29 protein-coding genes (2 of these 29 running past the window's edge) are annotated in these 57,671 nt (G+C 61.4%); 14 read left to right on the top strand and 15 right to left on the bottom strand.

What is annotated here, in order from left to right; genetic code table 11:
- Together AB7M22_RS17445 and AB7M22_RS17450 are read right to left on the bottom strand one after the other, a co-directional pair.
- Positions 1 to 3,903, bottom strand: the 5' portion of a protein-coding gene (locus tag AB7M22_RS17445) for a hemagglutinin repeat-containing protein (RefSeq protein WP_454187227.1). The gene continues 609 nt to the left of window position 1, outside the view; only the first 3,903 of its 4,512 coding nucleotides appear in the window; it begins with the start codon at positions 3,901 to 3,903; the stop codon falls past the left edge of the window.
- A 92-nt stretch (positions 3,904 to 3,995) separates the two neighbouring features.
- Positions 3,996 to 5,723 carry a ShlB/FhaC/HecB family hemolysin secretion/activation protein gene (locus AB7M22_RS17450; protein WP_454187228.1) on the bottom strand — a complete coding sequence of 576 codons (1,728 nt, stop codon included), beginning with the start codon at positions 5,721 to 5,723 and terminating at the stop codon, positions 3,996 to 3,998.
- 238 nt (positions 5,724 to 5,961) lie between these two features.
- Between AB7M22_RS17450 and AB7M22_RS17455 the strand changes: the two genes are divergently transcribed.
- Positions 5,962 to 7,083 carry an HlyD family secretion protein gene (locus tag AB7M22_RS17455; RefSeq protein WP_454187229.1) on the top strand — a complete coding sequence of 374 codons (1,122 nt, stop codon included), beginning with the start codon at positions 5,962 to 5,964 and terminating at the stop codon, positions 7,081 to 7,083.
- On the top strand, positions 7,080 to 8,672 hold the full coding sequence (locus AB7M22_RS17460) for a DHA2 family efflux MFS transporter permease subunit (protein WP_454187230.1): 1,593 nt from the start codon (positions 7,080 to 7,082) through the stop codon (positions 8,670 to 8,672). The genes AB7M22_RS17455 and AB7M22_RS17460 overlap by 4 nt, the downstream gene beginning before the upstream one ends.
- Before the next feature lie 9 nt (positions 8,673 to 8,681).
- Here the strand turns inward: AB7M22_RS17460 and AB7M22_RS17465 are convergent, their stop codons facing one another.
- Complete coding sequence (locus tag AB7M22_RS17465; RefSeq protein WP_192343253.1) at positions 8,682 to 9,122, bottom strand: carboxymuconolactone decarboxylase family protein; 441 nt, start codon at positions 9,120 to 9,122, stop codon at positions 8,682 to 8,684.
- Between the two features lie 472 nt (positions 9,123 to 9,594).
- Here AB7M22_RS17465 and AB7M22_RS17470 point away from each other — a divergent pair, with 472 nt between their 5' ends.
- Positions 9,595 to 10,479: an L-tyrosine/L-tryptophan isonitrile synthase family protein gene (locus AB7M22_RS17470; RefSeq protein WP_454187231.1), complete on the top strand. Its 885-nt coding sequence runs from the start codon at positions 9,595 to 9,597 to the stop codon at positions 10,477 to 10,479.
- 33 nt (positions 10,480 to 10,512) lie between these two features.
- On the opposite strand, the gene AB7M22_RS17475 is transcribed toward AB7M22_RS17470, so the two are convergent.
- The 3 genes from AB7M22_RS17475 to AB7M22_RS17485 all read right to left on the bottom strand — a co-directional run bounded on the left by AB7M22_RS17475 (position 10,513) and on the right by AB7M22_RS17485 (position 13,783).
- Positions 10,513 to 11,955 (bottom strand): mechanosensitive ion channel domain-containing protein, encoded by a 1,443-nt coding sequence (locus AB7M22_RS17475; protein ID WP_454187232.1) that lies wholly within the window; start codon positions 11,953 to 11,955, stop codon positions 10,513 to 10,515.
- A gap of 207 nt (positions 11,956 to 12,162) precedes the next feature.
- A complete protein-coding gene (gene ycaC, locus AB7M22_RS17480; protein ID WP_030131490.1) occupies positions 12,163 to 12,789 on the bottom strand; it encodes an isochorismate family cysteine hydrolase YcaC in 627 nt (208 codons plus the stop codon).
- 127 nt (positions 12,790 to 12,916) lie between these two features.
- Entirely contained in the window at positions 12,917 to 13,783 is an 867-nt protein-coding gene (locus AB7M22_RS17485) for a pirin family protein (RefSeq protein WP_454187233.1), read from the bottom strand.
- Positions 13,784 to 13,888: 105 nt separating this feature from the next.
- Here AB7M22_RS17485 and AB7M22_RS17490 point away from each other — a divergent pair, with 105 nt between their 5' ends.
- Together AB7M22_RS17490 and dkgB are read left to right on the top strand one after the other, a co-directional pair.
- A complete protein-coding gene (locus AB7M22_RS17490; RefSeq protein WP_454187234.1) occupies positions 13,889 to 14,797 on the top strand; it encodes a LysR substrate-binding domain-containing protein in 909 nt (302 codons plus the stop codon).
- 253 nt (positions 14,798 to 15,050) lie between these two features.
- Positions 15,051 to 15,854 (top strand): 2,5-didehydrogluconate reductase DkgB, encoded by an 804-nt coding sequence (gene dkgB / locus AB7M22_RS17495; RefSeq protein WP_454187235.1) that lies wholly within the window; start codon positions 15,051 to 15,053, stop codon positions 15,852 to 15,854.
- A 3-nt stretch (positions 15,855 to 15,857) separates the two neighbouring features.
- Here the strand turns inward: dkgB and AB7M22_RS17500 are convergent, their stop codons facing one another.
- The 5 genes from AB7M22_RS17500 to AB7M22_RS17520 form a co-directional block, all read right to left on the bottom strand.
- Complete coding sequence (locus tag AB7M22_RS17500; protein ID WP_454187236.1) at positions 15,858 to 19,088, bottom strand: transporter substrate-binding domain-containing protein; 3,231 nt, start codon at positions 19,086 to 19,088, stop codon at positions 15,858 to 15,860.
- A gap of 12 nt (positions 19,089 to 19,100) precedes the next feature.
- Positions 19,101 to 19,721, bottom strand: coding sequence for a response regulator (locus tag AB7M22_RS17505; protein WP_454187237.1), 621 nt, complete (start codon positions 19,719 to 19,721; stop codon positions 19,101 to 19,103).
- A 153-nt stretch (positions 19,722 to 19,874) separates the two neighbouring features.
- A complete protein-coding gene (locus AB7M22_RS17510) occupies positions 19,875 to 20,312 on the bottom strand; it encodes a response regulator (protein WP_454187238.1) in 438 nt (145 codons plus the stop codon).
- A 295-nt stretch (positions 20,313 to 20,607) separates the two neighbouring features.
- Complete coding sequence (locus tag AB7M22_RS17515) at positions 20,608 to 21,945, bottom strand: lysine N(6)-hydroxylase/L-ornithine N(5)-oxygenase family protein (protein ID WP_454187239.1); 1,338 nt, start codon at positions 21,943 to 21,945, stop codon at positions 20,608 to 20,610.
- Between the two features lie 144 nt (positions 21,946 to 22,089).
- Positions 22,090 to 22,572, bottom strand: a complete 483-nt coding sequence (locus tag AB7M22_RS17520) for a sigma-70 family RNA polymerase sigma factor (protein ID WP_032835718.1) — start codon at positions 22,570 to 22,572, stop codon at positions 22,090 to 22,092.
- Positions 22,573 to 22,873: 301 nt separating this feature from the next.
- Between AB7M22_RS17520 and AB7M22_RS17525 the strand changes: the two genes are divergently transcribed.
- From AB7M22_RS17525 to AB7M22_RS17535, 3 genes are read left to right on the top strand one after another with little or no spacing between them, the layout of a single operon-like run.
- Positions 22,874 to 24,037, top strand: coding sequence for an efflux RND transporter periplasmic adaptor subunit (locus AB7M22_RS17525; protein ID WP_454187240.1), 1,164 nt, complete (start codon positions 22,874 to 22,876; stop codon positions 24,035 to 24,037).
- Positions 24,038 to 26,011, top strand: coding sequence for a MacB family efflux pump subunit (locus AB7M22_RS17530; protein ID WP_454187241.1), 1,974 nt, complete (start codon positions 24,038 to 24,040; stop codon positions 26,009 to 26,011).
- A gap of 7 nt (positions 26,012 to 26,018) precedes the next feature.
- Positions 26,019 to 27,413, top strand: coding sequence for an efflux transporter outer membrane subunit (locus tag AB7M22_RS17535; RefSeq protein ID WP_454187242.1), 1,395 nt, complete (start codon positions 26,019 to 26,021; stop codon positions 27,411 to 27,413).
- A 135-nt stretch (positions 27,414 to 27,548) separates the two neighbouring features.
- Here the strand turns inward: AB7M22_RS17535 and pvdP are convergent, their stop codons facing one another.
- Positions 27,549 to 29,174, bottom strand: coding sequence for a pyoverdine maturation tyrosinase PvdP (pvdP, locus tag AB7M22_RS17540; RefSeq protein ID WP_454187243.1), 1,626 nt, complete (start codon positions 29,172 to 29,174; stop codon positions 27,549 to 27,551).
- 214 nt (positions 29,175 to 29,388) lie between these two features.
- Between pvdP and pvdM the strand changes: the two genes are divergently transcribed.
- The 6 genes from pvdM (at position 29,389) to AB7M22_RS17570 (ending at position 38,909) form a co-directional block, all read left to right on the top strand.
- A complete protein-coding gene (pvdM, locus tag AB7M22_RS17545) occupies positions 29,389 to 30,759 on the top strand; it encodes a pyoverdine-tailoring dipeptidase-like protein PvdM (protein ID WP_454187244.1) in 1,371 nt (456 codons plus the stop codon).
- Positions 30,756 to 32,042, top strand: a complete 1,287-nt coding sequence (gene pvdN / locus AB7M22_RS17550; protein WP_454187245.1) for a pyoverdine-tailoring periplasmic protein PvdN — start codon at positions 30,756 to 30,758, stop codon at positions 32,040 to 32,042. The genes pvdM and pvdN overlap by 4 nt, the downstream gene beginning before the upstream one ends.
- 43 nt (positions 32,043 to 32,085) lie before the next feature.
- Positions 32,086 to 32,973 (top strand): dihydropyoverdine dehydrogenase, encoded by an 888-nt coding sequence (pvdO, locus tag AB7M22_RS17555; RefSeq protein WP_454187246.1) that lies wholly within the window; start codon positions 32,086 to 32,088, stop codon positions 32,971 to 32,973.
- Between the two features lie 269 nt (positions 32,974 to 33,242).
- A complete protein-coding gene (locus AB7M22_RS17560) occupies positions 33,243 to 34,892 on the top strand; it encodes a cyclic peptide export ABC transporter (protein ID WP_454187247.1) in 1,650 nt (549 codons plus the stop codon).
- 200 nt (positions 34,893 to 35,092) lie between these two features.
- Entirely contained in the window at positions 35,093 to 37,573 is a 2,481-nt protein-coding gene (locus AB7M22_RS17565) for a TonB-dependent siderophore receptor (RefSeq protein ID WP_454187248.1), read from the top strand.
- 976 nt (positions 37,574 to 38,549) lie between these two features.
- Positions 38,550 to 38,909 carry a DUF6124 family protein gene (locus AB7M22_RS17570; protein ID WP_454187249.1) on the top strand — a complete coding sequence of 120 codons (360 nt, stop codon included), beginning with the start codon at positions 38,550 to 38,552 and terminating at the stop codon, positions 38,907 to 38,909.
- Between the two features lie 147 nt (positions 38,910 to 39,056).
- Here the strand turns inward: AB7M22_RS17570 and AB7M22_RS17575 are convergent, their stop codons facing one another.
- The 3 genes from AB7M22_RS17575 to AB7M22_RS17585 all read right to left on the bottom strand — a co-directional run.
- Positions 39,057 to 40,025, bottom strand: a complete 969-nt coding sequence (locus AB7M22_RS17575; protein ID WP_454187250.1) for an alpha/beta hydrolase — start codon at positions 40,023 to 40,025, stop codon at positions 39,057 to 39,059.
- Positions 40,026 to 40,100: 75 nt separating this feature from the next.
- Entirely contained in the window at positions 40,101 to 53,756 is a 13,656-nt protein-coding gene (locus AB7M22_RS17580) for a non-ribosomal peptide synthase/polyketide synthase (RefSeq protein WP_454187251.1), read from the bottom strand.
- A gap of 12 nt (positions 53,757 to 53,768) precedes the next feature.
- Positions 53,769 to 57,671, bottom strand: the 3' portion of a protein-coding gene (locus AB7M22_RS17585) for an amino acid adenylation domain-containing protein (RefSeq protein ID WP_454187252.1). 3,927 nt of this gene lie beyond the right edge of the window; only the last 3,903 of its 7,830 coding nucleotides appear in the window; its start codon lies off the right edge, out of view; the stop codon is at positions 53,769 to 53,771.

Genomic DNA, 57,671 nt, shown 5'->3' on the forward strand with positions numbered 1-57,671 from the left:
CTGCTGAGTCGTGCCTTGCAGGTAATCCACGCCCACCTTGGCCCCGGCATTGAAGCCATGATCACTCTTGGCCACGTCTTTTTCGTTGGTGGCCGTCGGTGTGCTGTTGCTCAGATTACCGCCGGCATTCAGGGCGACGTTCCAGTTCGTGCGATTTTGCGTGGACTGGGCCGACTCCTGATAGACCCCGCCGCTCTGCGCATCAAGGGCAACGTTCGGCGCGCTGACCTGAGTGCCTTGCAGATGGATTGAATCGCCGCTGAGTTGAATCTTGTCCTGGCTGTTGAGCTTGCCGCCAGTCAGGGTCTGGCTGCTTTCATTGACCCGACCGATGTTGAAGTTGGCGCTCAGGTTGCCACCCTGATCGAGGCTTTTCTCGGTGCTGGTTCTGCTGCCGCCCACCTTCAAACCACCACCGAGATTGCTGCCGGTGGCGCGATGGGTGTCGGTGGCCGCTTGCAGGTCGAGTTTGCCGCCGGCCTTCAGGTCGATGGCTCCGTCGGTATCGACTGTCGTCCCTTGCAGGATCTGGTCGCCGCCGCTGCTCAATTGCACCGGGCCTTTGCCCTCGATACTTGCCACGCGAGCCTGGCTGTCCCGGGTTTGATTGCCTTTGTGATCGAGCTGGAAACCGGCGCCGAGGTTGACGTTAGTGCCATCGGTGCCAGGCGCGGTGCCGACGCTCAGCGAACCATTGCCACGCAGGCTGGCGCTGTCGTTGCTCTGGCGGTCATTGGCCTGATTCAACGCCAGCTCACCGCCGGTTTTAATCGAAACACCGCCCTGCCCGCCATCGAAATGGCTGCCTTCAAACTGGCCGTCATTACGCAGGTTGATGTTCACGCCTTGGTTACCGGCATAGCCGCCGACCACCGCCGTGGAGCTGTCCTTACGCGTCTGGCTGCTGCCACCCGCGCCACTGCCGGCGACGTTCACGTCTTCACCGGTTTTGGTGTAGACCCGCACGTCAGTCTTGGCATCCAGCGCCTGATCGGTGCTGCCGTGGGTATTGCTCGCGGCGCTCGCCACCAACGTGTCGGCACTGATGTTCACTTTGCCCGCACTCGCCTGGTACTGAGTGCCCTGATCCTGCAACGTGCCGGCGACATTCACGTCCACCGTGCCGCCCTTGAACTGACTGACCACGGCGTTGCTGTTTTGCCCGGTATGGCTGCTGTTCTGATGACCGATCGCCACGTCGATGCCGACATTCGGCTGGCCGAGGTTGGCCAGTGCGTCCTTGTCCGGCACCTTGCCGTTCAGTACGCCTTCGACGGCTTTGGCGATCGGCCGGGCGATGTCTTTGTATTCGACGTTGGCCCCGATGTCTGCCGACCAGTTGCTCTCTGTATGAGTGCTGCTGTCGGTGTTGCTCGCGGCCCGATTGTCGACCTTGGTGGCGGCGACATCCAGACCTTTGCCGGCATCAAGACGCGCGCCTTCAGTGGTGAGTTTGCCGGTGTTGATATTCAGGTTGCCGCTGCTTTGGACGTTGGTGGTTTGTGCGATGGTTTTGTTCGTGGTGTCCTGGGACGTGCTGTGGGTGAAGTCCACTCCGCTGCCGGCACGATCGAGGCCGCCGGTGTAGTAGAAGCCGCCGCTGGTATTGGTGGTGTCCGTCGACGTGCTGTGGCTGTCCTGCTCGGCCAGCAGCGACACGTTTTTACCGCTCAGGGTCGCGTCGCCGTTTGTAGCTTTGACCTCGGCACCTTTAAGGGTCAGATCACCGCCCGCCGCCAGTTGCACGTTGGCGCCGCTGAGGCTGGAGCCTTGTTGGCTGACATCACGGGTACTCGCGGTTTGCTGCTTGTCTTCGTAATGCACGCCGGCGCGGTACTGCCCGGCGCCCGGGGTGTTTTCTTTGGCATAGGCATCGAAGCCACGGGTTTCGGTAGTGTTGCCGGACTCATGGGTGTTCTGCGCGGAATGCACATTGACATCCCCTGCTGCCTCGGCGCTAAGGGTGCCGCCAGCCTTGACCGTAGAGCCGGCCACTTCGATGTCTTTGGCGCTTTTGAGCTTGAGGTTGCTGTCGGAAGTCAGCTCGCTGCGCACCGTGGTGCTGTCCTTGGCGTTCTGACGGGTTTCATCCTTGGTGATGCCGAAAAACTTGCTGTCCTTGTCGTGGCTGTTGGCATGGGAGGTGTCTTGCACGCCATCGATGATCAGCGAGCCTTTGTCGCTGATCACGCTGGCCTCGCTGCCGCCGCGCACCTGACTGCCACTGATGCGCACATCGTCGGCCTTGACGATCAGTTTGCCGCCGGCATTGACCTTGCTGCCCTGGTTCAGGGTTTTGCCCTGATCCGCGTCGCCGGTCTTGCCGAAGAAGCCGCCGCCCACCAAGTCACCGGAATAACGGTTGTCGCTGTTGCGCTGGGTGCGGCTGGCGCTGGTGATCTCGACCTGTTTACCGGCGAGCTGGATATCACCCTTGCTGCTCAACTCCGCGCCCTCGGTACGTAACAACGCCGCCGTGGCCAAAGCGATATTGCCGCCCTTCAACTGTGTGGTGATGCTGCGCTGCTCTTCGTTGCTGGTGTCCCAGTTGGCTTTCCACAGGTGTTTGCGATGGTTGCCCTGATCGGTTTGGGTGTGGCTTTCGGTGGCGGCGGTCAGGCGCAGATCACCGCCACTCTGGACGTTGAGGGTGTTGGCGGCTTCGACCTTGGCCGCCTTGAGTTCGGTGTTGCCACCAGACGACAACTGCGCGTCACGGCTGGCGAGAATCTGGCTGCCGTGCTGGCGCGAGTCGCTGTCGGTCTGGGTCCGGTCGTAGGTTTCCCAGGTGATGCCGATGGTGCTGTTGTTCCAGTTTTCGCGCTTCTCTTGAAGCTTGCGGCTTTCGACGGTGGTCAAGGTCAGGTCGCGTTTGGCGTCGACCTTGACGTCACGACCACTGACGTCGGCGGCAGCCAGCAGCAGATCCTTGGCGCTGTGCAGACCGACATCGCCCTGACTGCTGCGCACGCCGGCGCGGACCACATCGAGGCTGTCGGGAACGGCCTGACCGCTGATGCTCAGGTCACCGGCGGAACGAATCTGCACACCCTCACGACCGTCGACTTGCACCGGGCCGACCCGCACGCCTGCGCCCTCAGCGGTGCTGACGATGTTGATGCGCCCAGCCTGCATCGCACCGAACAGGCTGGCGTCGATGCGTTGGTCTTGAGTGTTGCCGGCCGGGTCCACGGTTTTCACCTGGCCGCTGGCGTAATCCACCTGGTTGCGGCCAACGGTGAGGTTCAACTGATCCCGGGCGCTCAGGTTGCCCTGGCTGTCGATGCGTGGGGCAATCAGGTTGACCGAGCCTTCGCGGTTTTGCAGGCCCGCGCCTTGAATCTGCAAGGTGCCGCTGGCGTCGCGGGTGCTGAGGGCTTGCAGCTTGCCGTCGTTCAGTTCGGGACGACCGACCACCAGATTGGCGTTCGGGGTGTTGATGAAACTGCCGCCATTCACCGAAATCCCGTTGGGGTTGGCCAACACGTAATCGGCGGATTTACCGAAGATTTCCTGGGCACCGTTGAGGGCCGACGGGTTGCGGCTGATCACTTCATTGAGGATCACACTCGCGGCCTGCCCCTGAAATTGCGGGTTGGCTGCCAGTTGCCCGGCGAGTTGCGACTGGCCGGCTTGCAGCGCGTTGTTCAGCACCAGGCCCTGGCGGTCGACGTTGTAGTCCAGGAACTGGTTATGGGACAGGCCGGAACCATTAGGCGCAACGATGTTGACGATGGGCACGCCGCCCTGGGTTTGCAATTGCGCGGTGCCGCCGGGGCCTGGCGCAACCACTACGCCCCCTGCCAAAGCATTGGGCAGGTGAGCAATCAGGAACAGGCTGGCAATCGCCCAGCGCAGTTTGCCCCGTGGGGAAAGATGAAACGCAAATGTCTGTGCAGGCATAAAAACCTCTCAATTAAAGTGCGGCATCACGTTGCGCGCTGAGTTGTTGGCCGTGGCTGTGGCGCTCAGGTCCGACGGCTGTTTGTTGGTGTTCATATCTGCAACCCCACGCGCATCAGCCAGGTCTCTGGCTCATGTTGCAAACCGCTGGGGGTGTTGAGGCTGCGTTGGTAATCGACGTCGACTTGCAGTTTTTTCCAGTTCAGATTGACCCCAGCGCTGGCGCCGCTCAGGCGTTGCCCTTGAGCGCCGTGGTCGGCCTTGATCCAGCCATTGTCCAGACCCAGCCGCGGGGTGATCTGCACTGGCAGAGCGCTGCGCAATGGCAGGCGCAGGGTATTGCGCCAGATCGCGCCGCTGGCACCGGACGCACTGCTGACCCGATAGCCACGCACCGCGGAATCGTCGGTGCCCAGCAATTGCTCGATGGCCGGCAGCGGATCAGGGCTGTACTGCACGTTGAACTGGCTCTGCCATTGCCAGGCCTGCTGGCCGAACTGGCCGTTGCGCCACTGGCTGAGGCCGGCGCGGTATTTGCGAAACTGCGCTTTGGGCAGGTTGTTGACCTGGCGCTGGGCATCGTCATCGGCACCGAGCCAGCGCAAGCCCTGGGCGTAATTGATGTCCAGGTTCCACACCGCGCTGTTGAGCCAGAACAGATTCAGCCCGGCTTCGGCCACGGTCAGGGTCGGGCTCTGGATGCCCAGGCGAATGTTTTCCAGATAACTGTCGACGTCCTTGTGGGCCAGTTGCAGGTTGGCGCTCAGTTGATGGCTTTGATCGCGCCACAGCACTCGGTCGGCGCGCAGGCTCAGTTGATCGGTGATGCCGGTGCTGTGGAACGTCAGCGTGCTGAGTTTGAACGGCGCACGGTATTCGGCGTGGCTGGCGAACAGGCTGTAGGTCCAGTAACCGTAGGGAATGGCGTAGTACAGGCTGGCGTTGCGACTGTAGCGGTCGCCCTGATTGAGGGTGTCGCTGACGTTCAGATTGAGCGCGTCGTTGAGCTCCAGCGGGCTGTCCAGGCTCAGGTTCAAGGTGTCGCGATCGCGCCCGGTGCTGGCGCTGCCGAGGTTGTCCACGCCCAGGCCCAACGCCCAACGCGACTGCCCGTGGGTGCGCGAACGCAGGATGAGCCGAGAGGCACCGGGTTGGCTGCCGGGGGCGATGTCGGCGGTCAAATCCACGGAGCGCAAACGGTTCAACTGATCCAGGCCTTGCTCCAGGTCCCGCAGGTTCAACGGCTTGCCGAGCATTCCGGGAAACGCACCGCCCAAGGACACCGGCAGGCTCTGGTCGGCCAGCTCGATAGACTCGACGTAGCCTTCATCGACCACGATATCCAGCGACTGCCCCGCCGCTGGCGCGCTGCGCAGGTATGGACGACTGGCGATGTAACCCGCCTCGACATACAGGCCGGTGATGGTCGCCAGCAGATGGTTGATCTGACCGACGCCCATGCACGACGACAGCTGCGGTTTGATTCGCTCATTGAGTGTCTGGCTGCTGATCAGCGTCACGCCGCCAATACGCGTTCCACTCAGGGGCCAGCAGCGCTCATCGGCAGGCACCGTGGCAGGAACGACAGGCGTGACCGGCGCCGCACCGAAACTGCCGCGCTCCAGTTGCCGGCGGCGCTGTTCCAGTTGCAGTTGTTGCAAGTCGCGCTGTTGCTGTTGCTGCTGGCGCAGCACTTCCTGGCCTGGAGCGGAGGGCTCGGCCGCCTGGAGCGAGGAAGCACTCAGGCTCAGCAGCAAGGCCGACAACAGCGTGCAAGGCGTGGGACTACGGCGAGGAACAGCGCAAAACGAATACGGCACTCAACATCCTTGCGGTCATTAAATGGCTTAATGCCACTCCATTAATGCGAGTGATAGTCAGATCGTTCCTACGCAAATGCAAGACGCGTCCTACAACGCTTACATTTCTTAAACAATTGGTCAGGTTTCTTTCCACCGACGCCAACTGACGATCGGTAGCAGAAACCAATTGCCACAAAATATTACCTACGTCATATTACGCGCGTAATAACGCTTCGTTTCTCACAGGTATTTCTCCATGACCAGCATGCCCAGCCTTGAACCCGACCTTGCTGTTGCGGTGAACCCACCCAAGCCTCCCCTGCTCAAACGGCTGGTTTTGCTGACAGCGGCCATCGCGGCCCTGGTGTTCATCGGGCTGTACGCGACCCATTGGTGGACCGCCGGGCGTTTCATCGAAGAAACCGACGATGCCTACATTGGCGGCGACGTCACGGTGATCGGGCCGAAGGTTGCGGGGTATATCGAAGAAGTGCTGGTCACCGACAACCAGAGGGTCAAGGCTGGCGATGTGTTGATCCGGCTCGACGCCCGTGACTATCGCGCCAACCTGGCCAAGGCCGAAGGTGCAGTGGCTGCCGAAGAAGCGTTACTCGCCAACCTCGACGCCACCGAACAACTGCAACACGCAGTGATCGGCCAGGCCCGCGCCGGCATCGATGCCGCCGGCGCCGAAACCGCCCGTTCGCGGGATGACAATGCACGCTACAAAAAACTGGTCGGCAGCAATGCCGTCTCGGTGGAAAGCGCACAAAGGGCCGACGCCACCTTCAAGACTGCACAGGCGCAGAGTGCCCGGGCCCAGGCCGAATTGCTGGCCGCGCAACGCCAATTGAACGTGATCGAAACCCAGAAGCAGCAAGCGCGCGCCGCGTTGATCCAGGCGCGGGCCGAGCGTGATCTGGCGCAATTGAACGTCGGTTACACCGAGTTGAAAGCCCCCGTCGACGGCGTGATCGGCAATCGTCGGGCACGGGTCGGCGCTTACGCTCAAGCCGGTTCGCAACTGTTGTCGGTGGTGCCGGCCAGCGGACTCTGGGTCGATGCCAATTTCAAGGAAGATCAGCTGTCGCGGATGACGCCAGGCCAGCGCGTGATCGTTCATGCGGACGTGCTCAAGGGACGTGAATTCCACGGTCATCTGGACAGCCTCGCGCCGGCCAGTGGTTCGCAGTTCAGCGTGCTGCCACCGGAAAACGCTACCGGCAATTTCACCAAAATCGTCCAGCGGGTGCCGGTGCGAATCCTGCTCGACCCGGCCGACGGCGTGCTCGGTCATCTGCGCCCCGGCCTGTCGGTGACAGCCGAAGTGGACACTCGCGCCGAACCTGAAACACCGACCGTGGCCAGCGCGCCATGAACCGCGCCCTCGCCGCCCCCGCGCAGCCGTTCAATGCCGCCAACATGGCGACGGCGACCAAGGTGTTTGCCTTCGCCACGATGTGCATCGGCATGTTCATTGCGCTGCTGGATATCCAGATCGTCTCGGCGTCGCTGCGTGACATCGGCGGCGGGCTCTCGGCCGGCACCGACGAAACCGCGTGGGTGCAAACCAGTTACCTGATCGCCGAAATCATCGTGATTCCACTGTCGGGCTGGCTGTCCCGGGTGTTCTCGACCCGTTGGTTGTTCTGCGCCTCGGCGGTGGGTTTCACCCTGGCCAGCCTGCTCTGCGGTGCGGCCTGGAACATCCAGAGCATGATCGCCTTCCGTGCCCTGCAAGGGTTTCTCGGTGGTTCGATGATCCCGCTGGTATTCACCACAGCGTTCTTTTTCTTCACCGGCAAACAACGGGTGATCGCCGCCGCGACCATCGGCGCCGTGGCCTCGCTGGCACCGACGCTGGGGCCGGTGATCGGTGGCTGGATCACCGACATTTCGTCCTGGCACTGGCTGTTCTACATCAACCTGGTGCCGGGGATTTTCGTTGCGGTGGCGGTGCCGATGCTGGTGAAAATCGACCAGCCGGAATTGTCGCTGCTCAAGGGCGCCGACTACCTGAGCATGCTGTTCATGGCGGTGTTTCTCGGCTGCCTGGAATACACCCTCGAAGAAGGCCCGCGCTGGAACTGGTTCAGCGACAGCACGATTCTGACCACCGCCTGGATCAGCGGCCTGGCCGGATTGGCCTTCATTGATCGAACCCTGCACGTGGCCAATCCGATCGTCGATTTGCGTGCCTTGAAAGACCGCAACTTCGCCCTCGGCTGTTTCTTTTCATTCGTCACGGGGATCGGCCTGTTCGCGACGATTTACCTGACGCCACTGTTTCTCGGCCGGGTGCGCGGTTACGGCGCGCTGGACATTGGCCTGGCGGTTTTTTCCACCGGGGTGTTCCAGATTCTGGCGATTCCGCTGTACGCCTTTCTGGCCAACCGCATCGACCTGCGCTGGATCATGATGACCGGCCTTGGGCTGTTCGCCTTATCGATGTGGGATTTCAGCCCGATCACCCATGACTGGGGAGCTAAAGAATTGATGCTGCCGCAAGCCTTGCGCGGGATCGCTCAACAACTGGCAGTGCCGCCGGCGGTGACCCTGACCCTCGGCGGGTTGGCACCGGCGCGGCTCAAACATGCTTCGGGGTTGTTCAACCTGATGCGCAACCTCGGCGGCGCGATGGGTATCGCCGCGTGCGCCACGATCCTCAATGACCGCACCAACCTGCACTTCACAAGGTTGGCGGAGAACCTCAACAGCACCAACGAAGCACTCAATCAGTGGCTGTCCCAGGTCGGCCATAACTTCGCCGCCCTCGGCCAGAGCGGTGACGCCGGCGTCACCGCCAGCCTGCGTCAGCTGTGGCTGTTGACCTACCGCGAAGCGCAGACGCAAACCTACGGCGACGCCTTTTTGATGATCATGGTCTGCTTCATCCTCGCCACGGCGATGGTGCCCTTGATGCGCAAGGTACAACCACCGGCCGCGCCGAGCGCTGATGCGCATTGAGCCCGATTTTTACTCTTGAGGCATTTTGCGGAAACCCACGGCCAGCCGATTCCAACTGTTGATGGTGGAAATCGCCACGGTCAGGTCGACCATTTCCTTGGGGCTGAACTCGGCGCTGAGCAGCGCATAGTCTTCGTCCGGGGCGTGGGTCAGGCTCAGTTGGGTCAAGGATTCGGTCCAGGCCAGCGCGGCGCGCTCGCGATCAGTGAAGAACGGTGCCTCGCGCCAGGCCGTCACGGCAAACAGCCGGCGTGGCGTTTCCCCACCCTTGATGGCATCGGCGGTGTGCATGTCGATGCAGAAGGCACAGCCATTGATCTGTGAAGCGCGCAGCTTGACCAGTTCGATCAGCGATTTTTCCAGCGGCAGCTTCGAGACGGCGGCTTCCAGGGCCATCATGGCTTTCAGGCCGTCCGGGGAGGCGGTGTAGAAATCGATACGAGGTTGCATGGTGGAACTCCAGTAGGTGGGGTTGACGCTACGTTAATCCCCCGAGCCCACCTGCCAAATAGCCAATATTGCAAAAGTCGAGGAGGCCATTGGGCGCCGTGAAAAAATAACCTGCGGCTTGAGAACTTCCAGAGCCCGGCCCGCGCCACTTAATTGCACTCAGGCCAGGACGCCTTGGCAACAATGAACAGCCGGCAGCTAGCGACGCAACGCCTCAAGCGTAATAAACGAAAACAAATCCCCGCACATCCCCATCTCGCCAACTAAATCAATAACGTTACACTCCAGAGGCAATTCGTCTCATCAAACTTCAATATTTTTATAAGGAAAAATTCGAATGGACTCGAATACCGACCACCCCTTGCCTGTCGCAAGTTTTTTGCCACTGCCTGAACATGAACAAACAGCCAGAAGTATTCTTAGAATTATCTACCGACAACGCCGGCTGATCGAGGAGCATGACCGCTGCCTGATGTTCCCCTGCAAAGTTTGCCTGCAACTGCACATTCACAAGATCGTTGCCTCGATGGAGCAAGGCGCCCCCATCCGCTTTATTCTGCCCGCCTTCCCCGCCAAGTCGCCCAATCTGTCAAAGGTCCTGGGCTCCGCTCCCGACCTTGGTGAACACCTTAGCCTGCAGCAACTCAACGAGTTGTGCCTGAAAATCACCGCAGTCTATCCCCCCGGCGCGAACATCATCATCTGCTCGGATGGTCGGGCCTTTTCTGACTGCGTGGGGGTTCGAGATGAAGAGGTGACCCACTATGGACAGGCCATACGCCATATCCTGGACGAGCATCACCTGGACAACATTCAACTGTTCAACCTTGAGGACCACTTCAACAGCCATAACTTCGAGCATATTCGCCAGCAACTTGTCGAACTCTACGGTCGTCCCTTGGAAACCTTGAAGGCCGCCGTTAAAACCGATCCGGAAACCGCCAACCTGTTTAACGGCATTCACCGCTTTATGTTTACGGATCTCAAGTTCCGCAAACCGGACTGCAGTAAAAACAAACTCAAAGAAGAATCCAAGGCGCTCGCTTATCAGGTGATCATTCGCAGTAACGCCTGGAGTGCATTGGTGGAAGAAGTGTTTCCCGAAGCCATTCGCCTGTCGATCCACCCTCAGCCACCGCACAGTAAAAAGATCGGCATCAAGCTGATGGATTGCGACAACATCTGGCGCACACCGTGGCATGGAGCAGTGCTGGACGACGGCCAGAAATACCGATTGATGTCCCGGGCTGACATCGAGAAACTGCCGGTCAACCTGGTCTATCAGAATGGCCGGCCGTTCTACTATGTCCTGCGTCGCTACGCCAACACCCAGCCAGCGCAAGCAACCGAAGACTGATAGGCCCCATCGCCCGCCGATGCAATCAGCGTGTCAAGTGTGGCTACGCAACCACTGCAAAAAGCCCTTTTTCGCCACTACCTTCGGCACTTCCTGAGCAAAGGTCTGAGCCTTGTGCAAACGGAAATCGAGCAGTGTCTTCATCGCTTCGCTGATGTCATGCCGCGCCTCCAGGCACGGTTTGAGGTATTCCTTTTCGATCCGGTACAAACTGCAAAAAGTCTTGGCGCTGATGTCCGCCGGCACTGACGAGTCTGACAGTATCCCGGCCTCGCCAATCACCTCTCCCGGGCCCATGCGCCCGGATTCGAACTTGACCCCGCCACGGCTCAGCTCCACCGATACCACGCCTGATTCGATGATGAACAAATGATCGCTGACCTCCCCCGCCGACAAGATCATTTCCCCGGCGCGGAAGGTTTGCAGGGTCATGTTCTGGCTGAAGGATTCTTTCTCCTCCTGACGCAGAGTCGAGAAAATGCTCGAGCTTTCCAGCAGTGCCAGCGGCCGTGACAGGACAGCGGGCGTGTTGGGCTCGGTGCTCGACAGCAAGTTGATACCCGATGCCTGCAAGTGCCGGAATGCCAAGTCGAACAGCTGATTGCGCACCGTGCGCTTCTGATCCATAGAGACCACGAAACCGCTGATTTCGTATTCCGCGCCGGTGCCGCAGGAGGTTTTCAACGTCACACTCGCCGCTGGTTTGTTCAACAGAAGGCGACAGCCCTGCATGGCCCGCTCCAGTGCATCGATCACCTTTTGCGGACGAGCGTGGGGGCTCACTTGCAAGCTGATCGATACACCAAAAATGTCACTGGGCCGGCTGAAGTTGATGATCTTGGCCTTGGCCGCCAGGGAGTTGGGAATCACCGCCATGCTGCCTTGCGCGGTTTGCAGGCGCGTGGCGCGCCAGTCAATGTCGATGACCCGGCCTTCGGTGCCGTCGATGGAGATCCAGTCATCCAGTTGATAGGGTTTGGTGGTGTTCAGGACGATCCCGGAGAACACGTCGCTGAGGGTGCTTTGCAAAGCCAGGCCGACAATGATCGCCAACGCGCCGGACGTTGCCAGCACGCCTTTGACTGGCAGATCGAGAACGTACGCCAGGGCGGCGATGATCGCGATCAGGAAAATCACTGCGCCGAGCAGATCCTGCAACAAGCGTCCGGTGTGCCCGACCCGTTGCATCATCCCCACGCCGATCAACACCGTCAGGGTGCGCGCGCCGAACAGCCACCAGCCAATTTGCAAACCGGTCGCCGCCAGGTGCAATGGCACATTGTCGGCCCAGGGCGCCGGCTCCATCGGGTTCAAGCCTTCGTTGAACAGCAGCATGCTGAACAGCGAGAAAATCACCAGCCGCACCGCCAGTTTCCAATTACTGCCGCTGGCTGCGATCAAACGCCACAACACCAGATCAATCAGAATCAGGATAAACGCGCAGAACAACGGATGATCGGTGAGCAGTGACAGCATCAAGCAACTCCAGCAAGGGCCAATGGCGCGAAGATCTCACAAACTGGACACAGTGTAGGAGCAATTGATGTCTCCAGAACAACACAAAACACTGTGGGAGCGGGTTTGCCCGCGATGGCAATTGATCAGTCATTGTGATGTTGACTGATCGATCGCTATCGCGGGCAAGCCCGCTCCCACAGGTTATGTGTGTATGTGCTGTCAGGTTTACTTGGCGTTAGTCAGGGTGTTGTAGCTGGTCATCAGGTTGCGGTAGTCCGGGATGTGGTTGGAGAACAAAGTCGCCAGGCCTTCCACGTCGTTGCGCCAGTCGCGATGCAGTTCACAGGCCAGGCCGAACCAGGTCATCAGTTGGGCGCCAGAGGACGACATGCGATCCCACGCTGATTGACGGGTCAGTTCATTGAACGTGCCGGAAGCATCGGTCACCACGAACACCTCAAAACCTTCGGCCAGGGCCGATAGCGCCGGGAACGCCACGCAGACTTCGGTCACCACACCGGCGATGATCAGTTGTTTCTTGCCAGTGGCCTTGATCGCCTTGACGAAGTCTTCGTTGTCCCAGGCATTGATCTGGCCTGGGCGAGCGATGTACGGCGCATCCGGGAACAACTCCTTGAGTTCCGGTACCAGCGGGCCGTTGGGGCCGGTTTCGAAACTGGTGGTCAGAATCGTTGGCAGCTTGAAGTACTTGGCCAGGTCGGCCAGGGCCAGCACGTTGTTCTTGAAACGGTCCGGATCGATGTCGCGCACCAGAGAAAGCAGGCCCGCCTGGTGATCGACCAGCAGAACGGCGGCGTTATCCTTGTCGAGACGTTTGTAGGAAGTAGTCATGGGGTAATCCTCGCTTTTTATCGATGCCGAACGGGCCGGCGGAAGTGAACTCTGATTTTTCGTTTAAACGTGGCCAGGCAAGCGTAGTCAGCCAAACCCGGCACGCCACAGCGCTACAACAATGATTTCAATCACTCATCCGGCCAAAGCGTCCCGACTGGAAGTCGGCAAAGGCTTGGTGAATTTCTTGCTCGGTGTTCATCACGAACGGACCGTGGCCAACAATGGGCTCGTCAATCGGCTCGCCACTTAACAGCAACACCACGGCGTCGTTATTGGCTTGCAGACTGAGCTGATCACCGTCGCGCTCGAACAACGCCAACTGCCCTTCTCGCACCAGTTCCACACCGTTGACCTGAACCGTGCCGCGCAGCACCACCAGTGCGGTGTTGCGCCCTTCGTGCAGATCCAGGGTCAGCAACTTGCCGGCGTTCAAGCGAACGTCCCACACGTCGATCGGCGTGAAAGTGCGCGCCGGGCCGCGATGGCCTTCGAACTCACCGGCGATCAAGCGCAGGCTGCCAGTGTTGTTCTTCAGTGGAATTCTCGGAATGTCAGCGTCGAGAATTGTCTGGTAACCGGGCTCGGCCATCTTGTCCCTGGCCGGCAGGTTGACCCACAGCTGCACCATTTCCAGGGTGCCGCCGCTCTTGGCGAAACCTTCGGAGTGAAACTCTTCATGAACAATCCCCGAAGCCGCAGTCATCCATTGCACGTCGCCGGGGCCGATCTTGCCGCCGCTACCGGTAGAGTCGCGGTGTTCCACTTCGCCCTTGTAGACGATAGTCACGGTTTCGAAACCGCGGTGCGGATGCTGACCAACGCCACGACGCTCGGTGGTCGGGGTGAATTCGGCAGGGCCGGCGTGATCCAGCAGCAGAAACGGGCTGATGTGTTTGCCCAGGTTGTCGTAGGAAAACAGTGTGCGAACCGGAAAACCGTCGCCGACCCAGTGAGGTCGTGGGCTGGTGTAGATACCGATGATGTTTTTCATCTTTTCCTCCAAATTTGTTGTGTGACGCGATGGACAAAGATTAAAACCGGGGCCTTTGGTGCGCTAGACTGCAAAAATCGGCCTTAGCGTTCTATTTGGAGAACGATGGTGGAAGACCTCAACACCCTGTACTACTTCACCCAAGTGGTGGAGCACCGCGGTTTCGCCCCGGCCGGACGCGCTCTGGACATGCCCAAATCCAAGCTCAGCCGACGTATTGCCGAGCTCGAAGAACGCCTCGGCGTGCGCCTACTGCACCGCAGCAGCCGGCATTGCTCGCTGACCGAAATCGGCCAGGCCTATTACCAGCGTTGCCTGGCCATGCGAGTCGAAGCCGAAAGCGCCGCCGAACTGATCGAACGCAATCGCTCCGAACCCCAGGGCCTGGTGCGCATCAGTTGCCCGACCGCGCTGCTGAACACCTGGGTCGGGCCGATGCTGACCCGCTACATGCTCAAATACCCGTTGGTGGAGTTATTCATCGAAAGCACCAACCGCCGGGTCGACCTGATCCACGAGGGGTTCGATATCGCGCTGCGCGTGCGCTTTCCGCCGTTGGAAAACACCGACATGGTGATGAAGGTGCTGGGCAACAGCACCCAATGCCTGGTGGGGAGTCCGGCATTTGTGCAGCGCTTGTCGTCACCGGCCACGCCGGCTGATCTCAGCGGTCTGCCGAGCGTGCATTGGGGTGGCGCGCAGCGTGAATATCAGTGGGAATTGTTCGGTGCCGATGGCGCCAGCGCGCTGATTCGTCATACCCCGCGAATGGTCACCGACGACTTGCTGGCCTTGCGTCACGCGGTGCTCGCCGGCATCGGTATCGCCCACCTGCCGAGTGTGGTGGTGCGCGATGAAATTGCCGCCGGCCAACTGGTTGAGCTGGTGCCGGGCTGGACACCCAAGTGCGGAATCGTGCACGCGATCTTCCCCTCACGACGCGGATTGTTGCCGTCGGTGCGGACCTTGATCGACTTTCTGGGCGAGGAATTCAGCCATAGCGATATTGCTTAGGCGGGTTAAAACCCGACACCGAGTCGTGGCTATCGCGAGCAGGCTCGCTCCCACAGGGGATCTGTGGTGTACGCAAATCCAGTGTGGGAGCGAGCCTGCTCGCGATAGCGTCAGATCAGGCACTATCAATACCACTGACATGTCACCCATTCATGACTTGCGGTAAACAGTGCTTTGCCCAACCAGCGGTTTTTCTCAAGGGTGCCGCCGGGGATACTCCCGCTCATTCCCACTGCAACCCCTGGAGTCATTGATGTCTATCCCCGCATTCGGTCTTGGTACCTTTCGCTTGCAAGGCCAAGTGGTCATCGATTCGGTGAGCACCGGTCTTGAGCTGGGCTACCGGGTCATCGATACCGCGCAAATCTACGAAAACGAAGCCGAGGTCGGCCAGGCCATCGCTGCCAGTGGCATTGCTCGTGACGAGCTGTTCATCACCAGCAAAATCTGGGTCGCCAACTTTGCCAAGGACCGGTTGATCGACAGCCTCAAAGAGAGTCTGAACAAGCTGCAAACCGATTACCTGGACCTGACGCTGATCCACTGGCCGTCGCCGGAAGATCAGGTTCCGGTCGAAGAATTCATGGGCGCCTTACTCCAAGCCAAACAACTGGGCCTGACCCGACAAATCGGCGTATCCAACTTCACGGTCGAGCTGATGCAACAGGCCATTGCTGCCATCGGTGCCGAGAACATCGCCACCAACCAGATCGAGCTGCACCCGTACCTGCAAAACCGCAAGGTGGTCGAATTCGCCCAAAGCCAAGGTATCCGGATCACCTCTTACATGACCCTGGCCTACGGCGAAGTGCTGAAGGATCCGCTCATCCAGCAGATCGCCGATCGCCTTCAGGCGACACCGGCCCAGGTCACGCTGGCGTGGGCCATGCAGCTTGGGTACGCGGTGATTCCTTCCTCGACCAAACGCGCCAACCTGCAAGGCAATCTGCAAGCCTGCGCCCTGCCCCTGAGCGACGCCGACATGGCGCTGATCGCGGGCCTGGATCGCGGTCAGCGGCTGACCAGCCCCAAAGGCATTGCGCCGCAGTGGGATTGAGTTTCAGCCTTGGCTCAAATCCGGGCTCAAGTGTTCGTCCAGCGATGACATAGCGTGCTGCAGCTGGTTGACGGCTTCGTCGATCAGCGCCAGCTCCCCCGCCTCGATGACGCGCTCCAGTTGTTCGCAGCGTTCGATCAAACGCACCGCACGGACCATGCGCGCACCGCCCTTGATGCGGTGCGCCAAGGCTTGCAGGTCATGGCGATTGCCACTGGCGTGCGCCTCAAGCAGATCATCCCGATCAACCCGGTTGGTCACCGCCAGTTCGCGCACCAGCTGATCGAGCAGCGTGCGGTCCACACCGACGTATTGCTCCAGGCCGCTCAGGTCCATCTCGGCCGTGGGTTGCTCTTCGAGCGTCTCCGGCGCTTCGCTCACAAACCTGGAGGCCAGCCATGCGCTCAAATCTGCCAGCAGGATGGGTTTGAACAGGCAGTCGTCCATGCCTGCCTCCAGGCAGCGGACTTTTTCTTCGGGCTGCGCATTGGCGGTAAAGCCCAGAATCAGCGTCGACGGTAATCCTTTGGCGCACTCTTCATCGCGGATTGCACCCGCCAGTTCATAACCACTGAGCCTGGGCATATTGCAGTCGGTAACCACCAGATCGAACTCATGTTCGCGCCACAGCTCAAGCCCCCGAGCGCCCTCTTCGGCCTCCAGAACACGATGTCCCAGGTGGCTCAGTTGCCGTGAAAGCAACAGTCGATTAGCCGGGTGATCGTCGACCACCAGAATCGTCAGTGGTCGCGTCGGCACCTGCAACCCGCTGTCCACTGCCTCAATGGCAGGCAACGGTTGCAGTGCGATCAGCTCAAGGTTGATGTCGACCTGTGTGCCTTGCCCGAGGACGCTGCCGAGTTGCAACCGACCGCCCGTCATTTCGCACAATGTGCGGCTGATCACCAGGCCCAACCCGGAACCGCCGCGAGCTGACTGCGGGTTATTGCTGGCCTGGGCGAACGGGCTGAACAACCGTTGCCGATCGACTTCGCTGATGCCAATACCGGTGTCTTCAATGCGCACACTGACCGCCAGATGCCCTGGCGTCGCGGGCGTCACCCGCAGCGCCAGGCTCACCTCGCCCTCACGGGTGAACTTGATGGCGTTGCTCAGCAGGTTGGACAGCACCTGCTTGAAACGGGTGGGGTCGAGCAACACGTCGCAGTCGCTGTGTTCATCCAGATCGACTCGCCACGCCAGCCCATTCTGCCGTGCAAGGCCTTCGAAAACCCCACACACCGATTCCACCAGCCGCCGAAGATTGGCCCGCTCAGGTGCCAGGGATAAATGCCCGGACTCGATGCGGGCGATGTCCAGAATGTCACCGATCAGCGCCAGCAATTGTTGTGCAGCATCAGACGCTACCTCAATGGCAAAGCGATCGGTGACGCCCTCGTCCGCACGTTTCAGGGCCAGTTCGAGCATGCCGATCAGGGCGCTCATCGGTGTGCGGATCTCATGACTCATGGTCGCCAGAAAGGTGGTTTTGGCGCGGTTGGCATCGTCCGCCTCGTTCTTGGCATCCTGCAATTGCTGCAACCACTGCTGACGCTGGCGGATCTGCCGACGCTGCCAGGCAATCCAGCCCATGGCGAGCAACAGCAAGGCGCCAGCCACGGCGAACGCCTGAAGAATGCCCTGACGATGGCGCAGCCAATAGCTGTCATCCAGCACCACATCATGACTCCAGCGGGCCACCAGATCGTCCATTTCCTGAGGCGAAATGCTCAGCAACGCCTTGTTCAGAATCGAGTGCAGCTCCAGCGCGCCGCGATTGGTGGCCAAGGCAATACGGGCAGGTTGATCACCCACGGTGCTGCTGACGCGCAGACGATCACGGTAATGCCGAGCGATCAGGTAACGGGCGACGATCAACGAACTGAGCGTCGCATCAGCCTGCCCCTTGATCACCCGGTCCATGCCTTCGGCCGGGCTTTTCACTTCGACCAGACGCACCTGCGGCGCCCGAGCCTGCATGAACCCAAACAACGGATGACCACGATAAATCGCCAGGCGTTTACCGGCCAGATCGTCCAGCGTCCTGGGGCTGCCTTGGGTAGTTGCACTGACCAGCACAAACGGATTGCTGAGGTAGGCGCGGGTGAAGAGCAACGTGTCCTCACGCTCGGTACTGGGCGTGACCACGGGCAACAGGTCGATCTCGCCGTCCCGCAGTTGCTCGATTTGCCGGTCCAGTGAGTGGCCGCGTTGCACCTGGAATCTCAAGCCGCTGCGCTGGCTGATCAGCGTCAGCAACTGCGCGGTCAACCCGCTGAGCCGGCCTTGGGCATCGTAGAACGTCAACGGGGCAAAGTTATCGATCGTGCCGACAATGACCGTCGGATGCCGGTCCAGCCAGCGTTGTTCACTGGGGCTCAAACGCACCGGCTGTTGACCCGCCGTATTAGCCCTGCCGGCACTCCAGCGCACCTCGATGACCGCGCGCTGGTCCATCGGAATCGCCGCCAGAGCCTTGTCGACGATGCTTTTGAGACGCGGATTATCCACCGCCAAAGCGAAGCCGAACGGATTGGCATCCAGACCGGAAGGCCCCGCCAGATGAACGTTATTGAGGTAGTTGTTGTTGATCAGGTAATTGGCGCTGATGAAATCCCCGAGGTACACATCGTCTGGCCCGAACGCTACCGCTCCGAGCGCATCGAGTGCCGAGGGATAACGCTGCAAACTTGCAGCGGGATAAAACGCTTCAACCGTCTGCGCCTGCAAATAGTCTTCGACCATGGCGATACGTTTGCCGGCAAGGTCGACGGGCATTCGCTCGTCCAGTCGGGTGACCAGCATGGGCTGATCTTCGGCATAGGCTCGGGACCGGGTCAGCGCGGGGTCGGCCGCCTCGAAGTTGTTCGAGGTGCCGAGCAGATCCAGTTCATGGCGTTTGAGGGCGTCCATGGCGGCCTCACGAGTGGCATAACGCAGCACGTCGATCTTGACGTGCAGCAGTTGCCCCACCAGCTCGGCGTAATCGGCGGTGATGCCTTCCAGCTCATCGCGATGGCGCGTCACTTCGAATGGCGGGTAATCCGCCCCCGTCACCCCCAGGCGCAGAACCCGTTTATCGCGTAGCCATTGCCAGTCCTTTTCATCCAGCTTGACCTGAAAACCCTCCACTGTGGAGCGCCCCAGCAATTGCAACCGCTGTGGCTCGTCGGCCATCGCCGCAGGCAACTGCGTTAAAAGACTCAGTGCCAAGGCCAACAGCAACATGCGCATGATCGGGTTCACTCAGATCAGATGATTACGCTTGGCGAAGTCGCGCAAGTGCACCGCCGCGTTCACCCCGAGCTTTTCGATCAAGCGGGTTTTATAGGTGCTGACAGTCTTGTGACTCAGGTGCATAAGCTCGGCGATGGTCTTGTTGCTCGTGCCCCGGGCCAGGTATTGCAGGATGGTCAGCTCGCGGTTGGAGAGCTTGTCGATCATCTGTTTTTCGCTGCGTTGCAGGGAGTCCTGCGATCCCGAAGGCAGCCGCGCAAAATAGGTGTAACCGGTCATGACCGCATGCACGGCTTTTTGCAATTGACTCAGGACGTTGGTCTTGGCGACATACGCCATGGCCCCGGCGCGCATGCAACGCTCTTGAAAAAACAGCGGATCCATGGACGTGAAAACCAGTACCAGACTTGACCAATCATTGGCCCTGATCCGGTCCAGCACATCCAGCCCATCGCCCTCGGGCATGACCAGATCCAGCACCACCAGCATGGGTGAATGCTCTCGGAGCATCGACAATGCCTCGCTACCGCTGGACGCCTCATAAATCCGTTTGAAACCCTCCTTCTCCAATACGATTTTGACTGCGGCGCGTACCACCGGATGATCGTCCACAATCAGCACTGACTTCATGGTAATTCCCTGTGCAAAGATCTGACGATTGCGCACCAATGCACGCCGGATAACGACGAACCGGACGCAACGGCTGCGCTAAGACTTTTGCATGGAAGGCAGAAAGAATGTACCTGACAGAAATGATAGTACCGACGAACGGTAACCCCGGAATCAACCGATCTGATGCAGATACCGCGCATACACCGGGGGCTGTGCAGCTTCACACGCAGGCGGATCGATGAACGCCATCAGCCGTTGAATGGACGCAAAATCCGGCAGGGCCGCGTGGCTTATCTGAACCTTCTGCTCAACACCGACGGCAGAAGTTGGCGCCAGTTGTGCCGTCAGGCCATCGTAAATCAAGGCGTGGTGAACCTGGCGGTTATCGAGGAAGAACCCGGGCAGGTCCAATGCCCCTCCCGCCAGTGAGGCATTGATGACCACCAGATCAAATGGCTCGCAGCCGTACTCGACCAGAATCAGCATTTGCGCAAGGTTTTGCACCGGCGCTACCCGGTAGTAATCGAGCTGATTGAACAGCCGTTCGGTTTTCATCCGGTGAAAATGCTGTTCGTCGGCGATCAGGATACGCAAGGCTTTGTTGGTCATCGCGTGCCTCCAGTTCAATGACTGATGAGTGAGGCGGCAAGACTACGCAAGACCAAGGAAGCGTTCTGTAGGACGTTTCCTAAAAGCTGTGTCGATTATCCCTTCGGCATGTGGTTCACAGGGACGGGGCGGGGTTCGCCGGGTTCAGGATTTTAGATTTGTGGTGCTTTTGAGGGCGCCATCGCGGGCAAGCCCGCTCCCACAGGGATCTTCAGTGAACACAGATTGGGTGACTGAAGATCAAATTGTGGGAGCGGGCTTGCCCGCGATAGCGGCCTCACAGCCGCCACAAATCTCAGCTCGCTGTGGCCAACAACAAATCCATCACCGACCGGCCATGCCCACGCGACTTGCCATGGTCATACAGCGAGCCGGCAATTTCATCGGCGCGAATCGGCAGGATCGACAGCAAGGTGTCGCTCAAGCCGTGGCTGGCCTGGCAGAAGCCCTGCATGTAGATGCCGGCCTTGCAACGCTCGTCGGTGATCAGTTTGTAGTTGCGATCGACCTCGAAATCGCCCAGGTACTGTGCAAGCGGCGCCAGCAACTTGCGGTGCATCTGACGCTCGTAACCGGTGGCCAGTACCACTGCGTCGTAACGACTAACCGTGACTTCACCCGTGGCGTTGTTGCGCGTCGCCAGCTCGATACCGCGCTCGGTGGCGGTGGCTTTTTCGACGGTGGTCAGGGTACGGAACGCATGGCGCGCGATGCCCGAGACTTTCTGCCGGTAGAAGATGCCGTAGATGCGTTCGATCAGGTCGATGTCCACCACCGAATAGTTGGTGTTGTGGTACTCGTTGACCAGGCGCTCGCGTTCGCTGCTGGCCTGCTGGAACACCAGGTCGGTGAACTCCGGCGAAAACACTTCATTGACGAAGGGGCTGTCATCGGCCGGTTTCAGGGCCGAGCCACGCAGGATCATGTCCACCTGCACCGACGGGAAGCTGTCGTTCAGGTCGATGAAGGCTTCCGCCGCACTCTGCCCGCCGCCGATGATCGCAATGTTCATCGGTTGGTTGTTCACGCACGGCTGCCTGGCCATGCGCTCCAGGTACTGGGAGTGGTGGAACACCCGGCCGTCATCCTTCAGTGCCTTGAACGCTTCGGGAATACGCGGTGTGCCGCCGGCGCTGACCACTACCGAACGAGTGGTGCGCACATGCTGCTGACCTTGCGTATCACGCGAGATCACCCGCAGGGCTTCGACCTGCTGGTGGTGCAGCACCGGCTCGATGGCCAGCACTTCCTCGCCGTAGCGGCTCTGCTCGGTAAATTGCCCGGCGACCCAGCGCAGGTAGTCGTTGTACTCCATGCGGCACGGATAGAAGGTGCCGAGGTTGATGAAGTCCACCAGACGACCGTGCTGCTTGAGGTAGTTGACGAAGGAATACGGGCTGGTCGGGTTACGCAGCGTCACCAGATCCTTGAGAAAGGAAATCTGCAGTTCGCTCTGGGTGACCAGGGTATTGCCGTGCCAGCGGTAGTCCGCCTGCTTGTCGAGAAACAGCGCATCCAGCTCGCCCTGGCTCGGCCCGCGTTCTTGCAGGGCGATGGCCAGAGCCAGGTTCGAAGGGCCGAAACCGACGCCGATCAGGTCGTGAACGATGGGCGATGCAATTGCCTGTGTCATTTCCAGTGTCCTCTGGATGAACCCCGGACCAGCGGGGATAAAGCCTGGGTGACCTGACCGGCCTTGTACGGCAGCAGATCGTCTGTTGAATAGGAACGAGGACAATGAAAAAAAATTTAGCGAAGCCTGATTAAACCGAGCCGATCAATGGGCGTCCCACTGGCGCATGCGCACCCGGCAATGCTTCATGGCATTGACGATGTGCTTTTCCACCAGCGCCCGGGAAATCCCCAGGTGCTCGGCGATTTCCGGGTGCGACAAGCCGTCGATTTTGCGCAAGAGAAAACTCTCGCGACACAGCCGTGGCAACTCCGCCAGTGCGCGCTGGAGCATGTCCAGGCGCTGGCCGTGATCGAGGCTGTTGTGGGGGGATGGCGTGAAGTAGCGCTCTTCGCTGTCGAGCACGTCCAGGGATTCGACCTGACGCAAGGCATTGCGGCGGTGGTCATCGATCACCAGGTTGAGCGCGGTGCGATAAAGAAACGCCCGGGGTTGTTCGATCGGCGTCTCACTGGAACGCTCCAGCACCCGCAGATAAGCGTCATGCACCACATCTTCGGCCACCTGACGGTTGCCCAGCTTGGCGTTCAGGAAACACACCAGCTCGCGATAGTAGTTTTCCAACATGACTCCCGGTCCTTGAGCCAGATCTGCGCCATCAAAGAGATGGCGGCACGATGATGGCAGCGCGCAAGAGGCGTAATTTATAGTAATTCTCATATAGATTTAAAGCACTGGATCCATTTGCCTGAGAAATAACCTCATTTGTCGACCTGTAACGCCATGTATCAACGCTTAAATTCCCGTTCGGGGTTCTCGTTTACAGGACAGCTTCCCGTGTCTGTCGGTCCACCGACAGCGTTCAGCGGCGCCGGTCACTGCCGCGCTCGCCGAGCGACGGGCCGATTTTCACCGGCTGGAACCCCGCATGAAACGTCCCCGCCCCACCCGACGCGCCCTGTTTGTCGCTCTGTGCCTGATCCCCGCTGCTGCCCTGGCCGCCTGGCAAGTGATCCCGCAGGGGCGTGAGAAACTTGCCACCGCCGCCGTGACCCGCGCCGATATCGAAAACAGCGTGACCGCCCTCGGCACCCTGCAACCGCGACGTTACGTCGACGTCGGCGCCCAGGCGTCCGGGCAGATCCAGAAGATTCATGTCGAGGCCGGCGATCAGATCAAGGAAGGCCAATTGCTGGTGGAGATCGATCCCTCGACCCAGAAAGCCAAACTCGACGCCGGGCGCTTTTCCATCGACAACCTCAAGGCCCAGCTGCAAGAACAGCGCGCCCAGCACGACTTGGCGCAGCAAAAGTACCAGCGCCAGCAGAACCTCAAGGCCGGCGGCGCGACCCGCGAAGAAGATGTGCAGACCGCCCTCGCCGAAGTGCGGAAGACCCAAGCGCGCATCGACATGTTCCAGGCGCAGATCCGTCAAGCCCAGGCCAGTTTGCGCAGCGATGAAGCGGAGCTGGGTTACACACGAATCTACGCGCCGATGTCCGGCACGGTGGTCGCCGTCGGCGCCCGGGAAGGCCAGACGCTCAACGCACAACAACAGACGCCGCTGATATTGCGCATTGCCAAGTTGTCACCAATGACCGTGTGGGCCGAGGTGTCCGAGGCCGATATCGGCCAGGTCAAACCCGGCATGACCGCCTGGTTTACCACCCTCAGCGGTGGCAGCCGACGCTGGAGCAGCACCGTGCGGCAGATTTTGCCGGTGCCACCGCGCCCGCTCGAACAGGCTCAGGGTGGCAGCCCCACCAGTGGTCGTAGCGGCAGTGAACGGGTGGTGCTCTACACCGTGCTACTGGATGTCGACAACGCCGACAACGCCTTGATGACCGACATGACCGCCCAGGTTTTTTTCGTCGCCCAGCAAGCGCAGAACGTGCTGACGGTGCCCACCGCGGCCCTGCAAAACGGCTCCGCGGCAGATCGCCAGGTGGCGCAAGTGGTGGCGGCCAACGGCGAGGTGCAGCGCCGCGAGGTCCGCACCGGGATCAGCGACCGGCTGCGCACGCAGATTCTCGACGGGTTGGCGGAAGGCGATCACGTGCTGAGCGCTCCGCTCACCGGCAGCGGAGGCTGAATGCAAACGCCCCTGATTGACCTGCGACAGATCCGCAAAGCCTACGGCGGTGGCGACAGCCCCTTGGTGGAAGTGCTGCGCGGCATCGACCTGTCGATCCACGCCGGCGAATTTGTCGCCATTGTCGGCGCTTCCGGCTCCGGCAAATCGACCCTGATGAACATTCTCGGCTGCCTCGACCGGCCCACCAGCGGCGACTACTTGTTCGCCGGGGAAAACGTCGCCGGCCTTGGCAGCGACGAACTGGCGTGGCTACGGCGTGAGGCCTTTGGTTTCGTGTTTCAGGGTTACCACCTGATCCCGTCTGGATCGGCCCAGGAAAACGTCGAGATGCCCGCCATTTATGCCGGCACCCCGGCGGACGAACGCCATGCCCGCGCGGCGGCCCTGCTCGAGCGCCTCGGCCTGGGCTCGCGTACCGGCAACCGTCCGCATCAGCTCTCTGGTGGTCAGCAACAACGAGTGTCGATCGCCCGGGCCTTGATGAACGGCGGCCACATCATCCTCGCCGACGAACCCACCGGCGCCCTCGACAGCCACAGCGGCGCCGAAGTCATGAGCCTGCTCGATGAACTGGCCAGTCAGGGGCATGTGGTGATCCTGATCACCCACGATCGCGAAGTGGCCAGGCGTGCCAACCGGGTCATCGAAATCCGCGACGGCCTGATCATCAGCGACACCGCCACAAATCCTTCGGCCGCCCCGCGTACGACACGCCCCGGTGCGCTGCAAGCCGTAGACCTGCGCCAGCGCCTGAGCGCCGGCAGCGAAGCCAATGGCGCCTGGAAAGGCGAACTGGTGGACGCGGTTCAGGCGGCGTGGCGCGTGATGTGGATCAACCGCTTCCGCACCGCGTTGACATTGCTGGGAATTGTCATTGGCGTCGCGTCGGTGGTGGTGATGCTGGCGGTGGGCGAAGGCAGCAAGCGCCAGGTGATGGCGCAGATGGGCGCCTTCGGTTCCAACATCATTTACCTCAGCGGCGCCGCGCCCAATCCGCGTACGCCACCCGGGATCATTACCCTCGACGACGTCGCCGCGCTCGCCAACCTGCCCCAGGTGCAGCGGATCATGCCGGTCAACGGCTCGACGGCCGGCGTGCGTTTCGGCAACGCCGATCACACCGCCTATGTGGGCGGCAACGACACCAACTTCCCGAGTATTTTCAATTGGCCGGTGGTTCAGGGCAGCTATTTCACCCAGGCCGATGAAGACAGTGCCGCCGCGGTCGCGGTGATCGGCCACAAGGTCAGGGAGAAGCTGTTCAAAGACCTGGCCGACCCGATTGGCCAGTACATCCTGATCGAAAACGTGCCGTTTCAGGTGCTCGGCGTACTGGCGGAAAAAGGCTCCAGTTCCGGCGATTCCGACAGCGACAACCGCATCGCCGTGCCCTATTCGGCCGCCAGTGTGCGTCTGTTTGGCAGCCGCAATCCCGAGTACGTGGTGATCGCCGCCAGGGATGCGCGCAAGGTCAAGGAAGCCGAGCAGGCGATCGAACAAACGATGCTGCGCGAGCACAAGGGCAAGCGCGATTTCGAGTTGACCAACAACGCCGCCATGATCCAGGCCGAGGCCCGCACCCAGGGCACGCTGTCATTGATGCTCGGTTCGATTGCGGCGATTTCGTTGCTGGTCGGCGGCATCGGCGTCATGAACATCATGCTGATGACCGTGCGTGAACGCACCCGGGAAATCGGGATTCGCATGGCCACCGGCGCCCGTCAGCGCGACATCCTGCGCCAGTTTCTCACCGAGGCGGTGATGCTCTCGGTGGTCGGCGGTGTCGCCGGGATCGGTCTGGCGCTGCTGGTCGGTGGCGTGCTGCTGCTCGGCAATGTCGCGGTTGCGTTTCAGTTGTTCGCCGTGTTCGGCGCCTTCGGCTGCGCCTTGGTCACCGGTGTCATCTTCGGCTTCATGCCTGCCCGCAAGGCCGCCCGGCTCGATCCGGTCACGGCCCTTACCAGTGAATGATCGACCTATGAAAGTGCCCCTGACCCTTCTGGCCGCCAGCCTGTTGCTGGCCGCCTGCAGCAACCCTGCTCCCCGCCTCGACAGCGGCCTGCAACCACCCGCCGCCTGGCAATCGCCGAACACCGCCGCCGCTGCACACAGCAATCGGCAATGGTGGACGCAGTTCGGCAGCCCGCAACTCAATCACCTGATCGAACAGGCCAGCGTGGGCAGTCACGACCTGGCCGCCGCTGTCGCCCGGGTGCGGCAAGCCCAGGCCAGCGCCACCATCGCCGGCGCCCCGCTGCTGCCCGAACTCAAGGCCGGCCTCAACGCCAATCGCCAACGCTTGCTGCACGGCAAGGGCTACAGCCAACTGGACGTCAGCCCCGATAATCGCTCGCTGAATTATTACGATGCGGAACTGAGCGCCAGTTACGAAATCGATTTCTGGGGCGGCAAACGGGCGGCCCGGGACAGTGCCCTGCTCGGCTTGCAGGCCAGCGAGTTCGATCGGGCCACCGTGGAACTGACCTTGCAAAGCGGCGTGGCCAACAGCTACACCCAGGCCTTGTCGTTGCGTGAACAGCAACGGATCGCCGAGTTGAACCTGGCCAACGCCCAAAGCGTTTTGCGATGGGTGCAGACCCGTTATGACGCCGGCAGCGCCACCGCGCTGGAACTGGCGCAGCAAAAAAGCCTGGTGGCCGAACAGCAACGCAAACTGCCACTGGTGCAACAACAGGCCCGGGAAGCGCGGATCACCCTCGCCGCCCTGCTCGGCCAACCGGTGCAGGCACTGACGCTGACGGAGCAGCCGTTCGATCAATTGCATTGGCCGGAGATTGCCAGCGGCGTGCCCAGTGAATTATTGAGTCGCCGCCCGGACATCGCCAGCGCCGAAGCCAAACTCGCCGCTGCCCAGGCCGATGTGACCGTCGCCCGCGCGGCGATGCTGCCCAAGCTGACGCTCACCGCCAGCCTGGGCACCGGCGCCGACCTGGCCTCGGATATGTTGCGCACCACCTTTTACAACCTGTCCTCGGGACTGGTGGCGCCGGTCTTCAACAACGGGCGCCTCAGCGCCGAGCGCGACAAGGCCACGGCACGTCAACAGGAACTGCTGGAAACCTATCGCGGGGCAATCATCAATGGCTTCGCCGATGTAGAAAAAGCCCTCAACATCATTCGCGGGCTGGACGAACAACGTCAGTGGCAAGGGGAGGAACTGAGCCAGGCGCAGAGCGCTTTCGACATCGCCCAGAGCCGTTACCAGGCCGGCGCCGAAGACCTGCTCACGGTGCTGCAAACCCAGCGCACGCTGTATGCCGCCCAGGATCTGAATGTGCAGCTGAGACTGTCGCGGTTGCAGGCCAGTATTGCGTTGTACAAGGCGTTGGGTGGGGGTTGGCAGGTGCTTTAGCTCGGTGTGAGTTTTGAGATCGCTATCGCGAGCAGGCTCGCTCCCACATTGGATCGGCGTCGTACACAAACATTGTGTCCAGCCCGGATCCTGTGGGAGCGAGGCTTGCCCGCGAATGAACGATAATGCGGTCTATTAAACCGGCCATCCCTTGACCTTCAAATGCCGCGCATACCACGGCCGTCGCGGCACTTTGCGCAACAGGTCACTCATGTTGTCTTCATCGCCAAAGGTGATACGCAACGCCAGCTTCATGGTTTCCGGGTCCATCTCCACCGAACGCCCCACCTGCAGACCCGGCGTCGTGCTGCAACCGTGGGTGTCCGGCCCGAGCCACGGATCGCCGACTTCCACCCAACGCCCTGGCGCAAACCACGGCACGCCGTTGACCTCCAGGCGGCTCAATTCGCCTGGGTGAAAACGTTCATGGGCGCGGAACCAGTCTTCGATGCGATCGTCGATCCAACCGTGGAAACGCCAGAACACCGGATTGACGTGGGACGAAAACGGATCGCCGAGAAAATCGTTTTCCGGGGCATACCAACGCGCCGCGAAATCGGCCTGATCCCGAGCCATCGGCACCGGTATCTCGTTGGACGGATCCCGAGCCACCGAGGCCCAGCGCATGTGCAGCCAATCGTGCAGGCCCAACTCGACCTCCGAACCGAACTGGCCGAGGGTCAGTTTCGACAGGTAACGCGGATCCCGGTACTGCGACTCCCAGACCTGGAAGTTGCTGTGATAGGTCTCTGCGGCTTTGATATCGCTGACCCACTTGGTGTATTCGTCGTCGCCTTCGGTCAACCAGGTCGGCGGCAAGGCATTGCCATCGTGATTGTCGAAATAGCGCGCGAAGCCCTGGCGATCACGCTCGAGTTCCGGCTGCGGCAGAGGGAATGCCGGCCATGACGGCAAATCCTGCATGGACCGGGCGGTGCCGAGCATGTGCCGGTGCATGAAGAAGAAATCGATGCCCGAACCGTTGCGGTCCTTGCGCGGCCCGCGAGCGTCACGCTCCTTGTCTCGTGGGCCGGGTTGCCAGCCGATACCGCGCAACGCTTCGCGTTTTTTCTCCGAGAGCTTGTGCCATTTGTCTCGGGAGGCGTGCCAGAGCTGATGAAACAATCGATGTTCGGGGGATACCAGCCACGCCAGAAATGTCGGATTGAGGGCCGTCCGCTCCCGCGCTTCGGGAAAACGGCGCTTGATGGCGATAAAGCGGTTGTCGAGTTCGGGTAAACCCAATGGGCGATTCAGGCTCAGCACCTGGCCGTTGAACGTACCGCTGCCAGCGTTGCCGAAAGCGGCCCAAACCTCATCGAGCTTAGCCTTGAACTCATACACTGGTGCCACCAACGAGGCGTCGGTGCGCATCAGCCGCCAGTACAGTTCGGCGCCATTAGCCGGCGCCAGATCGCCGATCACCTGATAGCGCGGCACCCCTTCCCCGCGCAGGTGAGTGCCGGTGTCCAGGTAGCCGCGCAACCCTCGTCCACGGTGGGCGATGTCGAGAAACAGCTCCAGCCCATCCTGCGGCAAGCCATCAAGCCCGGCATCGCTGCCGACAAAACGAATGTCCCAGACTCCGCGCAAGCTGTCGGCCAGTTGCTGCCCGGCGGTGCTGGCCAAGTCAACCATGGCCTCCCCTGGCGTGATCGGTTCCTTTTCCCGGGTCAACTCACGATGTGCATAAAAAGCGGCAGGCACCGCAGCGCTCGTGAGCGCCAGGCCCGCCATGAACCAGCGTCGAGAAATCGTCATTGCCCTACCTGTGTCAGCCATGAAGCAGGCTTTATCCAAGCTAGAACGTTTGTTGTGGGGGGAAATTTAAGCGCACCGGACACACCCTTGTGGAGAGCTCCCTCACTACAGGGAATCGCACAAGCCGCTAATTTTTTCTGTCGGTCACTCGTTCTTCCCAGATAGCAAAGGCCCCTGCGCCTGCAACTCAACGGCGAACCTGACTGAGATGGCGATGACAAAAACACGTTCGAAAAAGGCCCTGTACCTCGGCCTGCCACTGGCCTTGGCCATCAGTGCCGGCGCAGGCTGGCTGGCTTGGGATTACGGGTTCAAGGACAACCCCGGTTACCCGGTCAAGGTCATGAAACAGGCCACCGAACTGCAGGAGCGGATCCTTTCCTTCGACAGCCACATCACCGTCCCCCTGAGTTTCGGCGCCCACGGCAACGAGGCCGACAAGGACGGTTCCGGCCAGTTCGATTTGATCAAGGCCAACCGTGGCCGACTGTCCGGCGCGGCCCTGACGGTCTTCGGCTGGCCGGAAATGTGGAACGGCCCGAACGCGCCGCACAGGCCCACTGACGGTTTCGTCGAAGAAGCACGCAACCAGCAGGAAGTGCGCTACAAAATCATCTCTGGCCTTGTGCGCGACTTTCCCAATCAAGTCGGCATCGCCTACACCCCCGACGACTTCCGGCGCCTGCACGGTGAAGGCAAGTTTGCGATTTTCATCAGCATGCTCAACGCCTACCCGCTGGGCAATGACCTGAGCAAACTGGACCTGTGGGCCGCCCGTGGCATGCGCATGTTCGGTTTCAGCTACATCGGCAACAACAGCTGGGCCGATTCGTCACGACCGCTGCCGTTTTTCAACGACTCCCCCGATGCCCTCGACGGGTTGTCGGACATCGGCAAACAAGCGGTGCAGCGCCTCAACGATCTGGGCGTGATCATCGATGTGTCGCAGATGTCGACCAAAGGCCTGGAGCAAGTGGCACAACTGAGCCGCACGCCGATGGTGGCCTCGCACTCGGCACCACGGGCCTCGGTGGACATCCCGCGCAATCTCAGCGACAAAGAGTTGCAGCTGATCAAGAACAGCGGTGGCGTGGTGCAGGTGGTCGGTTTCTCGCAATACCTCAAACCGCTGACCCAAGGCACACAGGACAAACTCAACGCCCTGCGCACACGTTTCGATTTGCCGCCATTGCCCAACCTGGCGATGGCGCTGATGCCCGGCGACCCGATCATCACCGCCTGGTCCGAACAAAAGCTCGGTCAATACGCCAGCGGTCTGTACGCCATTCTTGAGGAGGAACCCAAGGCCACGCTCAAGGACCTCGGCGACGCCATCGATTACACCGTGCGCAAGGTCGGCATCGACCACGTCGGCATCGCTTCGGACTTCAACGACGGTGGCGGCATCAAGGGCTGGGAAAATGTCGGCGAAATCCGCAACGTCACCGCCGAATTGATCCAGCGCGGTTATTCCGAAGCAGACATCGCCAAGCTCTGGGGCGGCAACTTCCTGCGGGTCTGGGAACAGGTGCAAAAAGCCGCGAAGCCCACGCTGATTTCTCGCCAGGAACCAGTCAAGCCATGAATGACCGTCGGACCTTTCTGAAACAGGCCGGGATCCTCGCCGCCGGCCTGCCGTTGGCTGCCAGCCTCGCCCCTCCGGCCGCCGCCGCGCAATCGCAAACCCTGCCCCGGGACAAATGGGCGCAATTGCATCAGTTGTTCGACCAGGACCCGAACTACATTCACTTCGCCAATTTTCTGGTGACCTCCCACCCCAAACCGGTGCGCGAGGCCATCGCCCGTCACCGTGCCGCGCTGGACCTGAATCCCGGGCTGGCCATGGACTGGGACCTGGGCGTGACCCATCAGCGCGAAGAGAACGTGCGGCTCTGGGCCGGTCGGTATTTGCAGGCCAAGCCGACACAGATCGCCCTCACCGGCAGCACCACCGAGGGCCTGGCGATGATTTATGGCGGCGTGCAAGTGCGCGCCGATCAGGAAATCCTCACCACGATTCACGAGCATTACTCCACGAACAACATCCTGAATTTTCGCAACCAGCGCGATGGCACCCGGGTGCGCAAGATTCAGTTGTTCGAGCAGCCACAGTCGATCTCGGCCGACCAAGTGCTGGATACCATCAACCGCAACATCCGCCCCGAGACCCGCGTGCTGGGCATGACCTGGGTGCACTCGGGCAGTGGCGTGAAGTTGCCGATCAGCGACATCGCCGGACTCGTCGATGAACATAATCGCCAGCGCGACGACAAGGACCGGATTGTTTATGTGGTCGACGGCGTGCATGGTTTCGGCGTCGAAGACCTGAGTTTCCCGGCGATGAACTGCGACTTCTTCATTGCCGGCACCCACAAATGGATGTTCGGCCCCCGTGGCACCGGCATCGTTTGCAGCCGCAGCGAAGAGCTCAAGTACGTCAGCCCGAGCGTGCCGACCTTCTCCGAAGCCACGACCTTTTCCACCACCATGTCCCCGGGCGGCTATCACGCCTTCGAACATCGCTGGGCCGTGGACGAAGCATTCAAGTTGCACCTGGAACTGGGCAAGGCCGACGTGCAGACGCGCATCCATCAACTCAACAGTTACCTGAAACAGCGCTTGCTGGAGCAACCGGGTATCGAGCTGGTCACCCCGGTCGATCCGAAGTTTTCGGCGGGGTTCAGCTTCTTCCGGGTCAAGGGTCAGGACTGCGATGCCGTGGCCGCTCACCTGATGCACAACCGGATTGTCAGCGATGCCGTCAGCCGCGACGTCGGCCCGGTGATCCGCACCGCGCCCGGCCTGCTCAATACCGAAGCCGAGGTGGACCGCTTCATCGACGTGCTGGGCAAAAAGCGCTCCGCGTGAACTTTCGCGGTGAGGCACTGTTTTCCTTTAACCGAGACGACTTATGAATACGCCCCACACACCTTCCGCCCTGCGAACCCTATCGGCCCTGGCGCTGACCGCACTGCTCGCCGGCCTGCTGCCCGGCACCGCCCAGGCCGCGAACCCGCCCGCCCCCGGCAAGGTGTTCAAGGACTGCAAGGACTGTCCGGAAATGGTCGTGCTGCCCGCCGGCCGCTACACCATGGGCACGCCAGAGGATGAAGTCGGCCGCCAGCCCGATGAAGGTCCGCTGCATGAAGTGACCTTCACCCGCCCTTTCGCCATCAGTCGCTTCCAGGTGCTGGCCGGCGAATGGGACGCGTACACGCGCGCCACCGGCAACACCCCCGCCGACTTCGATGATCGCCCGGGCCGTCGCTGTACGGCCGGCAAACCGAGCTTCAAACAGACCGCACGCCACCCGGCCGTGTGCATGAACGTGGCCGAAGCCGAGGGCTACATCGCCTGGCTGTCGAAGAAAACCGGTCATGCCTATCGCATGCCCAGCGAGTCGATCCGCGAGTACGCCGCCCGCGCCGGCAGTACCGGGTCTTTCCCGTTCGCGTTCGATGAAGGCGCCGACTACCAGATCTCCAAAAACGCCAACACCTACGGCGCCGCCGACGGCTACAACTTCACCTCCCCGGCGGGCACTTTCCCGGCCAACGCCTTTGGCGTGTTCGACATGCACGGCAATGTTTATGAGTGGGTCGCCGACTGCTACCGCGAAGACTATGTCGGCGTGCCCAGCGACGGCAGCCCGTGGCTGGAGCAGAACTGCAAACGCCAGGTCATGCGCGGCAACGACTGGGGCGAGGCGCCGGTGTTTTCCCGCTCCGGCAATCGCAACAGCAGCCTGCCCACCAGCAGCGGCGACTGGCTGGGGTTTCGCGTAGTGCGAGAGCTCTGAATCCTTTGTTGCGAGGGGCTTGAACCGATGCCGGTAAGTCCAGCCGCGAAACCTGTGGGAGCGGGCTTGCCCGCGATGACGGCGCTACAGTCAACATCTAAGTCGCCTGACACACCGCTTTCGCGGGCAAGCCCGCTCCCACAGGGATTTCGCTCGCCGCAGGTCTTGTGACTAACCGGCAATTACCCTCCGCAACCGTTTAAATAAAATCCCCGACCATTCGTTTTCCTTAAGTACCGGCACTCCCTCCGTGTCGAAAGGAATCCTCCATGACCAAGCCTACGCGTGGGGCGATCAACGAATTGTTCGCCCTGCTCAAGCCCTTCCGCCTGATTGTCTCTGTGTCCATCGTGCTCGGCATGATCGGTGGCCTGAGCGTCACCGTGTTGCTGGCGACCATCAACAATGCCCTGCACTCCGCTGACGGCCTGACCCGCACCGTGGTGATGATTTTCGCCGGACTGTGCGTGCTGGCGCTACTGACCACGATTGTGTCCGACATCGGCACCAACTACGTCGGTCAGCACATCATCGCCAGGCTGCGCAAAGAGCTGGGGGAGAAAGTGCTGTCGGCGCCGATCGACCAGATCGAGCGCTACCGCAGCCACCGGTTGATCCCGGTGCTGACCCATGACGTGGACACCATCAGCGATTTCGCCTTCGCCTTCGCGCCGTTGGCGATTTCCATGACCGTGACCCTGGGTTGCCTCGGCTACCTGGCCATGCTGTCGTGGCCGATGTTTCTGATGATGCTGGTGGCCATCGCCATCGGCACCACCATCCAGGCCATCGCCCGGGCCAAGGGCATGCGCGGTTTCTACGCGGCGCGAGACTCCGAAGACGAACTGCAAAAGCACTACAACGCCATCGCCGAAGGGGCCAAGGAGTTGCGCATCCACCGCCCGCGGCGTCAGCGGATGTTCGTGTCCGGCATCCAGAAAACCGCCGAGAAAATCTGTGACACGCAGATCCACTCGATCAATACCTTCGTCATTGCCAAGTCGTTCGGCTCGATGCTGTTCTTCGTGGTCATCGGCCTGGCGTTGGCCCTGCAATCGTTCTGGCCGAGTGCCGACAAGGCGGTGATGAGCGGTTTTGTGTTGGTGCTGCTGTACATGAAAGGCCCGCTGGAGCATTTGGTCAGCACCCTGCCGATCATCAGCCGGGCGCAGATTGCGTTTCGCCGGATCGCCGAACTCAGCGAACAGTTTTCCTCCCCGGAACCGCACCTGCTGCTGGAGGATCAGGGGCACAAACCCGGCCCGGTCCACAGCCTGGAACTGAGCAACGTGCGTTACGCCTTCCCGCCGGTGGAAGGCAGCGAGCCCTTCCGCCTCGGCCCGGTCAACCTGCGCATCGAGCAAGGCGACATTGTCTTCATCGTCGGTGAAAACGGTTGCGGCAAAACCACACTGATCAAACTGCTGCTGGGGCTTTATGCGCCCACCGAAGGCGAAATCCGCGTGAACGACCAACCGATCACCGCCCTCAACCGCGATGACTACCGGCAGAATTTCACCACGATATTTGCCGACTATTACCTGTTCGATGACCTGATTCAGGGCGACCGGCAAGTGCCCCAGGATGCCACACGCTACCTTGAACGCCTGGAGATCGCGCACAAGGTCAGCGTGCGCGACGGCGCGTTCAGCACCACCGACCTTTCCACCGGCCAGCGCAAACGCCTGGCGCTGGTCAATGCCTGGCTCGAAGAACGGCCGGTGCTGGTGTTCGACGAATGGGCGGCCGATCAGGACCCGACCTTCCGCCGCATTTTCTACACCGAACTGCTGCCCGACCTGAAGCGCTTGGGCAAAACCATCATCGTCATCTCCCACGATGACCGCTACTTCGACGTTGCCGATCAACTGGTGCGCATGGAGGCCGGCAAGGTCAAAAGCGAACTGCAACCCGCCTGACCGTGTAGGAGCCAGGCTTGCCGGCGAAGGCGTCCTTGAAAGTGCCTTCGCCGGCAAGTCGGATCGCCGCACCGCTGGCTCCTACATGACCGGCATTCCCCCTGGACCGGAAAATTAATTTTCCGGTTTGCCGCGGCCTCCTCGTCTTAATGAGATGAATAAGAACCATTACCAACTATACCTGCCAAGGTCTTAACCTCATGTCCGCATCCCGTTTCATGCTTCGACCTCTGACCCGCGCCCTGTTAATGAGCAGCACGACCCGCTCTCGCATCACTTCCACCGGCCTCGGCCTGGCGATGACCCTGGCCATGACGCCTTATGTCCAGGCTCAGGAATGGACCCTGAACATCCCGGCCCAGCCATTGGCTCAGGCGCTGCAGACCCTCGGTCAACAGACCAATCTGCAAATCATCTACAGCCCCGAGAGTATCCAGAACCTGCGCTCCAGTGCCCTCAACGGCCGCTATCAGGAAGATGATTCGCTCAGCGCGCTGCTCAAGGGCACCGGGATCCGCCATCAGCGCGACGGCAACACGGTCACCCTGCTGGCGCCGGCCACCGGCAGCGCGATGGAACTGGCACCGACCAGCATCAACGGTCAGCGGTTGGGCGCAACCACCGAAGGCAGCAACTCCTACACCACCGGCGCGGTGACCATTGGCAAGGGCGAGCATTCGCTCAGGGAAACCCCGCAGTCGATCACCGTCATCACGCGCAAGATGCTCGATGACCAGAACCTGAACACCATCGAACAGGTCATGGAAAAAACCCCGGGCATCACCGTTTACGATTCGCCCATGGGCGGCAAGTATTTCTACTCCCGGGGTTTCCGCATGACCGGCCAGTACCAGTACGACGGCGTGCCGCTGGACATCGGCAGCAGCTACGTGCAGGCCGATGCCTTCAACAGCGACATGGCGATCTATGATCGGGTCGAAGTGTTGCGCGGTGCGGCCGGGATGATGAAGGGCGCCGGGGGCACCGCAGGCGGCGTGAACTTCGTGCGCAAGCGCGGCCAGGACACCCCGCACACTCAACTGTCGTTGTCTGCCGGGACCTGGGACAACTACCGTGGCCAGGTCGACACCGGTGGCCCGCTGAACGACGCCGGCACCATCCGTGGCCGGGCCGTGGTGACCCAACAGACCCGTCAGTACTTCTATGACGTGGGCGAGCGCAGGGACCAGATCTACTACGGCGCACTGGACTTCGACCTGAGCGACTACACCACTCTCGGCCTGGGCATGGCCTATGAAGACGTCGATGCCACTCCGTGCTGGGGCGGCTTGCCGCGCTACGCCGATGGCAGCGACCTGAAGCTCTCACGCTCCACGTGCCTGAACACCGCCTGGAACAACCAGCGCAGCAAGCGGGCCACTTACTTTGGCGACCTGAAACACGAGTTCAACGACAACTGGGCGCTGAAGGTCGCGGGGGTTTACTCGAAAAACACCCAGGACATGGAATACGCCTTCCCGAGCGGTTCGGTACCGGTTGGCGCCACCAGCACCAGTACCGCGATGATCGGCAGCATCTTTGACTACGATCAGGTCGACTACGGCCTCGACGCTTATGTGGACGGCAAGTTCGACGCATTCGGCCAAGAGCACGAGCTGATCGTCGGTGCCAACGCCAGCCGCTCCCGCAAGGACGACTTCTACGCCGTGGCCCTCCTGCCTCAGAGCCAGAATGTGCTGAACCCCGACCATCACCTGCCCCAGCCGGATGAAAGTTATTACCTGGCCAATGCCTCCCGGGGTGGTCCGGTGGACATGCGGATCAAGCAATACGGCGCCTACTCCACGGCACGCCTGAAACTGGCCGATCCGCTGACCTTCGTACTGGGCAGCCGCGTCAGCTGGTACAAGTCCGAAACCGACTCCGTCTCGTTCTGGCGCGGCGAAGGCACACCGACAAGCTCCGAGGCCAAGGAAACCGGGCAAGTCACCCCGTTCGCCGCGCTGCTGTTCGACATCAACGACAACCTGACCGTCTACACCAGCTACGCGGATATCTTCACCCCGCAAGGCGGCTACAAGACCATCACCGGTGCGACCCTCAAGCCATTGATCGGCCAGAGCTATGAACTGGGGATCAAAGGTGAATGGTTCGACGGTCGCCTGAACAGCTCCTTCAACCTGTTCCGCACCGTCCAGAAAGACGCAGCCCAGGATGACCCGGCCTGCCCGGACAGCAGCTGCTCGCTGAACTCCGGCAAAGTGCGCGCCCAAGGCTTCGAAGCTGAAGTCAGCGGTGAAGTCATCGATCGTCTGCAATTGCTCGCCGGCTACACCTACACCCAGACCAAGATTCTGGAAGATGCCGACGTCAGTCAGGATGGCGTGTCGTACAACACCTATGTGCCGCGCCACCTGCTGCGCGTATGGGGCGACTATGCGCTCAGCGGCCCGCTGGAACGCGTCACCGTCGGTGCCGGCGTCAATGCCCAAAGCAGCAACTACCGCACCTCGGCGAGCAGCGGCAACAACATCACCCAGGCTGGCTATGCGGTCTGGAACGGTCGCATCGGCTACCGCATCGACGACACCTGGTCCGTGGCACTGAACGGCAACAACCTGTTCGACAAGCGCTACTACGCCACGATCGGTTCCGAAGGTTGGGGTAACTTCTACGGTGAACCGCGCAACTTCGTGATGTCGGTCAAGGCTGACTTCTGATTGCAGCCTCAATGAAAACGCCCCGCAATGCGGGGCGTTTTTTTGTGCGGGAAAAGCTGACGTATTGTTTATCCGGGGTTTGAGGGTGTTCTTTCGGGCGTCATCGCGGGCAAGCCCGCACACAGTGATCGGTGTCGTTCACAAATCCTTTGGTCTAAGCAGATACCTGTGGGAGCGGGCTTGCCCGCGATGAGGCCGGTACATTCACTACAAATCCAAAGTGAGACTGCTAAACAAATGATGTTTCATCGACATCTCCCGCACGATTTACTGAAGAAAAAAAAGCGATGTACCAAAAGCGCTTGAAATCCAAGGGGTGGACGACAGCGTGGCCTCTACTCAGGCAGAAGTCAGGTCAACTTACAGAATCATCCAAATTTTGAACGATGACTTAATCAGACGCTTACTGGTTTTTAGCGAGAAAGCGGACGCATTTGTTTATCCGGTGATTTGACCCTGGGTTTGAGGGTGTTCTTTCGGGCCTCATCGCGGGCAAGCCCGCTCCCACAGTGATTGGTGTCGTTCACAAATCCTTTGGTCTAAGCAGATACCTGTGGGAGCGGGCTTGCCCGCGATGAGGCCGGTTGAGCCACCACAAGGCTCGGTGTCAGACCGCTAAACAGGCACTGTTTAAACGACACTTCCAGATACTCACTCAGGCTACACATTCTTGCGCCGTTGCCTACGACTGCGCCAGAATCCGCCGGCTAGTGCACCTGTGGCCCGGGCTGTATCGTTTTCTGGTCGCTGACGAATTCAGCGATCGGGTTTAGCGACCCGGATCATTCTAGGTGCATCAGCGTTCCAGGCTTCGCTGCAGCTTTTCTTACACTGCAATTACGTTATGGCGGCTGTATGCGGGAGACTTTTGAGTCTGCCGGGTGCCTATGACCGGTTCGCTAACCTGCGTGCAGCCGCCACCCTTACTTGTTTAGCGACAAGTCTTGGTGGCTCCATTTCTTATAGGAGCTTCACCATGTTCAAACCTACACCCAACCCACCTGAAACCGACCCAGCATCCCCCTACGAATCCCTCGATTCGAAAAAACTCAACGAAGCCGCCGACCGCGCCCTCGATTACCACCTCAAACCGCCCATCCCCAAAGACACCAAGCGCAAACCCAGCACCATTTACCATGTGGGTGCAAAGGTCGATAACGAAACCCTGCTGGTCAACGCCTGCGAAACCCTGGCGTCAGCGAGCATGATGCTCAGCGAGTTCGCCGGATTGATGGACATGCCACATCGCAACATGATGTTGGGGATTCAGCAGGTGGTGATGCTTGGGGAATTAGCGGTGAATAGGGTGCTGGATAACTTCGATCCGCGAGGCTAGCGAGGATGATCGTTCCCACGCGCAGCAAAGGAATGCAGCCCGGGACGCTCCGCGTCCCTTCCAGAGCCGAACGCAGAGCGTCCGTTGAGGCATTCCCACGCGGAGCGTGGGAACGATCAACATAACACTACCCCGCAGTTTCCATGCTCAACCCAAATGCCGACTCAGCGCCCGACTCAAGCTTTCATGCACACCCAACACATCCGGCATGACCGAGGCCAATCTGAGCAAGTCATGAGTCAGCCCCGGGCAATGTTCGAGTTCGACACTCACCCCCTGCGCGCGCAGTTTATCGACGTAGGCCTGGCCTTCATCGAGCAACGGATCGAACCCGGCCAGCAACACAATCGCCGGCGCAACCCCGCGCAAGTCCTCAGCCAGCAACGGCGAGAAGCGCCAGTCCAGCAAATCTTCGGGGCTGCGGGCGTAGTGCTGGTAAAACCAGTCCAGCGTGTCGTTCTCCAGCAGATACCCCTCACTGAACAACAAACGCGAATCGTGGGTGCGCGACGCATCAGTGACCGGATAACACAGCAGCTGCACCTTGGGGACGATGGCCACGGTGTGTGGCTGAACCACCGCTTGCAAGGCCAGCACCGTCGCCAGCGTGGCACCGGCACTGTCACCGCCGAACGCGACGCGACCGGCATCCAGCCCCAGGGCCAGCGCCTGTTCCGCCAGCCAGGACAAGGCGTCTTCACCGTCCTCCAGCGCGGTCGGGAAGCGATGCTCCGGCGCCAGCCGATAGCCAACCGACAACACCGCGCACGGCGTACGCCGGCAGAATTCGCGGCAGACTCCGTCATGGGAATCCAGGCTACCCACTACAAAACCACCGCCATGGAAATACACCAGCACCGGCATCGGTGCCGGCATCGGCGCCGTCGCCCCGTTCGGGCGATACAAACGCAACGCCAGCGGCGCACCGTCCCGTGCCGTGGTGTTGACCTCCAGCACATCAATATCCTGAGGGGCATTCCAGCGCAATTGCGCGGTGGTTTGTTCGAAGATCGCCCGCGCCTCGGCCGGGGTCAGTTGATGCAGCGCTGGCTGGCCTGCGTCCTGGCCGTCTTGCGCCAGGTCGAGGAAGGCTTCCAGATCAGGGTGTAGCGACATCGAAAAAATCCTTCTATCCGCAAAAAGGGCGTCAGCAAAAAAGGGGCGCACCTCGGCAACGCCCCCCGGCAATGATTAAATCCGCGCCATGCAATGCTCGATCAACGCCTCAAGCTCGCGCTGATAATCCTGCATGAGCCGCTCCAGGGTGCTGGCCCGATAACGCTGGCTGCTGTAGATGCAACGCAGCGCCAACTGACCGTCGTAAACCTGGCCGACAATCTCCAGCCAGTTGCCCAGATTGGCCTGCAGGCTGTAGTTGTCACCGGTGTCTTCCAGCGCCGGCACCAGCAAGGCTTGCTCGTCGAAGCTCTGGTCGAACTGCCCCAGATAGTTGAACGTCACCCGTGCCTGCGGCAGATCAGCCAACTGGCGGGCCAGTTGCGGGCCGGCCAGGTGACGCAACACGCCATAGCCGATGCCCTTCTGCGGGATGGCCGCCAACTGCGCTTGCACGTTGATGATCGACGCGCCGATGTCCGCGCTGTCGGGGGTGAGCCGGACCGGGAACATGCTGGTGAACCAGCCCAGGCTGCGACTCAGGTCGATGTTCTCGAACAGGTCCTCGCGGCCGTGCCCTTCCAGCAAAATCAGCGCCGACGGCTGTTCGCTCCAGCGACACAACGCTCGGCTCAGGGCCGACAGCAGCAAATCGTTGATCTGCGTGCGATAGACCGCTGGTGCCTGCTTGAGCAACTGCTCGGTGTGCTCGCGAGACAACTTGAGCCGCGCCTGAGCCTGGTGACGCACCTGATTCTTGCCGCGACGGTTGTCGCACGGCAGGTCGATACCCGGCTGATCCAGTTGCTCCAGCCAGTAGCCCAATTCCTGCTCGGCAATCACCGGCGCCTGCGCCTGCAACGCTTCGGCAAACGCACGATAGCTGCTGGTGCGGATCGGCAATTGCGGTTCGATGCCCATCACGCAAGCCTCATAGGCCACCTTCAAGTCGTCGAGCAGAATCCGCCACGACACGGTGTCGACCACCAGATGGTGGATGACCATCAACAGCCGCGCCTGGCCGTCCGGCAAGGCGATGTGCACCACACGCCAGGCCGGTCCATCGTCGAGTTTGAGGCTGCGCTGAGTCAGGTTGGCCAAGGCTTCGACCTGCTCACTGTTCTCGACCTCGCGGCGCCACAACACCGGCTCGCGGCGCTCGGTCGGTACGGCATAGCGCTGCAACCAGCGCCCGCCTTCCTGACAGAAGCGCAGGCGCAAGGTGTCGTGGTGGTTTTCGATCCAGCCCAGCGCCTGTTCCAGGGCATCCAGATCCAGCGTCTGACGCGCACTCAGCAAAAACGACTGGTTGTAGTGATGAGATTCGGCCATGCCCTCGGCAAAGAACCACTCCTGAATCGGCAGCAGATTGAACAACCCCTCGCTGGCCACATGGGTGAGGTCCACCGACGGTTGTGCGGTGCCCGCCTTGACCACGTCCTGTTCGACGATACCGGCGATGGTCTGGTAGCGCATCAGATCGCGCAGCTTGAGGTCCATCTGCAGGGTCGGGTGGTTCCTGACCCGGGAAATCACTTGCAGGCTCAGGATCGAGTCGCCGCCCAGTTCGAAGAAGTTGTCGCTGATACCGACCTGCTCCACCTGCAACACCTGCGCCCAGATGTCCGCCAGCAGTTGTTCCTGCTGATTGCGCGGGGCAACGTATTCCTCGCTTTTGAACTCCGGCTCGGGCAATGCCTTGCGGTCGAGCTTGCCGTTGGGGGTGATCGGGAAGGCACTGAGGCAAACGATCTGCGCCGGCACCATGTATTCAGGCAAAGTGCTGCGCAGACCGGCCTTGAGCTCATCACCCAGCTGCTGGCCGGCGTCGGTGACGACATAACCGATCAGTTGCTTGCCGGAGGCATTGTCCCGGGCGATCACCAGGGCGTCGCGGACCTGCGCCAGTTGCCGCAGGCTGGCCTCGACTTCACCCAGCTCGATGCGGAACCCGCGCACCTTGACCTGATGGTCGATGCGGCCGACGTAATCGACCACGCCGTCCTGGCGCAAGCGCACCAGGTCGCCGGTGCGGTACAGCCGCTCGCCGCTGGCAAACGGATTGGGCACGAAGCGTTCGCAGGTCAGGTCTGGCCGACCGTGATAACCACGGGCAACCCCGTAGCCACCGATGTACAACTCGCCGGCAAAACCGGGCGGCAGCGGATTCAGTTCTTCATCCAGCACATACAGGGAACGTGCCCCCACCGCCCGGCCGATCGGCGCATAAGCCGCTTCACAGTGCTGGCTCACCGGCACTTTCCACAGCATCGGGGTAACCACGGTTTCCGTCGGGCCGTAGCCGTTGGTGAAGTACTCGGGACGCAGCGCCGCCTTGACCTGTTCGAAGGTCTGGTCCGGCACCGCATCGCCACCGAAGCAGTAGATGCGCACCGGTGGCGGTGCGATACCGCTGGCTGCGGCGTACTCGGCCAGTTGCTTGAGGTAGGCCGGCGGGAAGCAGGCGATGGTCACGCCGTACTCGTGCAGCGCCTGATAAGTCTGCTCCGGCGTCCACAGGCAACCGTCCCGCACCACCAGCCGGCCGCCGCTGTACAGCGTACTCAACCAGCGCTCATGGGCACCGTCGAAAGCGAACGACATGAAGTGCAGCTCGCAACTGCGGGTGTCCATTTCATACAGTTTGGCGATGGCCTGACAGTGCATGCTCAGGGGTCCCTGGGTAACCGCCACGCCTTTTGGCCGGCCGGTGGAACCCGAGGTGTAAACCAGATAAGCCAGCCCTTGCTCCAGCACGCGGCACACCGGCGCCTCATCGGCATAACGGGATTCGTCGAGCTGATCCAGCTCAAGGCGCAACAGGCCCTCAGGCGCCGGTAACGTCGTCCGCAGGCTGCTCTGAGTCAACAGCAGCGCCATGCCCGAATCTTCGATCATGTACGCCAGACGCTCCGGCGGATAATCAATGTCCAACGGCACATACGCCGCGCCGCTTTTGAGCACGGCGAGGAAGCTGACGACCATTTCCAGCGAACGTGGGAGTGCCACGCCGATCACCACCTCCGGCCCCGCACCATGTTCGATCAGGCAATGGGCCAGACGATTGGCCCGTCGCTCCAGTTCACCGTAGCTCAGGCTCCGCCCGGCGCATTGCACCGCAATGGCCTCGGGCTGAGTCAGTGCGTGTCGGCTGATCAGCTCCGGCAACAGTTGCGGCTGATGATCCGCTGGCGGCTCGGCGCTCCAGGTTTGCATCGCCTGCCATTGTTCAAGCGACAGGCGCTGCAGGTTACCCAGGCGTTCGTCAGGCGCGCGCATCATCGCCTCAAGGGTGTTTTCCAGCGTCAGGCGGATACCCTCCACCGCCTCGGCACTGAAGTGGCTGCGCAGGTACAGGTATTCAATCGACAATTCGTCGCCGAGCGTCACCGCCAGGTCCATCGGCACGTTCGTCACGTCATGACCGATGGATTTGCCGAAGCTCAGGCCGCTATCGTTGTCTTCTTGCAGGCGGTCGTCGATCGGGTAGTTCTCAAACACGATGATGCTGTCGAACAGCGCCTGCCCGCCCAGGCCGGACCAGCGTTGCACGTCCGCCAACGGAGCCTGGGAATGGTCGCGGATATCCAGGTTGTAGGCCTGGATCCGGTTCAGCCAGTCTGCCAGAGGCTGATCCGGTTCCAGCGTCTGAATGATCGGCAAGGTGTTGATGAACAGCCCCAGCATGTTGCCGACACTGGGCAAACTCTCGGGACGCCCGGACACCGTGGCACCAAAGGTCACGGTGTTTTTCCCGGTGTAGCGCTGCAACAGCAGCAACCATGCGCCCTGGATCAAGGTGTTCGGGGTAATCCGCAGATCGCGGCAGAACTGCAGCAGACGACCGGTCTGTTGCGCGTCCCAATGGGAGTAAATGGCGTTGTGGCCGGGTTCATCGGACACATGCCGTGGATGGATGGCCTGGCTCAACGCCGTCGCCTCGTTGACCGGGGCCAGCCGGGCTTTCCAGAACAGCTCCCGGGCGTCCTGGTCCTGGGCTTGCAACCAGGCGATGAAGTCGCGGTAGCGGCCGTTTTCAGCGCTGATTTCACCCTTGGCGTAGTGCTGGATCACCTCACCAAACAGGCGCGAGCTGCTCCAGCCGTCCATCAAGATGTGGTGACTGGTCCAGACCATCTGGTACTGATCTTCAGCGCTGCGAATCAACAATACTCGCTGCAGTGGCGCATGGGTCAGCTCGAAGCCTCGCGCGCGGTCCTCGGCGGCCCGCGCGGCGATGTCCGCCTCGCTGACGTCGCGATCGCGCCAGTCGAGCACCTGCAAATCGAGCGTCGCCTGACGCTGGACAATTTGCAGCGGTTTGGCCAAGCCATCGTGCCAATGGAAGCTGGTGCGCAGGATAGCCTGACGCTCGATGACCGCCTCCCAAGCCTTGCGGAAACGCTCAATATCCAGACCGCCCACCGGCAAACTGATCTGATTGACGTACAGGCTCGAACCATTGTCCGACAAGGTGTGGAACAGCATGCCCTCTTGCATCGGCGACAGCGGATAAATGTCTTCGATCCGGGACGGGGCTATCGGCAAGGCGTCCAGTCGGGCCTGATCCAGATGCGCCAACGGGAAGTCCGACGGCGTGACGCCGTGGCTGTCCGGCTGGCAGCAATGCTCGATCAGCAGTTCCAGTTCCCGGGCGTATTCCTCGGCCAGGCGTTCGATGGTCGAGGCGTTGAACATCTGCGTGCTGAACGACCAGCCGACACTCAACTCGCCGCCGTACACCTGGCCATTGAGCGTCAGCCAGTTACCCAGCAGCGCATCGTGACTGTGCTCTGCGCCCTTGACCTCATCGGCCGGCACAAACAAGGCACCGCTCTGGCTATCGAAGCTACCGTCGAACTGGCCCAGGTAGTTGAAGGTGATACGCGGTGTCGGCAGGGTTCGCAGCGACGCCTGGCAAGCCTCGTCCCCCAGATAACGCAGCACACCGTAACCAATGCCACGATCCGGAATTGCGCGCAGTTGCTCCTTGATTTGCTTGATCGAGCCGGCCAGCGCCTGGGTCGGGGTCAATTTGACCGGGAACAGGCTGGTGAACCAGCCGACTGTGCGGGTCAGATCGAGGCCGTCGAACAAATCTTCACGACCATGGCCTTCGAGCTGAATCAGTACCGACGACTGTTCGCTCCAACGGGTGATCACCCGTGCCAGCGCCGTCAGCAACAGGTCGTTGACCTGTGTGCGGTAAGCCGCCGGGGTCTGTTGCAGCAGTCGTCGGGTCAAGGTCGGGTTCAGGCGACTGTAAAGCGTCAAGGCATGGCGGCTCTGCAGGCTGCCCCGGGGGTTATCTTGCGGCAGCGGCGCGCCGTCCGGGCGCTGCGCCTGCCAGTAAGGCAGTTGTCCAAGCAGCGATTCACTGCGGGCATGAGTTTGCAACTGCTCCGCCCAATGCTTGAAGGACGTGGTCTTGGCCGCCAATGCCAACGGTTCGCCGGCCAGTAACTGGCGGTAGCTGCCCTGCAAATCCTCCAGCAGGATCCGCCACGACACCCCATCGACCACCAGGTGATGAACGATCAACAACAAGCGCTGCTCGCCCTCAGGCAAATCGAACAACACCGCGCGCAACAACGGGCCTTGTTGCAGATCCAGGCTGCGCTGGGCTTGTTCGGCGACGCGTTCCAGTTGGGCGGCGTCACTGACCGATTCCAGCCACAACGGTGACAGGCGCTGTTGTTCCACGGTCCGATAGCTCGCCGACCAGCTGCCTGGGGTTTGGGTAAAGCCCAGGCGCAGGCCGTCGTGATGATCGATCAGCGTGTGCAAGGCCTGCTCAAACGTCGCGGCCACCAGAGGGTTCAACGGTTTGAGCAGCACCGACTGATTCCAGTGATGACGCTGCGGCAAGGGTTGTTCGAAGAACCATTGCTGAATCGGCAGCAACGGTGTCTCACCTGTCACCGGGCCTTGATCGGTTGGCGCCAGGACTTTGCCGAGCTGCGCAACAGTGGCCAGCCCCTGGACGGTCTGCTGCTGGAACAGATCCTTGGGCGTGAAACTGATGCCCTGCTGACGCGCCCGGCTCACCACCTGAATGGAAATGATCGAGTCGCCGCCCAGGGTGAAAAAGTTGTCGGTCACGCCGACTCGCTCGAGTTTCAGAATGTCTTGCCAGATCCCGGCAATCTGCTGCTCCAGTGCAGTGCGCGGTGCCACGTAATCGCGCTGCAATGGGTTAGCGTCCGGGGTCGGCAACGCCTTGCGGTCGAGTTTGCCGTTGGGGGTCAGCGGCAATTGTTCGATGAACAGCCATTGCGCCGGCACCATGTAATCCGGCAGATGCGCCTTGAGCCCGGCCTTGAGCGCTTCGCTCAGATCGTCCTGCTGTTGCGGGCTCAGGTCAGACTGCGCCGGCACCACATAGGCCACCAGTTGCTGGCCGCTATGGCCTTCCACCGCCAGCACCACGCCTTCGCGCACGCTGTCGTGAGCCAGCAATCGCGCTTCGATTTCACCCAGTTCGATACGGAACCCGCGCACCTTGACCTGATGATCGATGCGGCCGACGTATTCGATTGCACCATCTTCACGAAAACGGGTCAGGTCGCCGGTGCGGTACATCCGCTCGCCATTGCTGGCCAGCGGGTTGGGCACAAAGCGTTCGGCGGTGAGGCTCGGGCGGAACAGATAACCACGGGTAATGCCGTCACCGGCCAGGTACAACTCGGCGGCAACCCCAATCGGCGCGGCCTGCAATTGGGCATCGAGCAAGTGCGCGGTGGTGTTCACCAGCGGCCGGCCGATGTTCGCCTGACCGCCGGCTTCGCGACGGGTGCAGGTCGAATAGGTGGTGTCTTCCGACGGCCCGTACAAATCGTAAACGTGCTCGACCGAGGTCTCGCGGTACAGGGTATCCACCAGCGCTTGCTTGAGCGGTTCCCCGGCGAGATTGATGATGCGCACACCTGAAGGGATCTGCCCGGCGCGCTGCAAGGCCGCGATGGCCGATGGTACGGTGTTGATCAGGCGCACCTGATCGCGCTCCGGCAGGTCCGGCAATTCCAGGGCGTTGCGCGCCATGATGATCGAGCCGCCGCGGGCCAGGGTGACGAAAATCTCCCATACCGACAGGTCGAAGCACACCGAGGTCGAGGCCAGCACGCCTTGCAGGTCCTCTTCGCTGTACACCTCGTGCGACCAATGAATCAGCGCCTGCACGTTGCGATGAGCAATCGCCACGCCCTTCGGTTTACCGGTTGAACCGGAGGTATAAATCACATACGCCAGGTTGGCAGAATCAATCCCGCCCTCAAGGTTGTGCGATGCCAGGTCAGCGAAGGCCTGACCACCCGCCTCGACCCACACCACTTGCGCCTGAGTCTCGGGCAATTGCGACAGCAAATGCGGCTGGGTCAGCAACACTCGCGCCTGACTGTCGTCGAGCATGTAGGCCAGGCGATCCGCCGGGTAGTCCGGATCCAGCGGCACGTAGGTGCCACCAGCCTTGAGCACCGCCATCAGGGCAATCACCAGTTCGGCGGAACGAGGCATCGCCACGCCCACGCGGATTTCCGCACCGACACCCAGGGTTTGCAGATGACGGGCCAGTTGATTGGCGCGGCGATTGAGTTCGGCATAGGTCAAACCAGCACCGGCATGGCGCAAGGCAATCGCCTGTGGCCGCGCTTCGACCTGGGCTTCGAAGCCCTGATGGATCAACGCCTGGGCCGGGTACGCCGCATGATGGTCATTCCATTCGGCCAGGGTGCGCAGCTCGGTCGCCGGCAACAAGCCGATCTCGCCCAGCAAGCGTTGCGGCGCGTTGAGGAACTGGCGCAGCACTTCTTCCAGATGAGCCGCCAGGCCGACAACGCTGCGCTCGGCGAAGTGCTCGGTGAGGTAGTTGAAGTCCAGGCTCAACACTTCACCAGCACCGGCGATCAGTGTCAGACCGTAGTTGGTTTGCTCGCGATGTTCGAGACCGCTGAAACGCAGTCCACCTGGATTGGCCTCCAGGGTGTCGGACACCGGGTAGTTTTCAAACACCAGCAAGGTGTCGAACAACGCTTCGCCGTTGAGCGCGGCCAGGCGTTGGATGTCTTGCAACGGCGTCTGTTCGTAATCGCGCAGCAGCAGGTTTTTGTCCTGCACGCTGCGCACCCAGTCGCGGACACTGCAGGTCGCTTGCGGGCTGGCGATCACCGGCAGGGTATTGATGAACAGGCCCAACTGTTGCTCGATACCCGGCAGGTCCACCGGGCGACCGGACACCGTCGCGCCAAACGCGACGCTGCTTTGGCCGGTGTAGCGCTGCAACACCAGCAGCCACGCGGCTTGCACCAGGCTGTTAAGCGTCACTTGCTGCTGGCGCGAGAAACCATTGAGGCGCTGGGTAAAGGCTGCGTCAAAGGTCAGCTTATGCACGCCTTTGCCAGGGCCGGGCACGGTTTGCCCGTGGCAGGCCGAGGCCAGCCGCGTCGGTTCATCCAGTTCGGTCAACTGCCCCCGCCAGAAGGCTTGCGCCGCGTCCTTGTCCTGGCGTTGCAGCCAGGCCAGGAAGTCGCGATAACGGCCCTGGGCACTCGGCACCGGATGCCCGGCGTAATCCTGCAGCACTTCGCCAAACATCCGCGAGTTGCTCCACCCATCCATGAGAATGTGGTGGCAGGTGAAGATCAGGCGATGACGATCATCGGCGGTGCGCAGCAGGCACAGGCGCAGCAGCGGTGGATTCTGCAAGTCGAAACCGCGTTCGCGATCAGCCAAGGCACGGGCCTCAAGCACGGCCAGCAGGTCCGGTTCGGCACGCACATCCACTTCCGGCATTTCCAGGGTCAGCTGGCGATTGATCACTTGCAGTGGTGTATCGAGGCCGTCCCGGCCCCAGATGAAACCGGCGCGCAGCACTTCATGACGATCCACCACTCGCTGCCACGCTTGCTGGAAGCGCGGTACATCCAGACCATCGATATCCAGCAGCATCTGATAGACGTAAGCGCTGGCATCGGCGTCGTACAGGCTGTGGAACAGAATGCCCTGCTGCATTGGCGCCAGCGGGTAAATGTCCTCGATCCGCTGCGCGGCGATTGGCAAGCTGTCCAGATGCGCCTGGGACAACCCGGCAAGCGGCACATCGGACGGCGTCAGGCCGCCGCTCGGATGATTCAAGCAATGGTCGATCAACTCGCCCAGCGCCACTTCATAAGCGCGGGCCAGGGCGTTGATGGTCGCCTCTTCGAACACGTCGCCGCTGTAGGTCCAGGTCAGGCTCAATTGCCCTTGGTAGACGCGGCCGTCGATGGTCAGCCAGTTGCTCATCGGCGCCTGTTCGTCCTGACCGGCGCCCTTGTCTTCGGTGGCCGGCACCCACAGGGCGCCCTCGTCGAAGTTGTTATCGAACTGCCCCAAGTAGTTGAACGTCACCTTGGGTTGGAACACGCCGCTCAGGGCTGCCTGCGCAGCGTCGCTGCCCAGATAACGCAGCAAGCCAAAGCCGATGCCTTTGTTGGGGATCGAGCGCAGTTGTTCCTTGATGCCCTTGATGGACGCTTCGAGGCTGGCCTGCGGAGTCAGGCGCACCGGGAACATGCTGGTGAACCAACCCACGGTACGGCTCAGGTCGAGGTCGTCGAACAGGTCTTCGCGGCCATGCCCTTCGAGCTGCACCAAGGTACTGTCGGAGGCGGTCCACTCACACAAAACCCGGGCCAGTGCGGTCAACAGCAAATCGTTGACCTGGGTGCGATACACCGCCGGTGCCTGTTGCAGCAATTGCCGGGTGCGTTCGGCATCCAGACGCGTATCGACGCTGCGCTCGAAACGGTTCTGCAGTTTTCCATCAGGGTTGTCCAGCGGCAAGTCTGCCGGCGCTTCGGCCAGTTGCTCGCGCCAGTAATCCAGCTCGGCTTCCAACCCGGCGCTGCGCGCATAGCCTTGCAGGCGTTCGCCCCAATCCTTGAACGCCGTGGTCTTGGCCGGCAGGCGCAACGGTGTGTCAGCGCTCAGTTGCTGATAAGCGGTTTGCAGGTCTTCGAGCAGGATCCGCCACGACACACCATCAACCACCAGGTGATGGATCACCAACAGCAGTCGCTGGCTGGCGTCGGGCAAGTCCACCAGGGCCGCGCGGATCAACGGGCCATCGCTCAGGTTCAGGCTGCGCTGCAGCTCCAGGCACAGCGCTGGCAACGCTTCGCTGTCTGACAACGCCACAGTGCGCAACAGTGCGTTCGGCTGATCGACGGCGGCATGTTCTTGCGCCCAGCCACCTGCGGCCTGGCGATAGCGCAGACGCAAGGCATCGTGATGCCGTTGCAGATGTTCCAGGGCCTGCTCCAGCGCAGCCGCTTGCAGAGGTTCGGCCGGGGTCAGCAGGATCGACTGGTTCCAGTGCTGACGCAGGGGAATGTCGGTGGCGAAGAAGTACTGTTGAATCGGCGTCAGCACGGCCGCGCCGAGCACATCCCCTTGCATCGCCTGCACCGCATCGCTCTGCTGCGCGACGGTGGCCAGGCGTTGCACGGTCTGGTGCTGGAAGATGTCTTTGGGCGAGAAACGGATGCCCGCCTGACGCGCCCGACTGACCACCTGAATCGAGATGATCGAATCGCCGCCCAGTTCAAAGAAATTGTCGTTGAGCCCGACCCGCTCGACTTTCAGCACGTCCTGCCAGATCTCGGCCAAACGCTGTTCGAGTTCGCTGCGCGGTGCCGCGTAAGCTTCTTGCACCAGGCTCACATCGGGGTTGGGCAGTTGCTTGCGATCGAGCTTGCCGTTGGCCGTCAGCGGCAGGCGTTCGAGGAACACCCAGCTGACCGGCACCATGTAGTCCGGCAGGCTTTCACGCAATTGCGCCTTGATCGAATCGCGCAAGCCGGCATGGGCCTCCGCGTCCAGTGGCTCGCTCGGCACAATCCAGGTCGCCAGTTGCTGCCCACTGAGCCCTTCGACCGCCAGCACCACGGCTTCACGCACCGCGTCATGCTTGAGCAATTGGGTTTCGATTTCTCCCAGCTCGATACGAAAACCGCGAATCTTCACTTGATGGTCGATACGGCCGATGTACTCGATCACCCCGTCACCGCGCAGCCGCGCCAGGTCGCCGGTGCGGTACAGGCGTTCGCCGGCCACAGGGTTGAACGGATCCGGCACGAACCGCGTGGCGCTCATGCCTGGCTGGTTCAGATACCCGCGCGCGAGCCCCGCCCCGGCGATGTACAACTCGCCGATGCACCCTTGGGGCACCAGGTTCAGCGCGTCATCGAGCAAGTACCACGACAGGTCGACAATCGGCTCGCCGATCGGGCTGCTGTGGGTCTGCTGCAAGTCCGCCATGGACAGCGGGCGGTAGGTCACATGCACGGTGGTTTCAGTGATGCCGTACATGTTGATCAGGGTCGGCGCGCGGTCGCCGAAACGCTCGAACCATGGGCGCAGGCTCTGCACTTCCAGCGCTTCGCCACCAAACACCACGTAACGCAGCGCATGGTTGCGCGACGAGGCACTGGCCACTTGCATCAGCGGTTTGAACGCCGACGGCGTCTGGTTCAGAACGGTGACTTGTTCATCACAGAGCAAGGTGTAGAACTCTTCCGGCGACCGGGTGACGTCGTGGGGCACCACCACCAGTTTGCCGCCGTGGAGCAGCGCACCGAAGATTTCCCAGACCGAGAAATCGAACGCGTAGGAATGGAACAGCGTCCAACTGTCCTCGGGACCGAAACCGAACCAGTGATCGGTGGCGCTGAACAGGCGAATGACATTGCCATGGGGCAGCAATGCGCCTTTGGGCTTGCCGGTGGAACCAGAGGTGTAAATCACATACGCGAGGTTGTCCGCAGTGGTCAGGCATGGCGGATTGGCCGTGCTGCTGTCCTGCGGTGGTTGATTCAAATCCAGACACGCTAGCCCCGGTGGAATCGGCAGCTGCGCCAACAGGTGGCCCTGGGTCAGCAACAGCTCGATCCCGCTGTCCTCGATCATGTAGCGCAAACGGTCGTCGGGGTAGCTCGGGTCCAGCGGCACATAAGCGCCACCGGCCTTCAGCACGGCGACAATGGCAACGATCATGTCCAGCGAACGCTCCACCGCCACGCCCACCCGCACATCGGGGCCGACGCCACGGGCGATCAGCAGATGCGCCCATTGGTTGGCCTGGCGATTGAGTTCGGCATACGTCAGTCGTTGCCCGGCGAACACCACCGCTGGCGCCTGCGGATGACGCTCGGCCTGAGCCTCGATCAACTGATGAATGCACTGGCTGACCGGATGCACCACCGGGCTCGGGTTCCAGTGCGCGAGGAGTTGCTGTTGCTGCGCGTCATCGAGCACCGGCAGCTGGGCAATGCGCTGGGTCGGGTCCTGAACGATCGCCCGCAGCAGGTTGCGCCAATGCTGCGCCAGGCGCTCGATGGTCGTAGGCTCGAACAGGTCGGTGGCGTATTTGAGCACCGCTTCAATGCCATGGGCCTGTTCGGTGGTGTTCAGCACCAGGTCGAACTGCGCGGTTGCGCTTTGCCATTCCACCGGTTCGATACTCAAACCATTCAACCGCGTCTCGACACTGATCCGGCTTTCGGCCTGGTGATTGAACATCACTTGGAACAACGGGCTGTGGCTCAGGCTGCGGCCTGGTTCCAGGGCTTCCACCAGTTGTTCGAACGGCAGGTCCTGGTGTGCCTGGGCTTCCTGGGCGGTTTGCCGAACCTGGCGTAGCAGATCGACGAAGCTGGCTTGCCCGTCGACATCCGCCTTGAGCACCTGGGTGTTGACGAAGAAACCGATCAGACGCTCGATCTCCACGCGTCCGCGGTTGGCCACCGGCACACCGACACGGATGTCGGCCTGGCCGCTGTAGCGGTGCAACAAGGCCTGGAACGAGGCCAGTAACAGCACGAACAGCGTGACGTTTTCCCGTCGGGCGAAGGCCTTGAGGCTGTCGCTCAGCGTCGGGTCCAGAATCAGGTTATGGCTGGCCCCGGCAAAGCTCTGTTCCACCGGACGCGCACGGTCGGTGGGCAACTCCAGCACCGGCTGCTCGCCGCCGAGCTTTTGTTGCCAGTAGGCCAGTTGACGTTCCTGTTCACCGGCCTCCATCCATTGCCGCTGCCACAGGGCGTAGTCAGCGTATTGAATCGGCAAGGCCGGCAGCCCGGCGTCATGCCCGAGGTTGAAACCGGCATACAACTGCACCAGCTCCTCGATCATCACCTGCAACGACCAACCGTCCGACACGATGTGGTGCAGGGTCAGCACCAGCACGTGATCCTGCGGGGTGACTTGCAGCAGGGCCGCGCGCAACAGCGGGCCGGTCTGCAAATCGAAAGCTTGCTGGCTCTGGGTCTGGACGAAGGCCTGGATCGACGCCTCCTGGTTTGCCGCCAGCTCAGAGCTCAGTGAGTGAATATCCAGGGCAAACGATCCTGCGGGCAGGATCGTTTGCAAGGGTTGCCCGGCGTCTTGAGTGAACACCGTGCGCAAGGTTTCGTGACGTTCAATCAGCGCCTGGACGCTGCGCTGCAACGCGGCCACATCCAGTGGGCCCTGCAAGCGCAGGGCCGTGGGAATGTTGTAGGCCGCGCTGTGCGGCGCCCATTGCCAGAGAAACCACTGGCGCTGTTGAGCGTAGGACAGCAACAACGGTTCTTCAGCCGTGCGCTTGAAAACCGGGGCAATGTCAAAAAGGTTGACGCCTTTCTGCTTGAGCAGAACCGCCAGAGCCTTTCTTTGCTTAGCCGAAAGTTGTCCTACCGACTCGATTAACTCTTGCACGCGTTGTTCCCCTCAAGAAATCAGTTTTTCCAGATCATCGAGGGATAGACGTTTGAGGGCCTCCAGGGATTTAGCCAATTCGTCCTGAACCGGTGATAAATCGACGCGCAACGTTTCGATGCGGGTGCAGAACGCTTGCAAGGTGTCGGCTTCGAACAGCTCCTTGAGCGGCACCTTGTCACCCAGCCGTTCTTTGATCCGGGTCACCACCAGCGTCGCCAGCAACGAATGCCCGCCCAATTGGAAGAAGTTGTCCGTCAGGCCGACGCGCTCGATTTCCAGCACCTCTTGCCAGACGGTCGCCACTTCCCATTGCAGATCGGTGCGCGGCGCTTCGTAACGCTGCAGCGTCGGATTGCCGCCCAGCGCCATCAGGGCCTTGCGATCGAGCTTGCCATTGGGGGTCAGCGGCAGCGCGTCAATCACGTGCAGATGGCTCGGCACCATGTGCGCCGGCAAACGATTGGCCAAGGCCGCCCGCAGGGTTTCCACCACCGATAAATTGCCCGATTGGCTCGCTACGACATAGGCATGCAGGTGTTTACCCGCCGCGCCCTCCTGCGCCAGCACCACGGCTTCGCGCACCTCGAGCTGCTCCAACAATCGGGCTTCGATCTCGCTCAACTCAATGCGGAAGCCGCGAATCTTCACCTGATGGTCGGCACGACCAATGTACTCAATCGTGTCGTCTGGCCCCTGGCGCACCAGATCGCCGGTGCGATACAGCCGCTCACCATTAGTGGCGAACGGGTCCGGCACGAAGCGTTCAGCGGTCAGGCCGGGACGCAGCAGATAACCTCGGGTCACGCCGGCACCGGCCAGGTACAACTCGGCCGCCAGCCCCGCCGGCAACACCTGCAACTGGCTGTCGAGCAGGTAAGCCACGGTGTTGTCCAGCGGCCGCCCGATGTTCGCCCGGCCATTGGCGGTGCGCAGGGTGAAGGTCGAATAAGTGGTGTCTTCCGACGGCCCATACAGGTCATAAACCTGCTTGACCGAGGTGCTGGCGTACAGCGTATCGACCAGCGTCTGCTTGAGCGGCTCGCCGGCCAGATTGATGGTGGTGACCGACGCCGGAATCTGCCCGGCCCGTTGCAGCGCGGCAATTGCCGACGGCACCGTGTTGATCAGCGTCACCCGCTCACGGGCCGGCAACTCGGACAGAGCCAGGGCGTTGTCCGCCAGCACCATGCAACCGCCGCTGGCCAACGTGACGAAAATCTCCCACACCGACAGATCGAAGCAGATCGAGGTCGAAGCCAGCACGCCGCGCATCTGCTCATCGCGGTAAACACCCTGCGACCACTGGATCAGCGCCGCGAGGTTAGCGTGGGTGATCGCCACCCCTTTGGGCTTGCCGGTGGAGCCGGAGGTGTAAATCACGTAGGCCAGGTTCTGCGCCACGATCCGGCTGACCGGTGCCGTGGACGGATACCCAGCGAGCCATTCGGCACCCTCTTCGACCAACAGCACTTGCGACGGCAACACCTCGGGCAACATCGCCTGCAACGCGGCTTCGGTCAGCAGCACCGCTGCGCAACTGTCCTCGAGCATGTGCAGCAAGCGCTCTTGTGGATACTCCGGGTCCAGCGGCACGTAGGCACCGCCAGCCTTGAGGATCGCCAGCAACCCGACCAGCATGTCCGGAGTGCGGCGCATGCACACGCCCACCCGTACTTCCGGCCCGACACCCAGCGCTTGCAGCTTATGCGCCAGTCGATTGGCCCGGGCGTCGAGGGTGCGGTAATCGAGGGTCTGCTTGGCAAACAGCACCGCCGCAGCCTGCGGTTGACGTTGTACCTGCGCGTCAATCCGTTCGACCACGTTGCGCGAATCCAGCGCCGTGATCGCGGCCTTGCCCCAGTCGACAGCCGCTTGACGCGGTTTGCCGTCCAGCAGTTGCAACGCGCCCAGAGGCTGCGAAGCATCCGCCATGAATTGCATCATCAGGCCTTCGAGCTGGGTGCTCAGGTCGGCGATGGTGGTGTGATCGAAACAGGCCTGGTCGAAGCTCAAGCCGAGGGTCAACTCACGACCGGTGACCGCCACCAGCGTCAGCGGATAGTGGGTCTGTTCCTGACGCGAGAGGGTGGAAAACTCGAGACCGGTGGCAGAGCCTTGCGCCAACGCTTCAGCCATCGGGTAGTTCTCGAACACCAGAATACTGTCGAACAGTGCGCCCGCACCCTGCCCCGCCCAGCGCTGAATATCGTAGAGCGGCGTGTGTTCATGTTCGCGCAAGGCCAGGTTGAGGCTCTGCACCTGCTGAATCCACTGGCCGACCGGGATTTCGGCGGATGGCGCCGCCACCACCGGCAAGGTATTGATGAACAGGCCGATCTGCTGTTCGACGCCGGGCAAGTCCGTCGGGCGACCGGCCACAGTGGCGCCGAAAGCCACGGTGTCCTGGCCGGTATAGCGCTGCAACAGCACCAGCCACGCGGCTTGCATCAAGGTATTGAGGGTGACTTTCTGTTCGCGGGCGAAGCGGTTCAGATCGGCAGTTTGTCGTTCGCTGAATGCATGCTGGTAATCGGCATAACCGCTGGCCGGCGTCTGGCTGACCGGCATGGCGCTGGCTAGGCGGGTCGGCTCCTGAAGGTCAACCAACGCCGACGTCCAGAACTCGCGACTGGCCTGAGTATCGCGCTGGCCCAGCCACTCAATGTAATCGCGATAGCGCCCCGGGGTCGCCGCCGGGGTCATGCCGGCATAGCGTTGCAACACCTCGCCGAACAACTGCGAAGTGCTCCAGCCGTCCATGAGGATGTGATGACTGGTGTAGATCAAGTGATGCTGCGCTTCAGCGGTTCGCACCAGCAACACGCGCAACAGCGGCGCCTGGTCCAGTTCGAAACCGGCGGCCAGATCCTCCCGGGCCAACTGATCGAGCGCTGCGTGAAGGTCATCACGACCGCGCCAGTCCTGCACGGTCATGGGCATCTGCACCGTCGGCCTTACAATCTGCACCGGCGCGTCGGCGTCCTCGGGCCAGACGAATGCGGTGCGCAGAATCTCATGGGCCTCCAGCGTCTGCTGCCAGGCCTGACGGAAACGCTCGGCGTCCAGTTGCCGTACATCAACCCGCAACTGGTTGGTGTAGGCCGGGCCGTCCGGTTCGTTGAGGCTGTGGAACAGGATGCCCTGCTGCATCGGCGACAACGGATACAGATCGCTGATCTCCCGCGCCGGCACCGGCAGCGCCGACAGTTGCGCCTGAGTCAGGCTCAGCAGATTGAAGTCCGACGGCGTGACCCCGGCATGCTCACCGGCAGTGCAATGTTCGATCAGCCGTTCCAGCTCATGGCAATAGGCGTCGGCCAGCGCCTGAACGGTGTGCGGGCGGTACATGCCTTGGCCGAACGTCCAGCTCAATTCCAGCTCACCGCCATAGACTTGGCCATCGACATTCAGCCAGTTGCCCAAGGGCGCATCGTCATCCTGATGGTCACCGGTGCTGTCAGCAGTCGGCACCAACAGCGCGCTGTCAGCGGCACTGAACGCACCGTCGAACTGGCCCAGGTAGTTGAACGTGATGCGCGGTGCCGCCAGCTCAAGCAGCGGTTCGAAGCCTGCGAGGTAGCGCAGCACGCCGTAGCCGATGCCTTTTCCCGGCACCGCTCGCAGTTGTTCCTTGATCGCGCACAACGAAGTGCCCGGCTCTGCCTGTGGGGTCAGACGCACTGGAAACAGGCTGCTGAACCAGCCAACGGTGCGACTCAAATCCAGGTCATCGAACAGGTCTTCGCGACCGTGACCTTCGAGCTGGATCAGCACCGAATCCTGTTCGCTCCAGTCACACAGCACCCGCGCCAGGGCCGTCAGCAGCAAATCGTTGATTTGGGTGCGATAGGCGGCCGGCGCCACTTTGAGCAGCGCGTGGGTCAGTGTCTTGTTCAGGCGTGAAGTGGCCCG

Source organism: Pseudomonas sp. ADAK2 TE3594, from assembly GCF_053628675.1.

Bases quoted from the DNA above. Each gene is read 5' to 3' on its own strand.
- AB7M22_RS17490 (WP_454187234.1), top strand. From the start codon at position 13,889: ATGGTGGAAGACCTCAACACCCTGTACTACTTCACCCAAGTGGTGGAG.
- pvdO (WP_454187246.1), top strand. From the start codon at position 32,086: ATGAATACGCCCCACACACCTTCCGCCCTGCGAACCCTATCGGCCCTG.
- AB7M22_RS17505 (WP_454187237.1), bottom strand. From the start codon at position 19,721: ATGAAGTCAGTGCTGATTGTGGACGATCATCCGGTGGTACGCGCCGCA.
- AB7M22_RS17500 (WP_454187236.1), bottom strand. From the start codon at position 19,088: ATGCGCATGTTGCTGTTGGCCTTGGCACTGAGTCTTTTAACGCAGTTG.
- AB7M22_RS17560 (WP_454187247.1), top strand. From the start codon at position 33,243: ATGACCAAGCCTACGCGTGGGGCGATCAACGAATTGTTCGCCCTGCTC.
- AB7M22_RS17575 (WP_454187250.1), bottom strand. From the start codon at position 40,025: ATGTCGCTACACCCTGATCTGGAAGCCTTCCTCGACCTGGCGCAAGAC.
- AB7M22_RS17570 (WP_454187249.1), top strand. From the start codon at position 38,550: ATGTTCAAACCTACACCCAACCCACCTGAAACCGACCCAGCATCCCCC.
- AB7M22_RS17475 (WP_454187232.1), bottom strand. From the start codon at position 11,955: ATGCTGTCACTGCTCACCGATCATCCGTTGTTCTGCGCGTTTATCCTG.
- AB7M22_RS17520 (WP_032835718.1), bottom strand. From the start codon at position 22,572: ATGTTGGAAAACTACTATCGCGAGCTGGTGTGTTTCCTGAACGCCAAG.
- AB7M22_RS17510 (WP_454187238.1), bottom strand. From the start codon at position 20,312: ATGACCAACAAAGCCTTGCGTATCCTGATCGCCGACGAACAGCATTTT.
- dkgB (WP_454187235.1), top strand. From the start codon at position 15,051: ATGTCTATCCCCGCATTCGGTCTTGGTACCTTTCGCTTGCAAGGCCAA.
- AB7M22_RS17530 (WP_454187241.1), top strand. From the start codon at position 24,038: ATGCAAACGCCCCTGATTGACCTGCGACAGATCCGCAAAGCCTACGGC.
- AB7M22_RS17515 (WP_454187239.1), bottom strand. From the start codon at position 21,945: ATGACACAGGCAATTGCATCGCCCATCGTTCACGACCTGATCGGCGTC.
- AB7M22_RS17465 (WP_192343253.1), bottom strand. From the start codon at position 9,122: ATGCAACCTCGTATCGATTTCTACACCGCCTCCCCGGACGGCCTGAAA.
- AB7M22_RS17565 (WP_454187248.1), top strand. From the start codon at position 35,093: ATGTCCGCATCCCGTTTCATGCTTCGACCTCTGACCCGCGCCCTGTTA.
- ycaC (WP_030131490.1), bottom strand. From the start codon at position 12,789: ATGACTACTTCCTACAAACGTCTCGACAAGGATAACGCCGCCGTTCTG.
- pvdN (WP_454187245.1), top strand. From the start codon at position 30,756: ATGAATGACCGTCGGACCTTTCTGAAACAGGCCGGGATCCTCGCCGCC.
- pvdM (WP_454187244.1), top strand. From the start codon at position 29,389: ATGACAAAAACACGTTCGAAAAAGGCCCTGTACCTCGGCCTGCCACTG.
- AB7M22_RS17525 (WP_454187240.1), top strand. From the start codon at position 22,874: ATGAAACGTCCCCGCCCCACCCGACGCGCCCTGTTTGTCGCTCTGTGC.
- pvdP (WP_454187243.1), bottom strand. From the start codon at position 29,174: ATGACGATTTCTCGACGCTGGTTCATGGCGGGCCTGGCGCTCACGAGC.
- AB7M22_RS17455 (WP_454187229.1), top strand. From the start codon at position 5,962: ATGACCAGCATGCCCAGCCTTGAACCCGACCTTGCTGTTGCGGTGAAC.
- AB7M22_RS17460 (WP_454187230.1), top strand. From the start codon at position 7,080: ATGAACCGCGCCCTCGCCGCCCCCGCGCAGCCGTTCAATGCCGCCAAC.
- AB7M22_RS17535 (WP_454187242.1), top strand. From the start codon at position 26,019: ATGAAAGTGCCCCTGACCCTTCTGGCCGCCAGCCTGTTGCTGGCCGCC.
- AB7M22_RS17470 (WP_454187231.1), top strand. From the start codon at position 9,595: ATGTTCCCCTGCAAAGTTTGCCTGCAACTGCACATTCACAAGATCGTT.
- AB7M22_RS17485 (WP_454187233.1), bottom strand. From the start codon at position 13,783: ATGAAAAACATCATCGGTATCTACACCAGCCCACGACCTCACTGGGTC.